The sequence below is a fragment of the Nitratidesulfovibrio oxamicus genome (assembly GCF_015731765.1).
Taxonomy (GTDB): domain Bacteria; phylum Desulfobacterota; class Desulfovibrionia; order Desulfovibrionales; family Desulfovibrionaceae; genus Cupidesulfovibrio; species Cupidesulfovibrio oxamicus.
In genome coordinates, this window is record NZ_VRYY01000332.1 from 1 (window position 1) to 46,244 (window position 46,244).

The 46,244-nt window shown below is 66.7% G+C and carries 43 protein-coding genes and 3 tRNA genes; 18 read left to right on the plus strand and 28 right to left on the minus strand.

The genetic code is table 11. The features are described 5' to 3' along the window. The first annotated feature begins 244 nt into the window (after nucleotides 1-244). The 3 genes from FVW20_RS11395 (at nucleotide 245) to FVW20_RS11405 (ending at nucleotide 3,634) form a co-directional block, all read left to right on the plus strand. Entirely contained in the window at nucleotides 245-1,099 is an 855-nt protein-coding gene (locus FVW20_RS11395; protein WP_196609697.1) for a TorD/DmsD family molecular chaperone, read from the plus strand. Between the two features lie 121 nt (nucleotides 1,100-1,220). Beyond that, nucleotides 1,221-2,936, plus strand: coding sequence for a transporter substrate-binding domain-containing protein (locus FVW20_RS11400; protein ID WP_196609699.1), 1,716 nt, complete (start codon nucleotides 1,221-1,223; stop codon nucleotides 2,934-2,936). Further along, nucleotides 2,924-3,634: a response regulator transcription factor gene (locus FVW20_RS11405; RefSeq protein ID WP_196609701.1), complete on the plus strand. Its 711-nt coding sequence runs from the start codon at nucleotides 2,924-2,926 to the stop codon at nucleotides 3,632-3,634. The genes FVW20_RS11400 and FVW20_RS11405 overlap by 13 nt, the downstream gene beginning before the upstream one ends. A 190-nt stretch (nucleotides 3,635-3,824) precedes the next feature. Here FVW20_RS11405 and FVW20_RS11410 read toward each other — a convergent pair whose 3' ends face one another. The 15 genes from FVW20_RS11410 to FVW20_RS11480 form a co-directional block, all read right to left on the minus strand. Further along, nucleotides 3,825-4,106, minus strand: a complete 282-nt coding sequence (locus tag FVW20_RS11410) for a hypothetical protein (RefSeq protein ID WP_231039058.1) — start codon at nucleotides 4,104-4,106, stop codon at nucleotides 3,825-3,827. Nucleotides 4,107-4,330: 224 nt separating this feature from the next. Beyond that, the gene (locus FVW20_RS11415; protein ID WP_196609736.1) at nucleotides 4,331-5,719 is read right to left on the minus strand and encodes an NADH-quinone oxidoreductase subunit N; all 1,389 of its coding nucleotides are present in this window, start codon (nucleotides 5,717-5,719) and stop codon (nucleotides 4,331-4,333) included. A 35-nt stretch (nucleotides 5,720-5,754) separates the two neighbouring features. Continuing rightward, the gene (locus FVW20_RS11420; protein ID WP_167126075.1) at nucleotides 5,755-7,314 is read right to left on the minus strand and encodes a complex I subunit 4 family protein; all 1,560 of its coding nucleotides are present in this window, start codon (nucleotides 7,312-7,314) and stop codon (nucleotides 5,755-5,757) included. Nucleotides 7,315-7,347: 33 nt separating this feature from the next. After that, entirely contained in the window at nucleotides 7,348-9,132 is a 1,785-nt protein-coding gene (locus FVW20_RS11425; RefSeq protein WP_196609703.1) for a Na(+)/H(+) antiporter subunit D, read from the minus strand. After that, on the minus strand, nucleotides 9,119-9,376 hold the full coding sequence (locus FVW20_RS11430) for a hypothetical protein (protein ID WP_007524336.1): 258 nt from the start codon (nucleotides 9,374-9,376) through the stop codon (nucleotides 9,119-9,121). The genes FVW20_RS11425 and FVW20_RS11430 overlap by 14 nt, the downstream gene beginning before the upstream one ends. Before the next feature lie 9 nt (nucleotides 9,377-9,385). Further along, on the minus strand, nucleotides 9,386-10,885 hold the full coding sequence (locus FVW20_RS11435) for a monovalent cation/H+ antiporter subunit D family protein (protein WP_196609705.1): 1,500 nt from the start codon (nucleotides 10,883-10,885) through the stop codon (nucleotides 9,386-9,388). Beyond that, a complete protein-coding gene (gene nuoK / locus FVW20_RS11440) occupies nucleotides 10,885-11,199 on the minus strand; it encodes an NADH-quinone oxidoreductase subunit NuoK (RefSeq protein WP_196609706.1) in 315 nt (104 codons plus the stop codon). The genes FVW20_RS11435 and nuoK overlap by 1 nt, the downstream gene beginning before the upstream one ends. Further along, a complete protein-coding gene (locus FVW20_RS11445; RefSeq protein ID WP_196609707.1) occupies nucleotides 11,196-11,702 on the minus strand; it encodes an NADH-quinone oxidoreductase subunit J family protein in 507 nt (168 codons plus the stop codon). The genes nuoK and FVW20_RS11445 overlap by 4 nt, the downstream gene beginning before the upstream one ends. A 1-nt stretch (nucleotide 11,703) precedes the next feature. After that, nucleotides 11,704-12,336, minus strand: a complete 633-nt coding sequence (locus FVW20_RS11450) for a 4Fe-4S binding protein (RefSeq protein ID WP_196609708.1) — start codon at nucleotides 12,334-12,336, stop codon at nucleotides 11,704-11,706. Between the two features lie 18 nt (nucleotides 12,337-12,354). Continuing rightward, nucleotides 12,355-13,329: an NADH-quinone oxidoreductase subunit NuoH gene (gene nuoH, locus FVW20_RS11455; RefSeq protein ID WP_196609709.1), complete on the minus strand. Its 975-nt coding sequence runs from the start codon at nucleotides 13,327-13,329 to the stop codon at nucleotides 12,355-12,357. A 6-nt stretch (nucleotides 13,330-13,335) separates the two neighbouring features. Continuing rightward, a complete protein-coding gene (locus FVW20_RS11460) occupies nucleotides 13,336-14,556 on the minus strand; it encodes an NADH-quinone oxidoreductase subunit D (protein ID WP_196609710.1) in 1,221 nt (406 codons plus the stop codon). Next, nucleotides 14,549-15,154 carry an NADH-quinone oxidoreductase subunit C gene (locus tag FVW20_RS11465; protein ID WP_196609711.1) on the minus strand — a complete coding sequence of 202 codons (606 nt, stop codon included), beginning with the start codon at nucleotides 15,152-15,154 and terminating at the stop codon, nucleotides 14,549-14,551. The genes FVW20_RS11460 and FVW20_RS11465 overlap by 8 nt, the downstream gene beginning before the upstream one ends. After that, entirely contained in the window at nucleotides 15,151-15,714 is a 564-nt protein-coding gene (locus FVW20_RS11470) for an NADH-quinone oxidoreductase subunit B (protein WP_196609712.1), read from the minus strand. The genes FVW20_RS11465 and FVW20_RS11470 overlap by 4 nt, the downstream gene beginning before the upstream one ends. Next, on the minus strand, nucleotides 15,690-16,070 hold the full coding sequence (locus FVW20_RS11475; RefSeq protein WP_196609713.1) for an NADH-quinone oxidoreductase subunit A: 381 nt from the start codon (nucleotides 16,068-16,070) through the stop codon (nucleotides 15,690-15,692). Before FVW20_RS11475 ends, FVW20_RS11470 begins: the two co-directional genes overlap by 25 nt. A 913-nt stretch (nucleotides 16,071-16,983) precedes the next feature. Then, a complete protein-coding gene (locus FVW20_RS11480) occupies nucleotides 16,984-17,874 on the minus strand; it encodes a sialate O-acetylesterase (protein ID WP_196609714.1) in 891 nt (296 codons plus the stop codon). A gap of 405 nt (nucleotides 17,875-18,279) precedes the next feature. Between FVW20_RS11480 and FVW20_RS11485 the strand changes: the two genes are divergently transcribed. Beyond that, nucleotides 18,280-18,606, plus strand: a complete 327-nt coding sequence (locus FVW20_RS11485) for a hypothetical protein (protein WP_196609715.1) — start codon at nucleotides 18,280-18,282, stop codon at nucleotides 18,604-18,606. Between the two features lie 134 nt (nucleotides 18,607-18,740). Here FVW20_RS11485 and FVW20_RS11490 read toward each other — a convergent pair whose 3' ends face one another. From FVW20_RS11490 to FVW20_RS11535, 10 genes are all read right to left on the minus strand, one after another. Next, the gene (locus tag FVW20_RS11490) at nucleotides 18,741-19,115 is read right to left on the minus strand and encodes a hypothetical protein (RefSeq protein ID WP_167126119.1); all 375 of its coding nucleotides are present in this window, start codon (nucleotides 19,113-19,115) and stop codon (nucleotides 18,741-18,743) included. A gap of 241 nt (nucleotides 19,116-19,356) precedes the next feature. Beyond that, on the minus strand, nucleotides 19,357-21,537 hold the full coding sequence (locus FVW20_RS11495; protein ID WP_167126122.1) for a glutamine synthetase III family protein: 2,181 nt from the start codon (nucleotides 21,535-21,537) through the stop codon (nucleotides 19,357-19,359). Nucleotides 21,538-22,085: 548 nt separating this feature from the next. Continuing rightward, the gene (locus FVW20_RS11500; RefSeq protein ID WP_196609716.1) at nucleotides 22,086-22,739 is read right to left on the minus strand and encodes a CBS and ACT domain-containing protein; all 654 of its coding nucleotides are present in this window, start codon (nucleotides 22,737-22,739) and stop codon (nucleotides 22,086-22,088) included. A gap of 39 nt (nucleotides 22,740-22,778) precedes the next feature. Then, on the minus strand, nucleotides 22,779-23,483 hold the full coding sequence (locus tag FVW20_RS11505; RefSeq protein ID WP_196609717.1) for an ABC transporter ATP-binding protein: 705 nt from the start codon (nucleotides 23,481-23,483) through the stop codon (nucleotides 22,779-22,781). Further along, nucleotides 23,476-24,198 carry an ABC transporter ATP-binding protein gene (locus FVW20_RS11510; RefSeq protein ID WP_167126131.1) on the minus strand — a complete coding sequence of 241 codons (723 nt, stop codon included), beginning with the start codon at nucleotides 24,196-24,198 and terminating at the stop codon, nucleotides 23,476-23,478. Before FVW20_RS11510 ends, FVW20_RS11505 begins: the two co-directional genes overlap by 8 nt. Further along, nucleotides 24,195-25,136: a branched-chain amino acid ABC transporter permease gene (locus FVW20_RS11515; protein ID WP_196609718.1), complete on the minus strand. Its 942-nt coding sequence runs from the start codon at nucleotides 25,134-25,136 to the stop codon at nucleotides 24,195-24,197. The genes FVW20_RS11510 and FVW20_RS11515 overlap by 4 nt, the downstream gene beginning before the upstream one ends. Next, a complete protein-coding gene (locus tag FVW20_RS11520; protein ID WP_196609719.1) occupies nucleotides 25,133-26,059 on the minus strand; it encodes a branched-chain amino acid ABC transporter permease in 927 nt (308 codons plus the stop codon). The genes FVW20_RS11515 and FVW20_RS11520 overlap by 4 nt, the downstream gene beginning before the upstream one ends. A gap of 323 nt (nucleotides 26,060-26,382) precedes the next feature. Further along, complete coding sequence (locus tag FVW20_RS11525; protein WP_196609720.1) at nucleotides 26,383-27,567, minus strand: ABC transporter substrate-binding protein; 1,185 nt, start codon at nucleotides 27,565-27,567, stop codon at nucleotides 26,383-26,385. A gap of 811 nt (nucleotides 27,568-28,378) precedes the next feature. Then, entirely contained in the window at nucleotides 28,379-29,167 is a 789-nt protein-coding gene (locus FVW20_RS11530; protein WP_196609721.1) for a polysaccharide deacetylase family protein, read from the minus strand. A 37-nt stretch (nucleotides 29,168-29,204) separates the two neighbouring features. Next, the gene (locus FVW20_RS11535) at nucleotides 29,205-29,405 is read right to left on the minus strand and encodes a hypothetical protein (protein ID WP_196609722.1); all 201 of its coding nucleotides are present in this window, start codon (nucleotides 29,403-29,405) and stop codon (nucleotides 29,205-29,207) included. Nucleotides 29,406-30,175: 770 nt separating this feature from the next. On the opposite strand from FVW20_RS11535, the gene FVW20_RS11540 reads away from it, so the two are divergent. The 8 genes from FVW20_RS11540 (at nucleotide 30,176) to FVW20_RS11575 (ending at nucleotide 37,288) form a co-directional block, all read left to right on the plus strand. After that, nucleotides 30,176-30,251: transfer RNA gene (locus FVW20_RS11540), tRNA-Val, on the plus strand. Between the two features lie 6 nt (nucleotides 30,252-30,257). Then, a tRNA-Asp gene (locus tag FVW20_RS11545) sits at nucleotides 30,258-30,334 on the plus strand. 100 nt (nucleotides 30,335-30,434) lie between these two features. Then, nucleotides 30,435-30,511: transfer RNA gene (locus FVW20_RS11550), tRNA-Asp, on the plus strand. 179 nt (nucleotides 30,512-30,690) lie between these two features. Continuing rightward, complete coding sequence (locus FVW20_RS11555) at nucleotides 30,691-31,446, plus strand: methyltransferase domain-containing protein (protein WP_196609723.1); 756 nt, start codon at nucleotides 30,691-30,693, stop codon at nucleotides 31,444-31,446. Nucleotides 31,447-31,803: 357 nt separating this feature from the next. Next, nucleotides 31,804-32,040, plus strand: a complete 237-nt coding sequence (locus tag FVW20_RS11560; protein WP_196609724.1) for a hypothetical protein — start codon at nucleotides 31,804-31,806, stop codon at nucleotides 32,038-32,040. A gap of 265 nt (nucleotides 32,041-32,305) precedes the next feature. Continuing rightward, nucleotides 32,306-33,517 (plus strand): AraC family transcriptional regulator, encoded by a 1,212-nt coding sequence (locus FVW20_RS11565; protein ID WP_307831507.1) that lies wholly within the window; start codon nucleotides 32,306-32,308, stop codon nucleotides 33,515-33,517. 721 nt (nucleotides 33,518-34,238) lie between these two features. Beyond that, on the plus strand, nucleotides 34,239-35,951 hold the full coding sequence (locus FVW20_RS11570) for a SulP family inorganic anion transporter (RefSeq protein WP_196609726.1): 1,713 nt from the start codon (nucleotides 34,239-34,241) through the stop codon (nucleotides 35,949-35,951). A gap of 200 nt (nucleotides 35,952-36,151) precedes the next feature. Beyond that, the gene (locus FVW20_RS11575; protein ID WP_196609727.1) at nucleotides 36,152-37,288 is read left to right on the plus strand and encodes a glycosyltransferase; all 1,137 of its coding nucleotides are present in this window, start codon (nucleotides 36,152-36,154) and stop codon (nucleotides 37,286-37,288) included. A 133-nt stretch (nucleotides 37,289-37,421) separates the two neighbouring features. Here the strand turns inward: FVW20_RS11575 and wbaP are convergent, their stop codons facing one another. After that, nucleotides 37,422-38,840: an undecaprenyl-phosphate galactose phosphotransferase WbaP gene (wbaP, locus tag FVW20_RS11580; RefSeq protein WP_231039060.1), complete on the minus strand. Its 1,419-nt coding sequence runs from the start codon at nucleotides 38,838-38,840 to the stop codon at nucleotides 37,422-37,424. A 150-nt stretch (nucleotides 38,841-38,990) separates the two neighbouring features. Next, nucleotides 38,991-39,563 (minus strand): flavin reductase family protein, encoded by a 573-nt coding sequence (locus FVW20_RS11585; protein WP_196609728.1) that lies wholly within the window; start codon nucleotides 39,561-39,563, stop codon nucleotides 38,991-38,993. A gap of 301 nt (nucleotides 39,564-39,864) precedes the next feature. Here FVW20_RS11585 and FVW20_RS11590 point away from each other — a divergent pair, with 301 nt between their 5' ends. The 5 genes from FVW20_RS11590 (at nucleotide 39,865) to FVW20_RS11610 (ending at nucleotide 44,479) form a co-directional block, all read left to right on the plus strand. After that, nucleotides 39,865-40,614: an ABC transporter substrate-binding protein gene (locus FVW20_RS11590; RefSeq protein WP_196609729.1), complete on the plus strand. Its 750-nt coding sequence runs from the start codon at nucleotides 39,865-39,867 to the stop codon at nucleotides 40,612-40,614. Nucleotides 40,615-40,814: 200 nt separating this feature from the next. Next, a complete protein-coding gene (locus FVW20_RS11595) occupies nucleotides 40,815-41,495 on the plus strand; it encodes an amino acid ABC transporter permease (RefSeq protein ID WP_196609730.1) in 681 nt (226 codons plus the stop codon). A 10-nt stretch (nucleotides 41,496-41,505) separates the two neighbouring features. After that, nucleotides 41,506-42,291: an amino acid ABC transporter ATP-binding protein gene (locus tag FVW20_RS11600; RefSeq protein ID WP_196609731.1), complete on the plus strand. Its 786-nt coding sequence runs from the start codon at nucleotides 41,506-41,508 to the stop codon at nucleotides 42,289-42,291. Beyond that, entirely contained in the window at nucleotides 42,291-42,965 is a 675-nt protein-coding gene (locus FVW20_RS11605; protein ID WP_196609732.1) for an amino acid ABC transporter permease, read from the plus strand. Before FVW20_RS11600 ends, FVW20_RS11605 begins: the two co-directional genes overlap by 1 nt. Nucleotides 42,966-43,066: 101 nt before the next feature. After that, on the plus strand, nucleotides 43,067-44,479 hold the full coding sequence (locus FVW20_RS11610; RefSeq protein ID WP_196609733.1) for an FAD-binding oxidoreductase: 1,413 nt from the start codon (nucleotides 43,067-43,069) through the stop codon (nucleotides 44,477-44,479). Between the two features lie 188 nt (nucleotides 44,480-44,667). On the opposite strand, the gene FVW20_RS11615 is transcribed toward FVW20_RS11610, so the two are convergent. Beyond that, nucleotides 44,668-45,360 carry a YaeQ family protein gene (locus tag FVW20_RS11615; RefSeq protein ID WP_196609734.1) on the minus strand — a complete coding sequence of 231 codons (693 nt, stop codon included), beginning with the start codon at nucleotides 45,358-45,360 and terminating at the stop codon, nucleotides 44,668-44,670. 382 nt (nucleotides 45,361-45,742) lie between these two features. On the opposite strand from FVW20_RS11615, the gene FVW20_RS11620 reads away from it, so the two are divergent. Further along, nucleotides 45,743-46,244: aminotransferase class I/II-fold pyridoxal phosphate-dependent enzyme (locus tag FVW20_RS11620; RefSeq protein WP_196609735.1), on the plus strand; the 502-nt coding region annotated here is incomplete at its 3' end.

The window sequence follows — 46,244 nt, forward strand, 5'->3', positions numbered from 1 at the left end:
CGCTGGGCGCGGGCGTGCTGCTGGCCGCGGCGTTGCGTGCCCGCATGGCGGACATGCCCGCCGCGCTGCGTCTGGCGGGCCTTGCCCTGGCGCTTGCCCTGGCCGGTGAACTGGCCGGTCGGGTGCTGTTCTTCGGCCTGTACGCCCGGATGGGCCTGTAGGCCCGAAACCCTGTGGAACAGGCTGGCCGGGGGGCGTCCGCGCTCCCCGGTCGGCCATGCTCCGCACCGTGCAAGGAGGCGTCATGGCCCACTGCAGGACGGATATTGCCGCTTCTTCCGTTTTTGACGGCAAGCCAGTTGCCCCGAACATGCGTTCCGGCCCCATGCCGTTCATGCCCCACGCCGTGGCGTTGCGCTTTCTGGGGCAGGTGTTCCTGAATGGTCCGGTGGACGGCGGGCTGGTGCGCGCCCTGCGCGAGGGGCTGTTTGCGGAATGGCCCGTGACGCCTGCTGGCACGACCACCCGCCAGGCGCTGGAAATGCTGCGCGATCTCGCCGGACCTGCCGCGGAGGCCGTGTACCCCGATGGGGACGACGCCCGCTGGAACGCGCTGGCGCAGGATCTGGAGCGCGACCATGCCCAATTGTTCGTCGGGCCGGAGATTGCCGTGCCGCCGTGGGAATCGGTGTGGCGCGACAAGGACCGGCTGCTGTTCGGCGAATCCACCTTTGCCGTGCGCGCCGCCTATGCCCGCTTTGGCCTGGGGGCCGACCGCCCCGGCAACGAGCCGGACGACCACCTGGGGCGCGAATTAGGTTTTCTGGGTCATCTCGCCGGGCTTGCCGCGTCGGGGCCGGAGTCCCCGGAGTTCCCCTCGTCCGAATCCCCCTCGTCCCCGGAACTCGCAACGTCCACGGGGTTCCCGACGTTCATGCCGGACCCGCTTGACGCGGCCCGCGCTTTTCTGGACGATCGTCTCCTGATGTGGGTGCCGATGGTGCGTGAAGCCATGCAGCGCGCCGCCCGCACCCCCCACTATGTCGCGCTGGGCCTGCTGGCCGAAGGCGCGGCAAGGGACCTGCATGCGGATATCCACGCCCTGCGCGCCGCCAAGGCTGTTGCCCCGGCCGCCATCACCCGCCCGTCCGGTGCCTGATCCGCACCCGGACCACCTCCGCGAACGCGCACGCCAGTCGCGCCAGTCGCGCCGTTCCCGTTGCGCGCGGGCGGCGCTGTCGGCGTTTTCGCCTTGCGTTTCGCGCATTCCCCGCGCTTCGTTGCCGCTGCTGCTCCGGCTGCTTCCTGCCCTGCTGGTGCTGCTGTCCGCCCTGTGCCTCGTCGCCCCGGCCCATGCCCGCGAGGTGGTGGTGGGCATCTACGACATGGAGCCGCTGTCCATGCGCGGCGCCGATGGCCGGGTGCAGGGCATCGTGGTGGACGTCATGGACGCCGTGGCCCGCGACGAAGGCTGGACCGTGCGCTACGTGTACGACGACTGGGACCGGCTGATGCCCATGCTGGAAGATGGCCGCATCGACGTGCTGGCCCCCATCGCCTTTTCGGAAACGCGCACCGCCTACCGCTACAACCGCGACTATCTGGTCATCGACTGGGGGCAGATATGGGTGCGGCGCAACATCCGCGTGGACATGCTGTTCGACCTGCAGGACAAGCTGGTGGGCGGGGTGTCCATGAGCATCTTTCCCGCCGGGTTCGAGGCCTTTGCCCGCCGCTTCGGCGTGCAGTACCGGCAGCGCGATTATCCCGATTATTCGGCCCTGCTGGACGCCCTGAACCGGGGCGAGGTGGACGCCGCCGTCATCCCCCGGTTCATCGGCACCCATCACGAGCGGCGCGGCACCGCAGAGCCCGCGTCCATCGTGTTCAGCCCGTTCGAGATGCGCTATGCCGCCATGCGGGGCCGGGCCGACGACGTCATGGACGCCCTTGACCGCCGCCTGGCGGCCTACAAGGCCGACAAGGATTCGGCGTACCATCGCAGCCTGAACCGCTGGATACGCATCGACGCGCCGGTGCTGCCCGCCTGGCTGCCCTATGCACTGGGCGCCGCCGCCGTGCTGCTGCTGGCACTGGCCGGGGTGAACAAGGCCCTGCGCGGGCAGGTGCGCCGCCAGACCGAACAACTGCGCGCCGCCAACGCGGACCTGGCCGTCTCGCGCGACCAGATACGCACCCTGCTCGCCTACCAGCAGCAGGCGGCGGAAGACATCCGGCGGCGCATCTCGCGCGAGGTGCACGACGAACTGGGCCAGAACCTCACCGCGCTGAAGTTCGGGCTGCACCGGCTGGGGCGGGTGGTGCCGGAGGGGGATGGCCCGTCGCACGAGCGCCTTCTGTCCATGACCCGCCTGACCGAGGATACCATAGAGGCGGTGCGGCGCATCTCGCGTGAATTGCGGCCCGGCCATCTGGACGACATTGGCCTGTTGGCCGCCTCGCAGTGGCTGGTGCAGGATTTTTCGGCCAACACCGGCATTGCCGTGCACTTCGACGGCCCGGGACAGGGTGGCGACCCCGGGCATGGAGATGGCCCCACGCCGGTTGATGGCCCCGGACAGGGCGATGCTTCCGGGCAGGCCGCCGGTGCGGGAGTGGGCCGGGAACGGCAGGCGCCGGACGGGCGCGACCCGCTGGGCCCCATGGACCCCGACCGCGCCGTGGCGGTATACCGGGTGTTGCAGGAAGCCCTGACCAACGTGGCCCGCCACGCCGGGGCGCGGCACATCCGGGTGATGTTGCGGCGCGAGGGCGGCTGCCTGCGACTGGTGGTGGCCGACGACGGGCACGGCTTCGACGTGCATGGCGAACGCCCCGGCGGCACGGGGTATCTGGGCATCGTCAACATGCGGGAACGGGTGGCCGCCTTCGGCGGGGAATTCCATATCGACAGCGGCGCTGGCGGCACCACCGTGCGTGTCAGCGTGCCGCTGGAACAGCCGGACGCGCAAGGGGGCGGAACATGCGGTTCCTGATCGTGGACGACCATGCCGTGGTCCGCAAGGGCATCATCGAGATCGTGCACGACTTCGTGCCGGACATCGCGCCGGACCTGACCTTCGACGAGGCCACCACGGCGGCGGAGGCCCTGCGCCTTGCCGCGCGCCAGCGGCACGACCTGATTCTGCTGGACATCTCGCTGCCCGACGACAGCGGGCTGGCCACCCTGGCCCGGCTGAAGGAAGAGGATCCGGAACGCCCGGTGCTGATCCTGAGCGTGCACCGCGAGGACGAGTATGTGGTCCACGCCTTCCGCAACGGGGCCGATGGCTACATCACCAAAAGCTCCGCGCCGGAGGAACTGCGCGAGGCGGTGACCCGCATCCTGGAAGGCGACGTGTACATCAGCCCCACGGTGGCGGCGGCGCTGGCCAATGCGGCCACGGGACGGATGCGCGGGTCAGCCGGGCACGGGGGGCCGGATGGGCCGGATGGGCTGGATGGGCTGGGCAGGGTGGGCGGGCCTGGCGGGCTGGCCGCACTGCTTTCGGCCCGGGAATACGAGGTCATCGCCCGGCTGGCGCAGGGCGCCACGGTGGCCGAGATCGCCCGGGTCATGAACCTGAGCGGCAAGACCGTGAGCACCTACAAGACACGGGCCATGCGCAAGCTGAACATCACCAACCAGGCGGAACTGCTGCGCTTCGCCATGCGGCACGGGCTGTCCATGTAGCCTGCCTGTGGTCCCGCCGATCCGCCAGCCGCCACACGTTCTTCAGATGTCCCGCCTTCTGCCCGCCCGGCGCGCACGGTTACCCGGTCACGCGCAGCCGCAGCGGATCATTCCGGCGCGCTCTGCCCTTCATCCAGCGCGGCCAGTCGCCTGCGCGCCTTCCTTTCCAGCCTTCGATACGCCCTTGCAGCTAAGTCAGCCGTGCATGCTGACGATGGACGCACTGCATGAGCATGGTGACCACCTCCTGCGCGGTCAGTTCGCGGTCGGGCCACCACGGCGCGTCCGGGTTCAGGGTGGGATAGAGGATGCCGTGCCGGCGGAACAGGGCAGTGCGGTTATGGTCGCAGAAGGCCTGGATGGCGCTGCTGCCGGTCTTGGGTCCGCCAAGGTGGGCGACAAGCAGCGGCCCCTTCGCGGGGGTTGGCGTGATGGCCGTGCCGAGCGGGGCGGATGGGGCGTGTTCGGGCATGGCGGCGTCTCCGGCTGGGTATGGCGCGGGGGAATGGAGAGGACGAAGGGGCTGCGCCCCGCGCGGATGTGACCATGCTAGGGGGAAGGTTGCGGGGCCTGTCGAGCGCGCCGCGCCTTTGCACGTGAAAACCCCCGGTCCCGTAGAGCGGGGCCGGGGGTTTCGTGTTGCAGAGGTCGGAAGCCAAGACTGCGTTGGTGTTTTTCAGGGGACTGTTTCCACCTCTACCCAAACAAGGCCATGCCCGCCTGCACCGCCTTTTCGAACAGCGGCGAGGGCACGATGCCCAGCACCAGCGTGGCGGCGGCCAGCGCCACCGCGCCGCCCAGGCTGAACGCGCTCTGGTCGGGCGCGGGCAGCGAGGTGTTTTCGTCAGGCTCGGTATAGGCGTGGCGCACCAGCGACAGGTAGTAGTAGATGGCGATGGCGCTGTTCAGGGTCAGGGCGATGACCAGCCAGTTGTAGCCGTGGTTCCACGCCGCCGTGATCAGGAACAGCTTGCCCATGAAGCCCGCCGTGGGCGGCAGGCCCACCAGGGCGAAGGCTCCCACCCCAAGGGCAAAGGCCAGCACCGGCGATCTGCGGTGCAGCCCGTTGAGGTCGGACAGGACCAGGTTGCGCCCGTCCACGGCCACGCGGGCCACCACCCAGAAGCACAGCAGGTTCATGACCACGTACACCAGCGCATAGAATGCGGCGGCGGCAAGGCCTTCCGCCGTGCCGGACACGAGGCCCACGGTCACGTAGCCCGCGTGCGCCACGGACGAGAAGCCCAGCATGCGCTTCACGTCCTTTTGCACCAGCGCGCACAGGTTGCCGAAGGTCATGGAGATGACCCCCAGCCAGGCGATGGCCGTGGTTATTTCCAGGCCGGGGTGCAGCACGGCGGCCAGGCGCACCAGCACCACCACCGCGCCCAGCTTGGGCAGGGTGGCCACGTAGGCCGCCGTCTCGTTGCTGGAGCCCTGGTACACGTCGGGGCACCAGAAGTGGAACGGGAACAGGGCCAGCTTGTAGAACATGCCGCACAGGAACAGCGACAGGCCCACGACCGCCGTGGGACTTGCCGCCCACGACCAGTCGCGCGCGGCCAGCGCCGCGATGTACGTGGTCTGGTGCGCGGCCATGATGTACGACAGCCCGTACAGCGAGATGGCCGTGGCCGCCGCGCCGAACAGGATGTACTTGACGCCCGCCTCGGCCCCCTCGCGGGTGCGCCCGCGCAGGGGAATGAGCACATACAGGCTGTAGGACGACAGTTCCAGCGCAAGGTACAGGGTCACCAACTCGGCGGAGGACGCCAGCAGCATCAGGCCCCACGCCGATACCCCCAGGAACAGGAAGTAGTCGGCGCGCTTGCCTTCCTCCAGCGTGGGCTGGCGGGTGGCGTTGAGCACGGCGATGCAGAAGCCGCCCGCCACGCACAGCTTGAAGAACTGCGACAGGCCGTCCACCTTGTAGGCGTCCCACAGCAGCATGCCTTCGGCAGGAAGCGCCACCACGGATGCCGCCAGCACCACCAGCGCGCCCAGCGGCAGCCAGCGGTGGGCCGCTACAGAGGCAGGCCCGGCGGACAGCGCCTGCACGAACAGCACGGCCACCAGCAGCAGCATGGCGCATTCGGGAACAAGCAGGGCAAGGTCGAGGTTCACTGGCGCACCTCCTTGGCGATGGCGGCGGATGCGAGGATGGCGGGCGGTTCATGCCGCACCGCGTCCGCATGATTGAGGGCCAGCGGCGCTTCCTTCACCGGGGCGCGACCGCGCAGGTCGGCCAGCAGCCGGTCGATGGAAGGGTCGATCAGCCGCAGGAAGGGCGCGGGGGCAAGGCCTATCCACAGCACCAGCACGGCGGGCAGCAGCAGGTAGGCCCATTCGCGGCGGTTCAGGTCGTTCCAGGTCTTGGCCGTGGACGGGCTGCCCCAGGCCATGCGCAGGCTGACCCGGAACATGTACGCCGCCGCCAGCAGCGCGCCGGGCACGATGAGCGCACCCACGGTCAGGCTTTGCTGGAAGGCGGCCACGAACACCAGCACTTCGCCCACGAAGCCGTTGGTACCCGGAAAGCCGAACGAGGCCAGGGCATACAGCCCCCAGAAGAACATGAACGCGGGCAGGTACTTGCCCATGCCCATGTTGTCCGCCACCTCGCGGCTGTGGCTGCGTTCGTACATGGCGCCGATCATCATGAACAGCGCGCCGGTGACGATGCCGTGGTTCAGCATCTGCAGCAGCGCGCCCTGCACGCCGCTTTTCTGGAACAGGAAGATGCCCAGCGTCACGAAGCCCATGTGGGCCACCGACGAATAGGCGACCAGCTTCTTGATGTCGGTCTGCCCCAGCGCCACCGCGCCCCCGTACAGGATGGACACCACCGAGACGCCGATCATCAGCGGGGCGAAGTGCACGCTGGCCTCGGGCGTCAGCGGCAGGCAGAAGCGCAGGAACCCGTAGGTGCCCATCTTCAGCAGCACGGCGGCAAGGATCACGCTGCCTGCGGACGGCGCCTGCACGTGGGCGGCGGGCAGCCAGGTGTGGAACGGGAACATGGGCACCTTGATGGCGAAGGCCAGGGCCATGGCCAGAAAGGCCCAGTACTGGAAGCGGAACCCGAAGGTCTGTTGCATCAGGTCGGGGATGGAGAAGGTGCCACCGGCAATGCGGAAGGCCACGATGGCCACCAGCAGCAGGGTGGACCCGGCAAGTGTGTACAGGAAGAACTTGATGGACGCGTAGCGCCGCTCGGCCCCGCCCCATACCGCGATGAGCAGGTACATGGGGATGAGCATGGCTTCCCAGAACACGTAGAACAGCACGAGGTCCATGGAGGTGAACACGCCGATGCAGGCGGATGTCATCAGCAGCAGGCAGATGTGGAATTCCTTCACCCGCTTGCCGATGTACGTCCACGAGCACAGCACGCACAGCGGCAGGGTGAACAGGGTCAGCCACACCATCAGGATGCTGATGCCGTCCACGGCCAGGTGGTATTCAAGGCCCCAGCGGGCCACCCAGGTCATGCGTTCGACGAACTGGAAGCCGGCGTCGGGGTTGAAGGCGATGAGCGGCCACCCCGCCGCAAGCCCGATGAGCGACGCCGCCAGCGACACGCGGCGCACGGTCTCGTCGTCGCGCAGGGGCAGCAGCAGCGCCGCCGCCACCAGCGGCAGGAAGATCAGGATGCTGAGGACCGGTATGTCAGGATACACAGGCAGCTCCGTTTTTTGTGGGTCCCGTTGCGGCTAACCAAGGTACCAGACCAGGCCGAACACGCACAGCGCGAAGAAGGCGGCCAGTCCCAGATAATCCTGGAGACTGCCGTTCTGCGTGCGCGCGCCCAGCCCGCCGATGCCCCGCACCGTGCGTGCGCTGCCGTCCACCACGCCGTCGATGGCCTGCCGGTCGAACCACACGGAGCCGAGGGCAATGCCCATCAGCCCGCGCAGGCCGCCCGTGCGGTAGGCCTCGGTCCAGCGGTCATCCAGGAAGGCCAGCGGGCGGCACACGAAGCGCAGCGCCCCGGTACCCACCGCGCGGTAGGCGATGTCCACGTCCAGGTTCAGCCCCTCGTGCGGGGTGATCACCTTGCGCAGCAGGTAGAAGGCCAGACCCGAGAAGCCCAGCAGCAGCAGCGACTGCAACACGTGCCATACGGACCACGGCACGTAGGGGTGTTCCACCTCGAAGGGCAGGTAGGCGTACAGGATGGACGGGGCCACGCCCTGCAGGATGCACAGCACGGCCAGCACGGACATGCCCGCGTACATGTTCCACGGGATGGGGGCCAGCACACGGTCGTTGTCCGTGGGCTTGCCGCCCCAGAAGGCGAAGTAGGGCAGCTTGATGCCCACCGAGATGAACGTGCCCACCGCCGCGATTTCAAGGCCCAGCGCCACCAGCGTCCGGTGCGCTTCCGCCGCGCCGGTGATGGTCATGGTCTTGGAGATGAACCCGTTGAACACCGGCATGCCCGAGATGGAAAGGGCCGCCACCATGTACAGCACCATGACCCACGGCAGCCGCGCGGCCAGGCCGCCCAGCTTGTCCAACTTGGCCGTGCCCGCCGCGTACAGCAGGCAGCCGGTGCCCATGAACAGCAGGCCCTTGTACAGGATGTGCGCGTAGGCATGGGCCACCGCGCCGTTCAGGGTCATGGCCGTGCCCACGCCGATGCCCGCCACCATGTACCCCACCTGCGAGACGATGTGGTACGACAGGATGCGCCGGGCATTGTTTTCAATGCACGCGTACAGAACGCCGTACACCGCCATCACCGTGCCCGCCGCCGCCAGTATCTCCCACCCGGCAAAGCCGCGGGCCAGCACGTACACCGCCGTCTTGGTGGTGTAGGCGCACATGAACACTGAGCCGGTCACCGTCCCGCGCGGGTAGGCGTCGGGCAGCCATGCGTGCAGCGGCACCACGGCGGCGTTGACGCAGAACCCGGCCAGGATCAGCCATTCGTACAGCGGGGCGTTTGCCGACGGGGCCATGGCCGTGAATTCCCACGTGCCAAGGGCCTTGTAGCGCAGCAGCAGCCCGGCCAGCAGCAGCAGGCCACCGGCGGTGTGGTAGAGAAAGTAGCGAAAGCCCGCCAGCACCGATTCGCGCGTGCGGTTCAGCAGCACGAGGAAGGTGGAGCCGATGGACATCAGTTCCCAGAACACGAACAGGGTCAGGTAGTCGCCCGCGAACACGCAGCCGAACCCGCCCGACACGTACAGGGCGGCGGCGATGTGCTGCCCCCGGTCCTTTACGTGCATGGCGTACAGCATGCCCGCCACCGACATGACGGCGAACACCTGGGCGAAGACCAGCGACAGCTTGTCCACGCGGCCCAGCAGCAGGGTCTGCCCCAGCCAGTGCAGGGTCAGGTGGTCGCCGGGCGTCATGGTGAACACGGCAAACACGGCCAGCACTGCGGGCGCGGGCAGCAGCCAGTTCCACCATTTGCCCCGCAGGAAGGGCAGCACCGCCGCCAGGGCCAGGAAGCCGATGGCGGGATGCAGGAAGCTAGACGTCTCCATAGTGGTCCTCCCTGCGCACGATGACGGGCTGCACCATGCGCTTCATGATCACCACCATCAGCACGCCCACCACAAGGCCGAACAGCGCCCAGAAGCCGGGGTAGGCATCAAGGCCGAAGTGCGGCTCGTGCGGGCCGACGAACAGGTTCAGCAGCACGAGGGCGGCCAACGCCCCGTACAGCGCCTTCAGCCATGCGCCGCGCAGTTCGCGCTGGCGTTCAAGGAATGCTCCGAGTCCGTTCATGAGCGCCTCCTAGAAGTGGCCGAACGCCTGGATGAAGTTCAGGAACACCTGCGGATACAGGCCCAGCAGCAACGATATGGCCCCGGTCAGGCACAGCGGCACCACCATGGAGGCGGGGGCTTCGCTGTACTGCTCTATGTTGGCGTCCGGGGCGGGCGGCAGCATGAACGCCCGGTAGAAGATGGGCACGAAGTAGCCCGCGTTGAGCAGGGTGGACAGCAGGAGCGCCACCAGCAGGGCGGTCTGCCCGGCCTGCAGCGAACCGTTGACGATGTACCACTTGGAGACGAAGCCGCACACCGGCGGCATGCCGATCATGGACAGGGACGCCAGGGCAAACGCCCCGAAGGTCCACGGCATGCGGCGGCCAAGGCCGTTCATCTGGCTGATCTTCTTGATGTGCGTGGCCACGTAGATGGCCCCGGCGCCGAAGAACAGGGTGATCTTGGAGAAGGCGTGGTGGGGGATGTGCATCAGCCCGCCCTGCACGGCGGACGGCGTCAGCAGGGCCACCCCGATGATCACGTACGACAGCTGGCTGACCGTGGAATAGGCCAGCCGGGCCTTGATGTCGTCCTTGGTCAGGGCGATGAGCGAGGCCCCGATGATGGTGAAGGCCGCCAGCCACGCCGTGGGAATGCCAAGGCCCAGCGTGTCCATGGTCTGCACCCCGAAGCCGGAAAGGATGATCCGGCTCACGGAGAACACCCCCGCCTTGACCACGGCCACCGCGTGCAGCAGGGCCGAGACCGGCGTGGGGGCCACCATGGCCGAGGGCAGCCAGTTGTGGAACGGGGCCAGGGCCGCCTTGGCCAGACCCGCGATGTACAGCACGTAGGTAACCCGCACCAGGTTGGGGTGCGCGGCGATGACGTCGGGCGGGAACATGCCGTTCAGCACGTCGCCAAGGCGCATGTCCAGCGTGCCGGTAAGCACGTAGGTCAGGATCATGGCGGGCAGCAGGAACAGCTTGGAGGTGCCCATGAGGTACACGAGGTACTTGCGCGCCCCGGCAAAGCCTTCTGCGTCCTGATGGTGCGCAACCAGCGGGTAGGTGAAGACGGTGATCACCTCGTAGAACAGGTACAGGGTGAACACCGTGGCCGAAAAGGCCACGCCCACCGCGCCGAAGATGGCCACCGCGAAACAGGTGTAGTAGCGCGTCTGGGCGTGTTCGTTCAGCCCGCGCATGTACCCGATGTTGTAACTGGTGGCGAAGCCCCACAGGAAGGTGGCGATGAGCGCGAAGATCATGCCCAGCCCGTCGGCGCACAGGGTAAGGCTGATGCCGGGCAGGATGGTGGTGACGGTGTAGGTGTAGATGACCCCGGAAAGCACCCCCGGCGCAAGTTGCAGCACCGAGACGAAGGTGAGCGCGGCGGCGATGAACGACACGGCCTCGCGCCGGTTGTCGTTGCCGCGCGCCAGCATGATGGCGAAGGGCGCAACCAGGGTTATCAGCAGCGGAACGAGCAGGCTTGCGGATTCTACGGTGTTGGGCACGGTCATCACTGCTGCTCCCTCAGGGTGGCCAGGGCGTCTGTGCGGGTGGTGCCGAAGCGGCGGAACACCACGACGATGGCGGCCAGGGCCACGGTGGCTTCAGCGGCGGCAAGGCCCATGACCAGCAGCGTGGCCAGTTGTCCGAGGGCGGCATCGGCCCCGGTAAGCTGGGTGGCGGCCACGATGGACAGCCCCGCGCCGTTGAGCATCAGCTCCACGGCAATGAGCATGCCCACCAGCGTGCGCCGCTTGACCAGCCCCGCCAGGCCCGCGCCCAGCAGCACGAGGGAGGCCAGTTGGTAGAGCACGAGCGGTTTCACTTGTCCCTCCTTTCCCAGACGAGCAGCACGGCCCCGGCCATGGAGATGAGCAGGACCATCGAGATCAGTTCGAAGGGCAGCACGTAGTCTTCCATCAGCCTGCGGCCAAGTTCGGCCAGCGGCACTTCCGCCGGAATCATCTTTGATGCCGTGGGGTGCAGCATCAGGATGGGGGCCAGCAGGGCGCCGGGCAGCATGGCCGCCAGCACGCCCTTGAAGGTGCGCGCGGCAGGGGCGGGGTCCGCCTCGTCGCCATCCGCGTCGGCCCGGGCCAGCATCAGTGCGAAGAAGATCAGCACGCAGATGGCGCCCACGTAGATGAGTATCTGCATGAAGGCCATGAACGGCGCGTTGAGCAGCAGGTACATGCCCGCCACGCCCAGCAGCGTGGCGACCAGCCCCACCAGCGCGCGCACCAGGCTGGCGCAGCCCACGGCCATGAAACAGCCGACCACGATGACCAGGAAGTAGAAGCCGAAGGCGAGGATTGCCGGTGTTTCCATGTCATGCCTCGCTTGCGGGGGTTGCGGTGCCGGGTGCGCCGGATTCGGAGGACGCGGGGGCCGGAGGCGGCGCGGCCTCGGGGGCGGCCTTGGCCTCGGCCTTCGGTACCGCCTTGCGAGCCGCCGCCTTGCGGGCAAGGCGCGCCAACTGGTCGAACACGAAGTCCTCGCGTTTTGTCCCCACCATGTAGATGTCGCGGGAGAAACCGATGGAATCCACCGGGCAGACTTCCACGCAACTGCCGCACAGGCTGCACAGCGAGAAGTCGTAGGTCCAGGTGCCGGGCGCCTTGGGCGGCGCGGGCTTCTTGGGCTTTTCGCCGCGCGCTTCCGCCTCTGCCATGGCCTTCAGTTCCTCTGGCGTGGGCTTGGGCGTGGGAGCGCGGGTGACGGCTATGCAGTTGCTGGGGCAGGCGGACACGCAGAGCATGCAGGCGATGCACTTGGGCTTCGCCGGGTCCTTGTCCAGCCCGATGAGTTCTATGGGCCCCCGGAACGAGGCCGCCGCTTCCGGCGTTACCTCTGCCCGCGGGTAGTGCACGGTGACGCCGGGCTTGCAGAATTGCTTGCCGGTGATGCCAAGGCCCACCACAAGGCTCCACAGGTCGGCGAGGGTGCGGAAGATCGATGCCATTGCGCGATTCCCCCTTTCCTACAGCTTCATGACGAACGCGGTCGCCAGCAGGTTCAGCACGCCGAGGGGCAGCAGCCACCGCCAGTTCAGGTTCAGCAACTGGTCGAAGCGCACGCGCGGGTACGTCCAGCGGAACCACATCATGGACAGCAGCAGCCCGTACACCTTGGCCAGGAACCACCACGCGCCGTCCAGGAACGGGCCTTTCCAGCCGCCCAGGAACAGCACGGTGCACACGCTGCACGCCACGATCATGTTGGCGTACTCGGCCAGGAAGAACATGCCGAAGCCCATGCCCGAATATTCGGTGTGGAAGCCTGCGGTCAGTTCCGATTCGGCCTCGGGCAGGTCGAAGGGGGCGCGGTTGGTCTCGCCAAGCGCGCTGACGAAGAAGATCAGGAACGCCAGCGGCTGCACGACGATGTTCCACTGCCACGGCATGCCGCCCTGCCCGCCCACGATGGCGGTTAGGCTCAGCGTGCCTTCCTGGAAGGCGATGGCCAGCACGGCCAGCAGCAGGGGAATTTCATAGGCCACGGACTGGGCCACGGCGCGGGCCGCGCCGAGCAGGCCGTACTTGTTGTTGGAACCCCACCCCGCAAGCAGAAGGGCCAGCACGTTGAACCCGGCAAAGGCAAGGATGAGCAGCAGGCCGAGGTTCACGTCCCACCCGGTGAGCAGCGGGCTGAAGGGAATGGGCAGGAACAGCAGCAGCACGGGAAAGAAGGCCAGCACCGGGGCCATCCAGAACAGCAGCGGGTCTGCCCGGTCGGGGCGCACCAACTGCTTGCCGATCAGCTTCAGGGCGTCGGCCACGGCCTGCAGTATGCCTTGCGGCCCCACTTCGTAGGGGCCGGGGCGGCGCTGGATGAAGCCCGCCACCTTGCGTTCGGCGTAGACGAGCAGAAGCCCGTTCAGCCCCACGAAGACGGCCACGCCCACCAGCGCGAGCACCACGTGCAGCACGGAATCGAAGGAGATGGTTGCATTCATGGCGGCCTACCTGTCGATTTCGGGGATGACCATGTCGAGGCTGCCAAGGATGGCAACGGCGTCGGCCAGCAGGGTGCCCCGCGCGCATTCGGCGAACAGGGCCAGGTTGGAGAAGCCCGGCGCGCGCAACTTGACGCGGTAGGGCGTCTTGCCGCCGTCGCTGGCGATCCACACGCCGATCTTGCCGCGCGCCCCTTCCACCGCGAAGTACGATTCCCCGGCGGGCAGCTTGAAGCTGGGCTTGGGGGCCTTGGGGTGCATGTGCTCGCCGTCGGGCAGGCTTTCGATGGCCTGCTCGATGATGCGCAGGCTCTGCTCGATCTCGGCCATGCGCACCATGTACCGGGCCATGGAGCATTCCTCGTGGCGCACGGGAATCTCGTAGTCGAAGCGGTCGTACACCGAATACGGTTCCGCCCGGCGCACGTCGTAGGCAATGCCGCTGCCGCGCGCCACCGGGCCGCTGGCCCCGTATCGGGTGACCATGTCCTGCGGGATGACGCCCACTTCCTCGATGCGGCGGCGCAGGATGATGTTTTCCGTCACCAGCGCGGTGTACATGGGCAGGCGCGAGCGCAGGTGCGGGATGAACTGGCGCACCCCCTGCACGAAGGCGGGGCTGGCGTCGGTGTACACCCCGCCGAAGCGGAACGAACTGTACGTCAGGCGCGAGCCGGTCATGAGCTGCAACAGGTCCAGCAGCATTTCCCGGTCGTCGAAGGCGTACATGATGGGGGTGAAGGCCCCCAGGTCCAGCAGGTAGGCGCCCCACCACAAGAGGTGCGACGAGATGCGGTTCAGCTCGCAGGTGATCACCCGCAGGTACTCGGCCCGTTCGGGAATCTCGATGCCCGCCAGCTTTTCCACCGCGCCCACGTAGGCCCAGTTCCAGGCCAGGGCGTGCAGGTAGTCCACCCGGCCCATGTTGGGCATGAACTGGGCGGGGGTTTTCACCTCGGCCATCTTTTCGTGCATGCGGTGCAGGTAGCCCAGCACCGGTTCCGCCCGGACTATGTATTCGCCGTCCAGTTCCAGAAGCACGCGCAGCACGCCGTGGGTGGACGGGTGCTGCGGACCCATGTTCAGGATGAGCGATTCCGGGCGGGCGCCCTGCTCGAAGCGGCAGGTGTAGCCGTCGCCCGCAATCTGGTCATCGGCGCAGCCCCCGTCCGCCGAGGCGGCGGGACAGGATGTGCCGTTCGACCAAAGGGTCTCGGTGCTATGCATTGTCGGCACCCTCCTCGGTTGCGGCGGCCCTGGCCTTGGCCGGTTTGGCGGGCTTGGCGTCCTCTGCCGGATCCAGCAGGGTGAACCCCTCGGCCTTGCGCAGCACGGTGTCCTCGCGGCCCGGAACGGCCAGCAGGGCGGCCAGCGGCGCGCGGGCGGCCTCGCCCTTCAGCAGCGGGTGGCCCTGCATGCCTTCGGGCAGCAGAAGCGGCGCGGGGTTGGGATTGCCGGTGAAGGCGATGCCGTAGAAGTCGGCGGTTTCCCGCTCGTGCCATTCCGCGCCCTGATGGATGTCTGCGATGGAGGGCAGCACCGGGGCGGCGCGGTCCATCAGCACCCGGATGGCCAGGCGGCCCGGGGATGTCATGCGGTCGAAGTGGTACACCGCCATCAGCCCTTCGCGCACGTCCAGGCCGCAGATGTCTTCCAGATGCCAGCCTGCTTGCAGCAGCAGGGTGGCGGCGCGGGGCAGAGCGTCTGCGGACAGGAAGGCGGACCAGCGCAGGCCGGTGCGGGCCGGGGTTTCATCGGCCAGGTAGGCCGGGTCCAGCGGGGCCAGCAGCACGTCGGGGGTGACGTAAGCGGTTTCGGGCGTCATGCGCCACCCCCCATGGAGCCGGAGATTTCGGCGGGCACCGGCCACCAGCGGCGACCCGTGATCTTGTGCTGGATCTGGAACAGCCCTTCAAGCAGTGCTTCCGGTCGGGGCGGGCAGCCGGGCACGTACACGTCCACGGGCACCAGGTTGTCCACGCCTTCGACGATGGCGTACTGCCCCTCGAAGTTGAACGGCCCGCCGGAGATGGCGCAGTTGCCCAGCGCCATGACGTAGCGCGGCGCGGGCATCTGCTCATACAGGCGCACCAGCGCCGGGGCCATCTTGCGGGTGACGGTGCCCGCCACGATCATCAGGTCCGACTGGCGCGGCGAGGGGCGGAACACTTCCGCCCCGAAACGCGAGATGTCGAACCGGGCCATGCCCACCGCCATCATTTCGATGGCGCAGCAGGCCAGGCCGAAGGTCATGGGCCACAGCGACATGGCCCGGCACACGTCCAGGATCTTCTGCACCGGCGCCACGTTGACGATGGGTGCATCAACCCCGCCCGAGGCCGGTACGATGACCGGGGGCCTTACAGGGCAATCTTGCGCGGCCATGTGAACACCCCCTTGGCGCGGAAATAGACCAGGGCAAGCACGAGGAAGAACAGGAAGACGCAGATTTCGATGAAGGCGGTCCAGCCCACGGTGGTGTGGTAGTGGGCGGCGGCGGGGAACAGGTACAACACGTCCACGTCAAAGGCGATGAACAGCAGGGCGTAGACGTAGTAGTTGATACCGAAGCGGGTCCAGGCGTTGCCGTGCGGGCGCATGCCGCATTCGTAGGACATGCCCAGGTCGCCGCCGCGTGCCCGTGGGGCCACGAGCAGGGCGAGGATGAGCGGGCCGCCCGCGAACGCGAGCCCCGCAATGAGGAAGAGAATGATAGCAAGATGCAGGATGTCGAAAACCATCGGTCACCTCCGGAAACCAGTGAAACCGCAGCGCGGCTGCGGCATTGGATTGCCCGTTGCGTGCGCATGCCATGTCAGGAGCGCCTGACATGCGGTGCGCGCCGGCGGCGACCGTGTCCGCCGGGTTGGCGTTTGCCCGTCGATGGTGGGCGGAACGCGGAGGAAGTGGAGTCCTGGTGGGTTACCTCACGGTGTTACGTCTGTCAAATTAGTGTTACCGATCGAATTCCAATGCTACGATCGGTATTCCCTGCGTGCCGTGCTTGCGGCCCCTGTGCAAAAGCCCCGGCGGCGTCGGTCTGCGGCGTGCGGGGCCTTCCCCGCCTGCATGCCCGATTTCGCCGCCGATGAACGTGGCCGGCATCACGGACCATGTTCCCCTGTTCACCCCCGCCATCCAGGCGGCAGCCGACGCGAAAAGGCCCGCCCGGCGAGGGGCGTGGGCAGGTTCGCGTACCGAACTGACTAATGGTCTATCATCCGTATATCACCCAATGTCAGTAACCGCTACCATGTTTGGAAATTCACGTGAGAATATTTGCACTTTGCCGGTGGACGGTGCGGCGCGGCGCGAAAAACCGGGGCAAGCGGCGGAAACCGGGGCCGCGCGGGCGATGGGGCGGAAACTGTCTGGGCAGTCAAACATATTGGTTGAACGGCGAAAGAAGTTTTTTCGGAACATTCCGCCAATACTGACTTTTTGAATCCGGATGCGGGGGGGCGCCTGGCCAGGGGGGCGGCTGACGGAAAGGCGGCGAGCAGGGGAGGCAGAAGGGGCGAAGGATGCCGGGGACGGGCATGCCGCAGGTGACGGCATGCCGGGCGCGATGACGGGGCGGGGGCAGGAAGGGGAGCGTGGCCGGGACAGGCGCGCGGCTGCAAAGAGGGGGGGGCAGGCAGGCGCGAAGGCGGGCTATTCGGCGGCCTGCTCGGCGTCGAGCATGGCGTCCATCCATAGTCCGGCCACGATGTCGCCGCCTTCGTCGGTGAAGTGGCATCCGTCGCGGCGGAAGGGCAGGCCCACCTCGTCGGTATCCGGCCCCAGAGTCACGTTGGGCACCTGCCGGGCCAGTTCCTGCTGGGCCTGACGCACCGATTCGCTGCCAAAACGGCGGCACAGCGAGGTCTGCGAGACCAGCACCGGGTTCTCGATGCCGAAGGTGCGCAGCGTGCCCACCAGGTCGAGGAAATCGTGCTTGTACAGCAGGCGCGGCAGGGAGTTGAGGGCGTCCGATTCGCCGTGGAACCAGAACACGTAGTCCGGCCTGATGGGCAGTTGCTGGATGGCGCGCAGCCGGTCCTCCAGCTTGGGGCGCACCGGGCCGCCGGGCAGCCAGTAGGACAGCGGCGAGCCGCCTTCCGCGATGACCGAAAGCACCACGTACCGCCAGCGCCCGGTGGTCAGAGCCAGCCGCGCAAAGCGCGACCACACCGACCCCCGTTCACCCGTGCCGCCCAGCATGGGATCCTCGGCGGGGTACAGGGTGCCGTCGTACTCGATGAACACGTTGTCCAGGTCGTCGGAGGGCAGGGGGGTATCCACTTCGTTGGCGGCGTTGGACTGCCCCATGACCAGCACGTACAGGGTGTTGCCGTCGGCCAGGCGTTCCAGGGGCACGGGCTCGCGGGCGGAAACATCGGTGACCAGGTCGGAATCGTCGAACAGGCGGTAGTCGTACAGCCGGGCCTTGGCGTAGCGGGCCAGGCCCACAAGGCCGTCGCGCAGGGGAGGGTGGGCCAGCAGCACCGCCGCCAGCAAGGTTGGCAGGGCGAGAAGGCAGAGCAGGCGGGAGCGGCGCGACATGGATGCTGTCTTGGCGGGTATGCCGGGGTTGCAGGCGGCGTTGCCGGGTTGCGGAAGGTGTGCCGGGTTGCGGAAGAGGTGCCGGGTTGCGGAAGGTGTGCTGGACGCCTTCTAGAGCCACCATGGGCGGATGGCAAGGGGCAAATGGTGCCGATGTGCACCAGCCCCGTCGGGGCACCGAAAGGGGCGAGGCGAGCGGACCTGACAATACGCCGCCGCGCCGGAAATCGTGCTGAAGCCCCGGTTTGCCATGCCGGCGGCGGGGGTGTACCGTCCGGTCAATTCCCTCCCGGTACCGTGCCTGCCCCGCAAGGGGGCCAGGAATGCGCGCGGCCCGGAGCCACCCCCGCAACATGTCCATCAAGAGGGGGACGGCTTGCCCGCGGAGCTGTTCACGGTGCCTTCATGCCTCATGTGCCTTGTGTCGGCTGCGGCTGGTGCTGCCTGTCCGACCAGTGCCTGGTCTCGCACCATCTGCACGGCTACGTGCCGCGCTGCCCGGAACTTTTCTGGGACGTCGCGCTTGGCCGGTACCTGTGCCTGCTGATGGCGGCGCAGGCATCGCCCCCCGTTCCATCAATACCCCGGTCGGGCATGGCTGACCGCAACATGCCAGACCCTGCCGGGTTCCAGCCGGATGCGCTAGGTCCTGACCTGACCGAACTGCGTCAGGGCCTTGGCTGCTGCGCGCCGCTGTGCTCGTGGCGGTGCGACGTGCGCGAACGGGGATAGCTGCCGGGGGCAGCCCCATGCCGGCACCCGGGCATCAACCGGGCCACGAAGGCATTGCGCCCGCCGTCCTGCCCGGTATCCTGCCCGCCGTCCTGCCCGGTATCCTGCCCGCCGTCCTGCCATGCCACGCCCCCCTACGCTTCCCAGACGTCCAGCCTGTCCTCGGGGATGGCGTGCTCGGACAGGAAGGCCCAGGCCACGTCCTCTTCGCCTTCGGGCACGATGAGCACCAGATGGCCCTTGATGGCTTCCGCGTGACGGGCGAAGGCCAGCAGCCGTTCCGCCAGTTCCTGGGTGGCGAATGCCTCGCGCGGGCATATCTCGAAAATGCAGGCCACGCCCTTGGCGTTGGTGGCGGTCAGGTCGGGCATGTGCCCTTCCACCGGGGCGGGTTCCGGCATGTCCTCGTAGCCGCTTACCAGAAGGCCGGTGAAGCCGCTTTCCTCCAGCGCCTCGTAGGCTGCCTCGAACAGGTAGTCGTAGCCGTCGTCTTCTTCGTGGTTGGCCATGGAACCCTCTTGTGCGCCTTGCGGCGGAAATGTGCGCGGCATCCGGCCCCTGGCACGGGGCCTGCCGCGTGGTGCCTCATGCCCTAGACGGGGGCGGGCCCGGCGTCAAGCGCAAGGCGAGCAGGCCATGTGGCCCGTTGCGGCGGCGCGGCCCGGTTTGCCTGGTGCGGTGGGTACGCAAAGGGCCGCCCCGAAGGGCGGCCCGTGTCGTTGCATGTCTGCCGTCCGGCAGGGCATGGCCCTACTTGATGAACAGCATTTCCTGGTAGCTGGGCAGGGCCCACAGGTCGTCGGCCACCACGGCTTCCAGCGCGTCGGCGTATTCGCGCACCTTCAGCATGGCGGGCAGGATCACGTCGCACATGTGCTTGGCTTCGGCGTGGGTGCTGTCGGCCTCGTGCTCCAGCTTCTTCTCCAGTTCGCCCACGGCGGCCTGCATGGCGCGCAGCTTGGCGGTCACGTCTTCAAGGGTGACCACCTTGTAGTCGTGCCCGGCGGCCTTCAGGTTGGCGCAGGTGGCGGCCAGTTCGCCCTGGTAGCGCATGGCGGCGGGGAAGATGATGGTGCGGGCCATGCGGATGACCAGGTTGGCTTCGGTCTTCACGGTCTTGCAGTACTGCTCGAGGTAGATTTCCTCGCGCGACTTCACTTCCGCCTCGCTGAACACGCCGTAGGAGGTGAACAGCTTCACCACTTCGGGGGTGCTCAGCACGGGCAGGGCGTCGGGTGTGGTCTTCAGGTTGGGCAGGCCGCGCTTTTCCGCTTCCTTGTGCCATTCCTCGGAGTAGCCGTCGCCGTTGAAGATGACCTTGTCGTGCTCCTGCATGATCTTCTGGAGCAGCTTCTGCACGGCCTCGTTGAGCTTGGCGGGATCGCCCTTGGTGGCCTTTTCCAGTTCGGTGGCGATGTAGTCCAGCGATTCGGCCATCATGGTGTTCAGGGCCACCTGGGGACCGGCGATGGACATGGACGAGCCCACGGCGCGGAATTCGAAGCGGTTGCCGGTGAAGGCAAAGGGGCTGGTGCGGTTGCGGTCGCCCGGATCCATGGGCAGCGGCGGCAGCACGTCCACGCCGATGTTCATGACGCAGGCCTTCTTGCAGCCGTTGACCTTGCCGGTCTTCAGTTGCGCGAACACGTCGGCCAGCTGTTCGCCGAGGTACACGGACATGATGGCCGGCGGGGCTTCGTTGGCGCCCAGGCGGTGGTCGTTGGACGCGGACGCCACTGTGGCGCGCAGCAGGGCGCCGTACTTGTGCACGGAGCGGATGGCGGCGGCGCAGAACACCAGGAACTGGGCGTTTTCATGCGGGCTGTCGCCGGGATCGAACAGGCTGCCGAGGTCGGCGTTGCCGATGGAGTAGTTGAGGTGCTTGCCCGAGCCGTTGATGCCCGCGAAGGGCTTTTCGTGCAGCAGGCAGACCATGCCGTAACGCTTGGCCACGCTGCGCAGCACGGTCATGACCAGCTGATTGTGGTCGGTGGCCAGGTTGCTGGTTTCGAAGATGGGGGCGATTTCGTACTGGCTGGGGGCCACTTCGTTGTGGCGGGTCTTCACCGGCACGCCGAGCTTGAACAGTTCGCGCTCCACTTCCATCATGAAGGACAGCACGCGGCGGGGAATGACGCCGAAGTACTGGTCCTCGAATTCCTGGCCCTTGGCGGGCTTGGCGCCGAACAGGCTGCGGCCGCAGATGTGCAGGTCGGGCCGGGCGAAGGCGAAGTTGCGGTCGATGAGGAAATATTCCTGCTCGGCCCCGGCAAACGAAACCACGGGCAGCTTGGTTTCGGTGCCGAACAGTTTCAGCACGCGCTGGGCCTGCTTGTTCAGGGCCTGGTTGGCGCGCAGCAGCGGGGTCTTCTTGTCCAGGGCCTCGCCGGTCCACGAGACGAACGCGGTGGGGATGCACAGGAAGGTGCCGTTGGGATTTTCCAGGATGTAGGCGGGGCTGCTGACGTCCCACGCGGTGTAGCCGCGCGCTTCGAAGGTGGCGCGCAGACCGCCGGAGGGGAAGCTGGAGGCGTCGGGCTCACCCTGGATCAGCAGCTTGCCGCTGAACTCGGCCAGTGCGCCGCCCTTGCCGTCGGGCACCAGGAAGGCGTCATGCTTTTCGGCGGTCAGGCCGGTGAGCGGGTAGAAGACGTGGGTGAAGTGGGTGGCGCCCTTTTCGATGGCCCAGTCCTTCATGGCGTTGGCGACCACGTCGGCGATGGAGGGGTCGAGCTTTTCGCCGAGTTCGATGGTCTTCTTCAGCGACTTGTAGACGGCCTTGGGCAGGCGGTCCTTCATGACCTTGTCGTTGAAGACGTTGCAGCCGAACAGCTCGGTGGGCTTGGTTTCGGCGAAGTTCATGGGGGCCGCGCTCGGCTTGTAGTTGGTGATGGCCGAGATCGCGTTCAGACGGGCCTGGATTCCGCTCATGGACGTTCTCCTGAAAGGGGGTTGCGGTAATCGCGATGCTTACAAATTTGTTGCATGTGTCCGGCGCGACCTGCTCGCGCCAGTGTCCCTGTTCCCGTGGTCGCCCTGCCGGGGTGCGGCGGCGTGCCGGTTCCGCCGCGTGGCACGTGGCGGGTGTCGGCGCGGTGCGACGTCAAAAGCAAAAGCAAGAAGCGGTCCACTAAAAAAAAGACCGGTGTTCCGTGCGGTTGGCAGTTCGGCCTGCGCACGGGGCCGGTAAAAAACACGCAAATTTTACAAATTCGTACAAAATATAGGGTGCTGTGCCCCTATGATTTTTGCAAACTTGTAACAGCAGCAGCTTTTGGTGGCAAGCGGGAAAGCTGGGGGGCGGCAGGAGAGGCGCAGGTGAGGGGGCATGCGCGGGCGCGTGGCGTGGGGCAATCCTTTTTCCTGGTCCAGCCCCTCGTTGGTCCGCGCCCTGCCCGCCCATATATGTTGATGCGGCGGGCAATGCAAAAGGGCCGGGATCGTCTCCCGGCCCTCGTGTCTCTGGCGGGGGTGCGCGCCTACAGCGCGTGCACCAGGTGGAACGGACTCTTCTCCATGTCTTCCAGCAGGCCGAGCCAGTCTCCCTCGCCCCGGGTGCGCAGCACCACATAGCGGGTGCCGGGGGCGGCCTTTTCGTTGGTGGACATGATGCTTTGCAGGCGGAAGCCGCGCGCCCGGACGAGGTCGCCCGCCTCCTTGATGGAGCCGGGCCGGTCGGGCAGCACCAGGGCCAGCCGGTGGCCGCCGCCGCGCACGCCGGTGATGTCCACCATGACCCGGAACAGGTCGTTGTCGGAAATGATGCCCGTCAACCGCTGGCCGCCGGGAACAGCCTTCGTTACCGGCAGGCAGCCGAAGTCGCGATCGTGCATGATCATGGCCGCGTCCTCGATGGGCGTTTCCGCCGGTATGGAGACCACCGGTCGGGTCATGGCCTGGCTGACCTTGGTCTTGGCCAGCAGGTAGTTGATTTCGTAGATGTCCAGCGACGTGCCCTTGGACGGCAGGTAGGCCTTGATGTCGCGGTCGGACAGCATGCCCACCAGCAGATCGTTTTCGACCACCGGCAGGTGCTTCACGTTGCGCTCGCGCATCATGCCCGCCGCGTACGAAATGGAATCGTCGGGCGTTACCGTGTAGACGTGGGTGGTCATCCAGTCCTTGACCAGCATGGGAACCTCCGTTGGAAAATGGCAGGGCGGCGCGGCGCGCTACACCCCAAGGTACGCGGCTTTCACGTGGGGGTCGCGCAGCAGGTCGGCCCCGGCCCCCTCCTGGGTGATGCGTCCGTTTTCCAGCACGTAGGCCCTGTCGCACAGGGCCAGCGTCTGCCGCACGTTCTGCTCCACGATGAGCACGGTCATGCCTTCGTCGCGCACCGTGCGGATGACATTGAAGATATCCTGTACCAGAATGGGCGCAAGGCCCAGGGACGGCTCGTCGAACATGATCAGCCGGGGCAGGGCCATCAGTCCCCGGCCTATGGCCAGCATCTGCTGCTCGCCGCCGGAGAGGGTGCCGGAAGCCTGCCTGCGCCGCTCGGACAGGCGCGGGAAGATGGAGAACACCCGCTCCTTGGTGCGTGCCCTCTCCTTGCGTGCCCGGCCCCGCAGCGACCCCATGTCCAGGTTTTCCTCCACGCTCATTTCCGGAAACAGCCGCCGCGCCTCGGGCACGTGGGCCAGCCCCTTTTCGATGAGGGTGTAAGGCTCCACGTTGTGGATGGCCTCGTCCGCCAGCAGTATCTGGCCCTTGCCGGGGCGCAGCACGCCCGACACGGTGCGCATGATGGTGGACTTGCCCGCGCCGTTGGCGCCGATCATGGCCACAATCTCGCCCTGGCCCACCCGGAACGAGACGTCCCAGATCACCTGCACGTCGCCGTAGGCGACATCGATGTTGCGAACCTCAAGCACCGTGCTCCTCCCCCAGGTATGCTTCAACGACCTGCCTGTCGGCGCTGATTTCCGCGGGCGATCCCTCGGCGATCTTCTGGCCGAAGTTCAGCACCACGATGCGGTCCGAAATGGCCATGATCACCTTCATGTGGTGCTCGATGATCATGACGGTGATGCCCTGCTGCTTGATGCCCCGGATGATGTCGATGGATACGTCCAGTTCCGCCGGGTTAAGCCCCGCGAACGATTCGTCCAGCAACAGGAATTCCGGCTGGGTGGCCAGCGCGCGGGCTATTTCCAGCCGTTTGCGCTTGCCCAGCGGCAGGCCCTTGGACAACTGGTCCCGGTCGTCCCACAGCCCGGTGAAGTGCAGCACCTCGTCGGCCACGTCCTGCGCGCCCTTGCGGGTGGGGTTGCGCAGGAAGGCCGACGCCAGCACGTTGTCGAACACGCTCATGCGCGACAGCGGCTTGACCACCTGAAAGGTACGGGCAATGCCCATCTGGCAGACCTTGTGCGGCTTCAGTCCGGATATGGGCTGGCCCTTGAACAGCACCTGCCCTTCCGAGGGGTTGTAGAAGCCGTTCACGCAGTTGAACAGGGTGGTCTTGCCTGCGCCGTTGGGACCGATGAGGGCCAGTATCTCGCCCTGGCGCACGTCGAAGTTCACGTCGTGCAGGGCGGCCAAGCCGCCGAAGAACATGGACAGCTTGCGGATTTCGAGCATGCTCATGCCGTGGCCCCCCTGCGCAGCAGCTTGCGCCGGAGCACCGGCCAGTCACCCACCAGCCCGTTGGGCAGGTAGATGATGATCACGATGAGCAGCACGCCGAACATGGTCTGGTAGGCCACGCCGATGAGTGGCAGCGAGCGGATGTATTCCGCCAGGATGACCATGATGCCCGCGCCCAGCGCCGGGCCCCATTGCGTGGCCACCCCGCCCACCATGACCACCATGATGATCAGGATGGAGATTTCGCCCAGCGAGAACACCACCCCCGGATCGATGTACCCCATGTAGTTGGTGTAGAACGCCCCGGCCAGGCCGGTAAGCATGGCGCTGACCGTCAGCGCGATGGTCTTGTAGCGCGTGGTGTCTATGCCCATGGATTCCGCGGCGTCCTGATCCTCGCGGATGGCCACGAAGTAGTACCCCCAGCGCGAATGCACGATGGCCCGGCACACCACGAAGCCCAGCAGGGCAAGCCCCAGGATGATGTAGTAGTACTGCGTCTTTTCCACCCAGGTGCGGGTGATCATGATGCCGAGGGTGCCCTTGGTGAAATCGGTAAGATTTTCGCAGGTGATGCGCAGCACTTCCCCGATGGCAAGGGTTGCCAGCACGAAGTAGGGGCCGCGCAGCCGCAGCACCACCGAGCCCATGGCCAGTGCCACCAGCGCCACCAGCGGCAGGCTGACCAGAAAGCCCCACCAGGGCGACAGGCCCAGGTGCAGGTGGATGAGGCCCGCGCTGTACGCGCCCATGCCGAAGAACGCGGCATGCCCGAACGACACCTGGCCGCAGTAGCCGCCCAGCAGGTTCCAGGCCATGCCCGCCAGGGTCCACATGATGGACAGGATGAGGATGTGCATGACGTAGCTGTTCAGGCCCAGCAGCGGCAGCCCGGCCAGCACCGCCAGCACGACCAGCGGAACGAGGTTGTTTTTCATTTCAAGAGCTTCCTGGTCTTGAGGAGCGAGGCGACGCCGCCCGGCAGGAACACCAGCGCGGCCACGAAGATGACGAAGCGCCCAACCGGAGCCCAGCCCATGCCCACGTAGGTGGCGGTCATGGATTCGAACACGCCCAGGATCAGCCCGCCCAGGATGGCGCCCAGCGTGGACCCCAGCCCGCCAAGGATGGTGATGACGAAGGCGATGAGCGTGAACTGCGACCCCAGCGCGGGGAACAGGTAGTAGATGGGGATGAACAGGCACCCGGCGCAGGCCACCAGCGCGGACCCCAGGCCGAAGGTGATGACCCGCATCAGGCCGACGTTCACGCCCATGATCAGGGCGGCGTCCTTGTCCTGCGCGGTGGCGCGGATGGATTTGCCGGTGTCGGTATGGGCCAGGAAGAACCACAGCAGCACGGTGATCACCACCGAAAGCAGGAACGACACAGCCCACGGCAGCGACAGGGATATTTCAACCGGCGTGCCCGCCCACAGGTCGGACAGGTAGAAGGCGGTGGAGGCATAGTCCACGGGGGTGGACCGGTAGTCGGAGGTGAACAGGATGGTGGCCACGTTCTGCAACACCAGCCCGATGCCCACGGTAAGGATGACCTGGTTGTGCGGCAGGATGGATTCCACGCGCAGCACCGGGTTCACCAGCGCCTTCTGGATCAGCATGCCGAAGGCGAACATGAGCGGCGGCGCGATGAGCAGCGACACGTACGGGTCGATGCCGAACAGGGTGAACAGCCAGAAGGCGATGTACATGGCCACCATCATCAGCTGGCCATGGGTGAGGTTGATGATCTTCATGACGCCGAGGATCAGCGTCATGCCGATGCCGATGAGCGCGTACAGGCCGCCGAGCAGGATGCCGGCGACAAGGGTTTGCAGAAACACTTCGGCTTGCACCCACATGGGGCGTGACCTCCCTGATTTGGTTGGCCTGAGTCAGTTGGCCTGTGTTGACTGGCGGCGGGTTGTCCGTGCGGCGGCGGACGGGCATGCGCGACCCTGCGCAGGAAGGCTCGTCCAGAGTCCGGAAGGGCGGGCGTTGCGCGCGGGTGCGGTCCGGCTATCGGGCCTCCGTCCTGTCGGTGCCGGGTTTTGCGAACCCGGCACCGGCAGGGGGCGGAGGGGCGGACGGGTAACAGTCCACCGTGGACGGCCCTTTGGGCCGGTGTGTCGCGCGGCGGCGGGAGGCACTCCGCCGCCGTGTGGTCACGGCGTGATGGAAGGCGCTACTTGCGTTCGCGCCACTTGGGGAGGGGGAACACCGGCTTGGCGCTGGCGTAGCGTTCGGGCCAGATGGTCTCGTGCTTTCCCTGCAGCACCTGCAAGGCCAGCGTGTCGATGAAGTTCTGGTTCTGGTAGCCGTCGCGGCTTTCGAACTTCACCGGGCCGAAGGCGGTCATCAGGTCCACGCCCTTCATGGCGGCGTTGATGTCCTCGGTGGTCAGGGCCTTGGCGCGTTCCACGGCGTCCTTGACCACGTACACCGAAGAATAGGCCAGCGCGCCATGGTACGAGGGGTAGTCGCCGTGGGCGGCCTTGTACTTTTCTGCGAATTCGCGCGCGCCGGGGTAGCTGACCTGCGGGCTCCACAGGGTGGCGGTCACCACGAATTCGGCGGCGTCCTTGGCGTTGTCGATGAATTCGGGGATGGCGAACCCGGCGGCGCCCCCCGCGAACAGGCGCGCGTCGATGCGCAGTTCCTTGATCTGGCGCATCAGGAGGGCCGCGTCCATGACGTAGGAGACCATGTAGATGACGTCGGGGTTCTGCGCCTTGACCTGCGAGAGCACGGGCTTGAAGTCCACCGCGCCCTTTTCGTACTTCTCCTTCATCAGCACCTTGATGCCCGCCTTTTCGGCGGACTTGGCCATCTCTTCCGCGCCGGAGGTGCCGAAGTCGGACGATTCGTACAGGATGACCATGGTCTTGGGCTTGACCACCTTGTCCATGAACGAAAGCAGGCCCGAGGCGTAATAGGCGTTGGTGGGGTTGATGCGGTAGACGTACTTGTAGTTCTGCTGGGTTATCTCGTCCGCTGCGGAGGCGACAACCACGTACGGGGTCTTGCGTTCTTCCGCCACGGCGGCCACGGCCTTGGCGCAGGCCGAGGTGTATTCGCCGAACAGCAGCGGCTGCTTCTGCACGTCGATGATCTTTTCGGCGATGGACCGGGCGATTTCAGGCTTGCCCTGCGAATCCTCGAAGCGCAGCACCAGCTTGCCGCCCTTCACGCCGCCCTTGGCGTTGATTTCCTCGACGGCGATGTCCATGGACTTCTTGATGATCTCGCCGAACTTGGCCTGCCCGCCGGTAAGCGGCAGCGGCACGCTGAGGGCAAGGTCCGCCGCAGGAGCGGTGGCAGGCAGGGCGAGGCACAGGGAAAGACACAGGGCCAGCAGGATGTTGCGCATGGTTCGACCTCCGGAAAAGTGAAGGAAACGGACGCCAACCGGCCATGGGACCGGGTGGAGGGCATGCGCTCACGAGGCGGCGGCACGGCGGGAAGGGGCGTCGACATCCGCCCGCAAGGGCGGTCTGCCTGGGCGGGACGCCCGGTCCGGCCATGCCGCGAAGTGCGGCGGGCTCCTTCTCGCGAGCCGAAAGTTGTAATGGCGTTCCAATACGCGCGTTTGGACGAGAATGTAAACACGGCAAACAGTGGTGCGGATGTCATTGGGCAGGGGTAATGTTCCGTTTTGGCTGGATAACACTCGTCTTCAAAAAAATTTGCAATCAATACGGTTGGTTGCTCAACCCATCGCAGGCGGGCACAGTCCACACTCCCGAGCGGAACGGGAGTGGCGGCGGGCGGGAACGTGCCGGAAAATGACGGTAACGGGCAATGGCATTGTCGTGATGGTGCGGGGGCGTGGGCATGTCCGCGCCGACGGGCAGCGTGAAACATGGGGCAGGCCGGACGGGCGAGGGCGTAGTCGGAGGGCGGCGGGCGCGGGTCGGGGGGGCAAGACAGCAGTCAAAAAAAGCGGCTCGCAGAGTGAGCCGGAGCGTGGGCCGGGATGCGAGCCAGAACGTGAGTAAGGACGTGGGCCAAAGCGCCAGCGGACGCTGGACGAAGGCGCGGCAGGGGTGACGCAGGGACGCGGGAAGGAAGCACGGGCCCGCGGGTGGCGCGAACGGCAGGGTGTCGGAGCGCGAGGGCCGGGGGAATGGAGTGCGGCGAGCGAAAAGCTGAAACGGCGGGGAGTGCTGGGCGCGCCCCGGTCAGTGCAGGCAGAGCGGGCCGGAGGTTTCCACGTATTCGGACATGGTCACGAAGGTGCAGCCCGCCTCGGACAGGCGATCGATGAGGTTGGGCAGCGCCTCCACCGTCTCGCGGTGGTTGTCGTGGAACAGGAACACCCCGCGCACGCCGAGCACCCCGTATACCTTGCGCGGCAGGACGGCGGCCAGATCGTGCTTTCGCCAGTCGCGGCTGTCCACCGACCACAGGGCGATGGTCATGCCCTGCGCGGCGGCGGCGTCGATGGTGGCATTGTCGTAGCGACCATAGGGCGGGCGCAGGTAGCGCGGTACAATGCCCAGTTTGGCCAGTTCCCCGTTGGTGCGGGCGATCTCGCTCAGTTGTTCCACGGGTTGGCGTTGACGCAGGCTGACATGCGTGAAGGTGTGGTTGCCCACCTCGTTGCCTTCGGCCACCAGGCGCTTCAGGGTTTCCGGGTACCTGTGCACGCGCGATCCCACCACGAAGAAGGTGCCCCGCACGCCCTTGTCGCGCAGGATGTCCAGCAGCGCCTCCGTGGTCTGGCCAGGGCCGTCGTCAAAGGTGAGGGCGCACAGGTTGGCGCTGACCCCACGCTGGGCAAGGGCCAACCCGTCGAGCACGGAGGGGTCGCGGGCAAGGGCGGACGCCGGGTGCTGCAGCAGCACAGCAACCAGCAGGATGCACAGGAAGTACGGGAAACGCGCGGGCGCGAGGCGCGCGGGAAGGGGGCGGCACCGGCGCTGGTGGCGTGGTGCATGCAGAAGGTGCGCAGTTGGCTGGGCGAGCATGGGGGCTCCCGCTGTGGGGGTGCGGCGTGAAGTGGCGTCAGTTGCTCCGGGCCGACGAGTCGGACGTCGGCGGGGGCGCGTGAGAACGTTCATCCGCAAAGCGGGTGCGCAGCAGGGTGGCGTAGGCGGTTGCGTCGCGCAGCAGCAGGGTGAGCTGCATGCTGTGGTCGATGGCCGGTTGTATGCAGGTGCGGCAGGGGGTGTCCTCTGCGGCATCGGTATCCGTGATGTCGAACATGTGCGTGCGTCGCACTCCTGAAAAGGACGTTCCGTCTCCGACGCCGGGCGCTGCAGTAAACGCCGCGCATGACGACGGTATGCGAGTACCCTTGTATAGAGAGACGGGCCCGTGCGCAAGGATTGTCTGTGCCCTGCGTGCGGATTGCACGCGTTCGGCGGGAGGGGTGGGGGCGGATTCGGATGCGGATGGAAGCAGGCGGGCGCATGGGGAACAGGGTGCCTGTCGGGTGAAAGCCGAAGCCGTGCCCCTCGACTCGTGACCCCGTGGAGCGGTGGGGCTGTGGAGCCGTGAAACTGGGCGGTTGTGCCAATGGGTGAGGCGCGCAACGGCAGTGGCCTGCGTCCGGGGCAGGGTTTGAGCTGGCGGGGCCAGACGGGGCCAGACGGGGCCAGACGGGGCCAGACGGGGTCAGACGGGGCACGTGCGGGGGGGGGGGGGGGGGGGCGCAGGACGGAGCGGAATCGCCGGTCGAGGCGGTGGTGGCTGGAATGGCCAGGCCCGGCGGCAACGGCAGGCGGATGCATGGAGGGAGCGCGCCAGGCTTTGGCAGCGAACACGTTGCGAGTAGATGATCCCGATTTGACAGGCCGCCCCCGGCAGTACGGGGTGTGAGGCGGCGGCTGCTTTCCGGGGCCGGGAATGTGATGGATGAGATAAAATGTGTTGTAATCTTGGGTTTTTGTACGATATGTTCAAAAAAATGCGCGCCCCCGGAAAAATTCCGTTGACAACTTCGGGGGGGTGAGGATAGACATTCCTTCCTGCGCGGGCAGTTAGCTCAGCTGGGAGAGCACCGCCTTCACACGGCGGGGGTCGCAGGTTCAAGCCCTGCACTGCCCACCACCACGCGGAGCCGTAGTTAAGACGGTTATAACGCCGGCCTGTCACGCCGGAGGCCGAGGGTTCGAGTCCCTTCGGCTCCGCCAGGATCCCAGAGGGGGGAGCGCAAGCTCCCCCTTTTTCTCCAGCCAGTATTTCCCGGTGCGGAAGACCGCTTTGCGGTCGGTATCCGTGTCGGGTTTCCGCGGAGCGGTAGTTAAGACGGTTATAACGCCGGCCTGTCACGCCGGAGGCCGAGGGTTCGAGTCCCTTCCGCTCCGCCATCGAATGCACGAGTGGCGAGGTAGCAATACCTCGCCACTTTTGCGTTTGTGCGCGGGGTAATGTGCCCGTGGCGCGGTCCCGCCGGTTTGCGGACGCCCGAATCTTGCGGTACATGATGCACATGCAGGAACAAACCCGGACCCGAGCGCCAAAAGGCAGCACTGGCGGCGGCCACGCCGTGGCGCGGTTCATCGATCATCGTGAAACGTACGGACCGCAGGCGGTCGAGGCCATGCTGCGGGCGGCCATGCCCTTTTCCACCCTGGTGGACGTGGGTGCCGGGATGGGGCGCGACCTTGGCATCGCCCGTGCGGTGTGCCCGCATGGGGCATTGCACGCGGTGGAATGCTATCCGGATAACGTGCGGTTGCTGCGCGAGCGCGGCTGCACGGTGCATGCTGTGAACATCGAAGAAGAGCCCCTGCCCTTCACTGACGAAAGCATCGACGTCGTGCTGTCGAATCAGGTGCTGGAGCACGTGAAGGAGGTCTTCTGGATTTTTCACGAAATGGCCAGGGTGCTCCGGGTGGGCGGGGTGTGCATCCTGGGCGTGCCCAATCTTTCCGCGCTGCACAACAGGCTGCTGATGCTGTTCGGCGGCCATCCCACGCAGTCCAAGATGTGTTCCGCACATGTGCGCTGCTTTTCCAGGGGGGACTTCGAACTGTTTCTCGATGAATGCTGGCCGGGGGGCTTCCGGCTCGAAAAGTTCATGGGCAGCCAGTTCTATCCCTTTCCCAGTGTGGTGGCCCGCCACCTTGCCGGGATCTTTCCCACCCTGGCGCACACCATATTCTTCATGCTGCGCAAGACCAGGCCCTACGATGGCGCGTTTTGCCGCTATCCTGTCCTGGCCCGGCTGGAGACCAACTATCGCACGCAGGCCGTGGAACACCCCGCCCCGTGCGGCGAACCGTTGGTGTTGCCCGAATAGGCATGTTCCGGTGCGCGGGTGCGCCCGGTGCCCCTCCTTCTTTTGCTCTCCTGAATGTGCGTGCCCCGCTGGCTGCCGCCGCGTTTCCCTGCGTGTGCATGGGGGCAGGGTGGCTGCCGCATGGCATTTGCTCCTTGCTGCGCCTGGGAGCGAGGACCGGCTGCCCATTCCCGGCGTGGTGCTGGCGCGTCCTTCGAGGCAGCGGCGCAGGTGGCGGCTGCTAACCCGTGCCGGATTTGCCCCGGATTCCCTTCTGTCCAGCCCGTCGATTGGCGCTCCTGCTTGCTGCTCTCCCGTCCCGTCCCGTCCTGGCGGGCATGGCTGACACGCTTCGCCGCACCTGCTATCAGATGGGCCATGCTTACCCTGCGCTGCGCGGCCTGCCGCCGCAAACTCTGGAAGTACCTGAAACTCGGCAAGGGCGAGGTGTTGCGCTGCCACAAGGAACGCATCACCCGCATGTACGATGCCGAGGAGCGTGGCGGGCGCATCTGGTGCGCCTGCGGGCAGGCCGTGGGCGTGGACAAGGGCGGGCACTGGGCCATGATTTCCAATGCCTTCACCTGTTCCGGCACCAAGGATACCAGGCTTTGACCTGAAGGGGCGCCATGCCGGCGTGGCCCCCGTCGTGTGGCAACTGCGCCGCGGATGGGTGGGTTGTCCGCCGTGTGCCCCTGTCGGAGTGTCTCGTGGTTTGCTTCCCAACCGGCATCCCCGTCCGCCCTGAGAGATTTCCATGACGCGCTTACCGCTCGCCCCATCCCCGGAAATCGTTCCGGAGACAGCCCCCGGGACCTCCCCTGCTGCCGGCTTTTCTGCTGGCCCCTCCAACGCGGACATCGCCGGTCAAGGCACACCCGTGCCGCCGTCCACGGGCGTCTTCACGGACTACGCCCCTTGCGGCGCGGAAACGGCCTTCGGCCTGCCCCGCCCGGAAAGCCTGCCCCTGCGAGAAGACACCCTGCGCCGCTACGAGGCGCGCATCAACCGGGTCATCGACTATATCGTGGCGGACCCCGCGCGAGAGTTCACCCTGGACGAACTGGCCGGGGCCGCGCCCTTTTCGCGTTTTCATTTCCACCGCATCTTCGCCGGGTTGGTGGGCGAGACGCTGAACGCGTTCATCCGCCGCCTGCGCATGGACCGCGCGGCCAACATGCTGGCCTTTGCCCCCACCTTGAGCGTGACCGACGTGGCCATGCACTGCGGGTTTTCCTCGTCGCAGAATTTCGCCCGCGCCTTTCGCGAACGGTTCGACATGACGCCCAGCGAATACCGCCGCCGCCGCCATTATCAGACCGGAGCGGACCGGGAGGGGGCGGACTGCCTGCTGGCCGACTCCTTTCGCGCGCAGGCCGGGAATGGCAAGGCGCGAAACGCGCCGCACGGCGGACCGGTGTACCAACCGTCCGTGTGCAACGAGGCAGCCGGGCGCGATGGGGCAACCGGTCCCGTGGCGCACCATCCGGAGCCATCCGGTATCCCGGTCCTTTCCGGCGCGGTGTTCCCGCACGGGGACATGCCGTGGTTTCCGGGTGGCTCGCCACACGTCCGGCTGGCCCCGGACAACGCAAGGAGCGACGCCATGAACGTGGAAGTTTCGGAAAAGCCCGCATATCGCGTGGCCTACCTGCGACACATCGGTCCCTATGCCAGCGAAACAATTGGTCCGGTGTGGGGGCGCCTGATGGCCTGGGCCGGGCAGCGCGGCCTGCTGCGGCCCGGCGTGCCCGGATTTGGGGTGAGCTGGGACAACCCGGAGGTTACCCCACAGGAAAACTGCCGCTACGACGCCTGCATCGCCATCGGTCCGGAGGTGGACACGCTGGAATTGGCCGAGGCGGGCATCAGCGTACAAACCCTGCCGGGCGGGCTGTATGCGGAATACCGCAGCATGATCCCCTGCGACGGATTTTTCAGGGCCTGGAACGACATGTACGCCCAATGGCTGCCCGCCAGCGGCTGGCAGTGCGACGAACGTCCCGGCTACGAATTGTACCACGACATGCTGGGCTGCCCGGCGGAAGGACCGTGGGACGTGAGCATCTGCGCGGCGGTGCGTCCGCTGTAGCAGCACGCTGGCTGTCCCGTCCGTCCTGCCTTCGCCATCTGCCAATGTCCGTCCGTCCGAGGGCGGAGGCCGGCGGCGTGCTCGAACTGTTCGTGATCACACATCGTCACATGCAAAAGAACCGCCCGCGGGCCTGTGGCCTGCGGGCGGTTCTTCCGTTTTGGCCTGCGCGGCGGGCATGCCGCTGGTCTTCCGCCGTATACGCCTGTTTGTCAGGTGCCCCCGGCCAGTATCCGGGTCAGTATCCGGGTTAGTATCCGGGTTAGTATCCGGGTCAGTATCCGGGTCAGTATCCGGGCCTGGGGCCCGCCATGGCGCCAGCGGTGCGTGGTGCGCATCGTGCAGGTTGCAGGTCTTATACAATACATCGTAATATTCTGAAAAAGCGATTGATAACTGTTCACTTGCCAACGTCGCGCACCGGGAGTAATGGACCGGGCTTTGGGGTGCGTGTTTTACTTACAGCTGAAAACAGCAGCGCTGCCGCAGTGTGCGGCGCGTACCCCCGCTGACCTGCGGTCCCGTCGGGACAGGGCATTGCGCGGCATGTCCGGGGAAACGCAGGCGGTTTTTGCGAGTGAGTACGCGCGTCAATCGGGGCGTGGCGCACTCCTGATCAGGGTCGGGCGCGGTGGGTTGTCGCGTTCGGCTCGGGAATGACGGCGCCACCGGTGCCTGGGGCGCATGCACCAGCCCGGGGCGCGCAAGCAAGGGAGCGGCAATGGCTGGGACAGACAACATGGGCGACGACGCGACATCCTTTCTGCCGCGTACCATCACGGAACTGCGCGCCGGGTATTCGACGCAGAAATTCATCCGCGACCTGCTGGCGGGGCTTACCGTGGGCGTGGTGGCCCTGCCGTTGGCCATGGCCTTCGCCATTGCCTCGGGCACCACGCCGGAACGCGGGTTGTTCACCGCCATCGTGGCCGGTTTTCTCATTTCGCTGCTGGGCGGCAGCCGCTATCAGGTCGGCGGGCCCACCGGCGCCTTCGTGGTCATCATCTACAACGTCATCTACCGGCACGGGTATGACGGCCTGGTCATCACCACCCTGCTGGCCGGGGCCATGCTGCTCATCTTCGGCCTGTGCCGCATCGGCGTGCTCATCAAGTACATTCCCTATCCGGTCACCACTGGGTTCACGGCGGGCATCGCCGTGCTGATCTTCTCGTCGCAGATGAAGGATTTCTTCGGCCTGCAGATGGAAGCGGTACCGCCGGAATTCTTTGACAAATGGCTGGCCTACGCAGAGCACCTGGGCACAGTAAACCCGACCACGCTCTGCGTTGCAGGACTGGCCCTGGCCTGCATCCTGGCCACGCGGCGGTTCATTCCGCGCATTCCCGCGCCCGTGGTGGGCGTTGCCGTGGCCTCCCTTGCCGTGTGGGCGCTGGGGTTGCAGGTCGAGACCATCGGCAGCCGGTTCGGGGGCATCCCGCGTGAACTGCCCAGCTTCATCTGGCCCACGTTCACCCTTGCCCGCGTGCGCGAACTGCTGCCCGACGCCATGACCATCGCCCTGCTGGCGGGCATCGAATCGTTGCTCTCGTGCGTGGTGGCCGACGGCATGACCGGCGACAAGCACAACTCCAACGTGGAGCTGACAGCCCAGGGCGTGGCCAACATAGCCTCGGTGCTGTTCGGGGGCATTCCGGCCACCGGGGCCATCGCGCGCACGGTCACCAACATCCGTTCCGGCGGGCAGACCCCGGTGGCGGGCATGGTGCACGCGGCGGTGCTGGTGGCCTTCGTGCTGTTTCTCGCGCCGCTGGCCTCGTTCATTCCGCTGGCCAGCCTGGCCGCCGTGCTGATCATGGTCTCCTGGGACATGAGCGAACTGCACAAGTTCCTGCGCCTGCTGCGCGCGCCCAAGTCCGACATCACGGTGATGTGCCTGACCTTCGTGCTGACCGTGGTCATCGACCTGACCGTGGCGGTGTACGTGGGGGTGATGCTGGCCTCGTTGCTGTTCATGCGTCGCATGAGCGAGGTGACCGCCATCTGCTCCTGCGCCATCGACGACAAGCCGGTGATCCAGGGCCGCGAAACCGCGAAGCTCGCCGTGCCCGACGGGGTGCAGGTGTACGAGATCGACGGGCCGTTCTTCTTCGGCGTGGCTGACCGCTTCCAGAGCGTGTCGCAGGCGTTGCAGAAGCAGCCCGAGGTGTTCATCCTGCGCATGCGCAAGGCCACCACGGTTGACTCCACAGGGGCCAACGCGCTGGAGGCGTTCTACCGCACCTGCCGCCGCCGGGGTACCGTGCTGCTGCTGTCCGGCGTGCGGCCCGCAGCCCGCAACATGATGGCGCGCTTCGGCACCCTGGACATGATAGGGCGCGAGAACGTTTTCGAGAACGTGGACCGGGCCATCGAGCACGCAGTGCGCCTGCTGGCCGACAAGCATGGGGTGCCCCCCACGGTGAAGAAATAGCCCGGCAGGAATGGTCGGGAGAGGACGCATGCCCACGCCCCGCCGGTGCCCACCGGCGGGGCGTTTCGCATGTGCGCAGGGGTAGTGGGGTGCGGCGCAGGCACGAGCGTCAACCCGCGCTGGACGCCTACCTGCCGGGCGCGCTACAAGGCCATGGATATGGAACATTCAGGCAATGGCGGCATGTGGCCGGAGGCAGGATGAAGGTAGCCATCGTACATTACTGGCTCGTAGGCATGCGCGGCGGCGAAAAGGTCGTCGAGGCGCTGTGCCGCATGTACCCGCAGGCAGACATCTTCACCCACGTGGTCGATCGCACCCGCCTTTCGCGCGAACTGCTGGCGCACGACATCCGCACCACGTTCATCGGGCGTCTGCCCGGCGCGGTGCGCCATTACAAGAAATACCTGCCGCTTATGCCGCTGGCCCTGGAGCAGTTGGACCTGCGCGGGTACGACCTGGTCATTTCCAGCGAATCCGGCCCGGCCAAGGGGGTGCTGACCCGCGCGGACACCCCCCATGTCTGCTATTGCCACAGCCCCATGCGCTACCTGTGGGATTTCTATCAGGACTACCTGGAAGAGGCTGGTTGGTTCATGCGGGGCATGATGCGCCCGTGGTTCCATTACCTGCGCATGTGGGACGCAGTGTCGGCCATGCGGGTGGACCGCTGCGTGGCCAATTCGCGGACGGTGGCGGCGCGCATCCGCAAGCACTGGCGGCGTGATGCGGTCGTCGTAACCCCTCCTGTCGACGTGGGCGCCCTTGCGCCAGCCGAACTTTCGCGGCCAACGGAAGGGGCGCCCTACCTGTGCCTTGGCCAGCTTGTGGGCTACAAGCGGGTGGATTTGGCCGTGCGGGCTTGTACCGCCACGGGCCGTCCGCTGGTTGTGGCGGGCGAAGGCGAGATGCACCGCGCGCTGGAGGCCGTGGCCGGGCCCACGGTGCGCTTCGTGGGGCGGCTGGACGACGCCGACATGCGCGCCATCTACGCCCGGAGCCGCGCGCTGCTGTTCCCCGGCGAGGAGGATTTCGGCATGGTGCCGGTGGAGGCCATGGCCTGTGGGCGACCGGTCATCGCCTACGGGCGGGGCGGGGCGCTGGAGACGGTGGTGGACGGCGAGACGGGGCTGTTCTTCGACGCCCAGGACGTGGATGCTCTGGTGGCCGCGCTGGATCGCTTCGAGCGCGAGGAACAGCGGTTCGACCCGCTGCACATCGCCGCGCATGCCCGGAGCTTTGGCGAAGAACGGTTCCAGACGGAATTCGGCGTGGTGGTGGAAGAGACCCTGCGGGATGTGGCGGGGCCGGGCAGGGCGCAGGCATTGAGACGCTGAGGAATACGTTGCGTGCCGCCGCGCGGGGCGCACAGCCGCCGCAACGCATGAAGGCCGGGAGCACTCTCCCGGCCTTCATGCGTTTGTCTTTGGCCCGACGCAAACGGGCTGAAAAGCCAGTCAGAAGCAACCTCTAGTACGCCCCGTTGCGCTGCAGCACCACGGGCACGGTCTTGGCCAGAATCCAGATGTCGAACCACACCGACCAGTTGCAGATGTAGTAGCGGTCCATTTCCACGCGTTGCTGGTAGCTTACGTCGTTGCGACCGGAAACCTGCCACAGCCCGGTGATGCCCGGCTTGACGCGGGTGTACAGGTCGAACACCTCGCCGTACTTTTCCACCTCGTCCTGAACGATGGGGCGCGGACCCACAAGACTCATCTCGCCCCGCAGCACGTTCCACAACTGGGGCAGCTCATCCAGGCTGGTCTTGCGCAGAAAGGCCCCGGCCCGGGTCACCCGGGGGTCGCATTTCAGCTTCTGGTCGCGTTCCCATTCGGCATGCAACTCGGGGTTTGCCGTCAGGCAGTCGCGCAGCACGCATTCGGCGTCCTTGACCATGGTGCGGAATTTAAGGATGTGCATCTCGCGGCCATTCTGGCCGATGCGGCGCTGGGTAAAGAAGGGCGAGCCGGGGCTGTCCACGCGGACCCAGGCGGCAATGGCCAGGATCAGCGGCAGAACCAGCACGGCGGTGCCCAGCGTGAGCAGCAGGTCGATGGCCCGCTTCAGGCGTACCCGGTTGGCGTCCAGCAGGTTCTGGCGCACCAGCAGGCCCAGCAGACCGCCGATGTCCATGGCGCTGACCCACAGGCGCGCCCCGCCCGTGGAAAAGGGGGGCATGATCAGCACGTTGCGGAACCGCGCCGTGGCTTCCACGATGCGGTTTCGCGCCTCGCTGTCGGCGAAACTGTCGAGCAGCAGCAGGGCGTAGGCACGCGGAAACCGTCGTACGGCTTCCTCATCGTTGGCGCAGCAAGCCAGGCCACACTCCTCGCCGGAAGGGTCCGGCCTGCCATCCGGCGGGACGCACGCCACGGGTCGCAGCCCCAGCAGGGGGCGCTGATGCAGGGTGCGCACCACTTCCAGGGCAGCTGTCCCGCCGCCCAGGATCACGGCGGGAACTCCCCACCAGGCGTGCCGGGCAAGACGGGTGCGCAGCCAGTGGCGGCACAGCGGCAGGGCCACGGTGCACCCCAGCCACGCCAGCAGGAAGGCCACACGCGAGTATAGTTCACCCCCCTTGGCGAAGAAAATGAACGAACCGGCGCACAAAAAGGCCATGGTGGCGCCAAGGGTGAGCTTTTTCAGTTCCTGCGGTGGGGGCAGCGTGATGGCCGCGTACAACCCGAGCACGGCGTTGAACAGCGGCAGCAACAACAGGAAGGGCAGCAGGCGGGGGTAGAATTCCCACTGGACGCCGCTGCCCGCAAGGTCGCGCAGCAGGGTTGCCGCCAGCGTGACACAGATGATGACGGCGATGTCCGTCAGTGCCAGCAGCAGGGTTGTGCGCCAGGGGGCGGCCTGGACCGAGCAGAGTGTCATGGGCATCCGGGGGGCATCCGGGCGGGGCCGGTTTGTTCTGGCCGTCTTTGGTGGGCCGTGCAGCGCACGGAAGTTCTGCGACAGGCTGCTTCTATAAAGGAAAACTGCGCGGCGCCGCAACCGGTGCGGGACCGCGCAGCATCTCTTTGCCTGGTCTCAGGAGCGCAGGCCCTTGCCCGCGGAGAACGCCTTGGCCAGGAATTCGCCCACGGCGTAGTATTCGCGCGAAACCGGGGCGAAGATCACCGGGTCCACCTTGTTGATGTCGGGCAGGCCGTCATCGCGCAGGCAGGATTCGTCCACTTTCACGTCCATGATCTCGCCGATGAACTGCGTATGCAGACCTATCTCAATCTGGTGGATCAGTTTCAGCTCGATGGCCATGGGAAATTCGCCCACATAGGGCGCATCCACATGCTCGCCGGGCACCGGGGTGAGCCCCAGCGAGGCGAACTTGTCCTCGTTCTCGCCGGAATAGATGCCCGCATAGTCCGCATGGCGAACGTAGGTGCGCGAGGGGATGGAGATGGTGAAGGCCCCGCGCTCGGTGATGGACCGGTAGGTATAGGTGGCCTTGCGCAGTGAAACGGCGATGCTCGGCGGCTGCGAGCAGCAGATGCCCGCCCACGCCGCCGCCATGATGTTGGGGCGGGAGTCGCGGTCGTAGGTGCCCACGAGAAAGAGCGGGGTGGGATAGGCAAGGGTGCGCGCACCCAGGGATTTCTTCATGTCCGACCTCATTTGGGGTATGGCGCCGCTCGTGCCGGACGGCGAGGTCCGGGGGCGACTGGGCGCTGGGGGCGAGTTTGGCAGACTTTGCCCCTCGCGGCAAGGCAAGTGGCGACGCAATTGTCAAAATCACGCGAGGGGCGCTTGCGCGGGTACTCCGTTTCTGGTAGCGCAATAAAGAAATTTAGCTTTTCCGGCATGTTCGCATGACGGTATGCGTGGCCGGGTATACGTGTCGGGGACGGGCCCCGCGCGTGGGCGTGGTGAAGCAACGGTTCAACGAACGAGAGGAAGCACGAGCATGTTCAGAATGACCACCCTTGTGGCGGCGCTGGCCCTGGTCCTTGCGCTTGGCGGCGTGGCCTTTGCCGAGAAGGCCTACATCAACGGCATCGACGCCAACTATCCCCCCTTCGCCTACGTGGACAAGAGCGGCAAGCCTGCTGGCTTCGACGTGGAGTCCATGGACTGGATCGCCAAGAAGATGGGCTTCAAGGTCACCCATCAGCCCATGGACTGGGACGGCATCATCCCCAACCTGCTGGCCAAGAAGATCGACATGGTCTGTTCCGGCATGTCCATCACCGAAGAACGCAAGCAGAAGGTCAATTTCTCGAACTCTTACTGGAACGTGAAGCAGGTCTTCATCGCCAAGAAGGGTTCCACCCTCAACGCCGACCAGATCCTGAAGGGCAAGGTGAAGCTGGGCGTGCAGCGCGGCACCTCCGAGGCAGAAGCCCTGCAGAAGGACAAGGAAGCCAAGGGCTACGGCTATGACCTGCGCTTCTACGATTCCGCCCCGCTGGCCATCGAAGACGTGCTGAACGGCCGCATCGACGCAGCCACCATGGACAACCTGCCCGCCGACGACGCCGCCGCCAAGGGCAAGGCCATCCAGGTCGTGGGCGTGTACGGCGATTCCGAAGATTTCGGCGTGGCCACCCGCAAGGAAGACGCCGAACTGCTGAAGCTGATCAATGACGGTTACAAGCTGCTCATGGCTGACCCCTACTGGGAACAGCTGAAGCAGAAGCACCTGGCCAAGAAGTAATCCGGCCAGAAGGCGCCGGGCGCTGCGGCGTTCGGCACCGGTTGCGGCCACGTTCGTGCGTGGTCACGGCCAGCCTGGGCATGTCCGTCCGGAAGGTGCGGGAAATATCCTGTCGCCTTCCGGACCTTTTTTGGGTATGCAACCCGTTGCGCCCCGGCGCGCAACAGCAAAAAAAGGGGGGGGCCGCCCGGCCCGCGTCCATGCTTGAAAGCATTACCACCATCATAGAGGCCCTGCCGTACATTCTGGAAGGCACCCTCGTCACCGTCGCCACCGTGTTCGGGGCCATGGCGCTGGGGCTGTTGCTCGGCGTGCCCATGTCCGTGGCCCAGGTGTACGGGACGCTGCCCGTGCGGCTTGCCGTGGGGTTCTACGTCTGGTTCTTCCGGGGCATGCCCATTCTGGTGCTGCTGCTGTTGTTCTATTTCGGGCTGTTCCAACTCATCGGGCTGAACCTTTCCGCCTTTGCCGCCTCGTGCCTGGTGCTGGGCATGACCAGCGCGGCCTACCAGTCGCAGATATTCCGGGGGGCCATCCAGGGCTTGCCGCAGGGCCAACTGCGCGCCGCGCGCGCCCTGGGCATGAGCGACGGCACCGCCATCCGGTCCATCGTCCTGCCGCAGGCCCTGCGCCTGTCCATACCCGGCTGGTCCAACGAATATTCCATCCTGCTCAAGGATTCGGCGCTGGCCTTCGTGCTCGGCACGCCCGAGATCATGGCCCGCACCCACTTCGTGGCTTCGCGCACCTACGAGCACCTGCCGCTGTACATGACGGCAGGGGCGCTCTACTTCGTCATCACCCTGATAGGGCTCAAGGTGCTGCGCCGTCTCGAACACAAGCTGCACATTCCGGGCTATGCCAGCCACGGACCGTTATAAGGATATCTCCATGGCCACGCCCGAAAGCGTCATCACGTCCGGCACTCCCATCCTGCGCCTCGAGAACATCGGCAAGACCCTTGGCGGCAAGCGCATCCTGTCCGACATTTCCATGGATGTGGACAAGGGCGAACTGAAGGTGCTCATCGGGCCTTCCGGCGCGGGCAAGAGCACGCTGCTCCAGTGCATCAACTACCTCATCCCGCCGGACGAGGGGCACATCCGCCTGGAGGGCCGGGTGGTGGACGCAGCGCGCAAGTCCGACCTGTACGCCTTTCGCCAGCAGGTGGGGATGATCTTTCAGGATTTCAACCTGTTCGACCATCTTGACGCGCTGAACAACGTGTCCATCGCCCTGCGCAAGGTGCGCGGCATGAGCCGCAAGGCCGCAGCGGAACGGGCCATGGCCGAACTGGAACGGGTGGGTCTGGCCAACCGCGCCACCCTGTACCCGGCCCAGCTTTCCGGTGGCCAGAAGCAGCGCGTGGCCATTGCCCGCGCCCTGGCCATGGACCCCAAGGTCATGCTGCTGGACGAACCCACCTCGGCCCTCGACCCCGAACTGGTGGGCGAAGTGCTGGCGGTCATCCGTGACCTTGCCCGCGGCGGCATGACCATGGTCATGGCCTCGCACCAGATGGACTTCACCCGCGCCCTGGCCCACGAAATCCTGTTCATGGAGCGGGGCAGCATCATCGAACGCGGGTCTCCGGCGGAACTGCTGGCCCCCGGTTCCGGCACCCGCACCGCAGACTTCTGCAGCCGCCTGACCGACCTGTGCGAGGAGTGCAGCTAGTGTTCGACGTCGATTTCCTCGTCGACCGGGTGTTCCCCCAGTTGAACGCCGGGCTGTGGATGAGCGTGAAGCTCATCGTGCCTTCCGCCGTGTTCGGCCTGCTGTTCGGGGTGATCATCGGGATCGTGCGGGTGTTCGGCAAGCCGTGGATGCAGCGCGTTGCCAACGCCTACACCGCCCTTTTCCGGGGGGTGCCGCTGCTGGTGCAGTTGTTCATCCTCTATTTCGGCCTGCCCAACATCGGCATCTACCTCGAACCGTACGCCGCCTCCGTGCTGGGCTTCATTCTGTGCAGCGCGGCCTACAATTCGGAATACGTGCGCGGTGCGCTGCTCTCCATCCGCCAGGGGCAGCTCAGTGCGGCCCAGGCGCTGGGCTTCAGCACCATGCAGACGCTCGTCTCCATCGTGGTGCCCCAGGCCGTGCGGCGCGCTCTGCCGGGCTGCGGCAACGAGGTCGTCTATCTCATCAAGTACTCGTCCCTCGCCTACGTGATCACGTGCATCGAGCTCACGGGCGAGGCCAAGGTGCTCGCGTCCCGCACCTTCCGGTTCACCGAGGTGTTCCTGGTGGTGGGCGCGTACTACCTGTTCCTTGTCACCGTGGCTTCGTGGCTGCTCCACAAGGTGGAGGAGCGCTTCCACATTCCCGGGTTCGGCCGCCCGCGTCAGTAACGCTTCGCGCGCCGGTCCCGCCAGCCGGTCCCGCTTCCGGGAGACCCCGGCGCGGGCCGAAGCGTGCGCCCCCTGACGTGCGGTCGGACCAGCGTGCCGACATGCCTGATCGCAACCAGCCTTCCGCCCCTGTCTCCGCTCCCCGCTTCGTGCTCACCGACGCCCACCGCGCCGCCATCGTGGCCGCCGTGGGCGAAGCCGCCGTGTTGCACGCCCCCGGCGAACCCTACGACCGCGACGCCTCTGAACTGCGCGCCGGCCCCGACATGGTGGTGCTGCCGGAAACCGTGGAGCAGGTGCAGGCGTTGCTGCGCTGCGCCAACGCCCATTCCATTCCGGTCATTCCGCGCGGCGGCGGCACCGGCCTTGCGGGCGGCTGCCTTGCCGTGCGCGGCGGGGTTGTGCTGTCGCTGGAACGCATGAATCGCATCCGCGCCATCGACACTCGCAACCTGGTGGCCGAGGTGGAGGCGGGCGTCATCTCGCAGCGCGTGCGCGACGCCGCCGCCGAGCAGGGCCTGTACTACCCGCCCGACCCGGCGGGCATGGACCGCTCCACCATCGGCGGCAACGTGGCCACCAACGCGGGTGGCCCCGCCTGCGTCAAGTACGGCGTCACCCGCGACTACGTGCTGGGTGTGGAGGCCGTGCTGCCCGACGGCGAACTGCTGCGCGCCGGGGTGCGCACCCGCAAGGGCGTGGTGGGCTATGACATGGCTCATTTGTTGTGCGGATCGGAAGGCACCTTGGGCGTCATCACCGCCCTGACCCTGAAACTGGTGCCCCTGCCGCCCGCCACCGTGAGCATGGCCGTGGCCTTCCCCGACATGGCCGCCGCCATGCGCGGGGTGGCCGCAGTGCTGGGGGGAGGGCACCTGCCCTCGGCCATCGAATTCCTGGACCACCGCTGCATCCGTCTGCTGGGCGAACTGCTGCCCATCCCCGTGCCCGGCGACAAGCCCTCGCTGCTGATCATCGAACTGGACGGGGCGCGCGAGCAGATAGTGCCCGAGCTTGACCTGGTGGCCGCCATCTGCCGCCAGCAGGGCGCCACCCACGTGCTGCCCGCCGCCGACGAGGAAACCCGCGCCCGCGTGTGGGGCGCGCGCCGCCAGGTGTCGTTGCGCATCCACGACTACGCCGCCTTGTACATGTCCGAGGACGTGGCCGTGCCCCTTGGGGCCATCGCCGAACTGGTGGCCGCGCTGCCCGAGTTCGAGCAGCGCTACGGCATGGAGATCTTCGCCTTCGGCCACGCGGGCGACGGCAACATCCATCTCAACGTCACCGCCCCCACCCGCGATACCCGCGACGTGGTGGAGCAGGGCATCGTGGCGCTGGTGGGCAAGGTGCTGGAGCTTGGCGGCACCATCTCCGGCGAGCACGGCATCGGCGAGGCCAAGAAGCACCTGCTGCCCCTGGAACTTTCCCCCGCCTCCATCCGGTTGCAGCGTGGCATTCGCCAGGTGTTCGACCCCAAGGGCATCATGAACCCCGGCAAGGTGTTCGGGTAAAAGAGAGTTTTTGAGAGCGGGATGAATCGGAGGGGGGAAAAAACTTCTGAAGAAGTTTTCTCCCCCCTCCCGAACCCTCCCCCCTCTTTCAAGACTTTTCAATTGGGGGACGAGGGTACATTGCGCTGCATGCTTTCAAAAACAGTCCATGCGAGCCCGGCAAGGTGAAATGCAGCGGATAGCCTTCGCTACCCCTTCAATTCCAGCACATGCAACCGGCTGCGTAATTCCAGCCGGTCCTGCCGCGTCTCGAAGGTCAGGTCCAGCCGGTCGGCCCCGCGCAGGGCCTTGATGCGGTTGGTGCTGTCCAGCCCCGCCGCGATGGCGTCCACGAATCCCGCGTCAAAGGCGATCAGGCGCACCCGCTGCGGGTGGCGCACCTTGCCCGCCAGCGTGACCGCCAGTTGCCGGGCGTCCTTCTCCGTCCGGCGCAGGATGCGGAAGGGCGTGTCCTCGCCCAGCTTGGCCGCCACCCGGTCGGTCTTTCGCGCCGCGATGTTCCCGCAGTCCAGCCACAGCCGGATGTTTCCCGCTGCGTCCAGCGAGACAAGGTCCGGCTTGTAGTGCCAGCCCACGCCTTCCTCCACGCGCGGCTCCCATTCCCGGTACAGAAGATACCCCAGGAACTTCAGGGCGATGTGCCACGGCACCTCGCCGGGGGCCGCATCCAGCACGATGCGGTCGCGCACCGGCAGGGGCAGGCCGGAAGCGGGCACAGGGCGCTGGCCATAATCGCTGTCGTCAGCGTTGTCCGGCGCGGCGTCCATGCCGAATCCGGTGTCGTAACCCGCCCGGTGCCCGACCGCATGGCGGGGGGGCCGAGGGGGCGCCTCCAGCGGGCGCGAGCCCGGCAGGTGTTCGATGGTGCAGGTGTACTTCATGCGAACCTCGCAGGATGGCGGGCGGGCAGCATTGGTTCGTGCTGCCGCTCCATCAGGGTGCCACTGCGTGTGGGCCGATGCAAGCGCGGGCCATGCACCGTGCCGCGATGGGGCACCGCCGCCATCGCCCCTCGCTGCCGGTCGCGGGCTGTCCTCCTCCATGATCCTGTCAGCAGGCCATGCGTGCAGCAGCCGTGCGCCTTCGGCAACCTTGCCTCGTTCCCGCGCGTTGCGGAGCGCGGCGCGGGCGGGTATAGCCCAAGGCTGGCCGACGCATCGTGCCACCGGGTGCCCGCGCGCAGTGCGGAGCTTGCCCATCCGCGCGGCCGTTTCGTTCCCTCCGTCCATTTCTGCCGACCTCTCTTGGTCACCGGAGCCGATCATGTCCGACATCGCCTCTTCGGAATCGTCCCTGCGCGTTGCCGAGCGCGTGCGCAACATCCGCATTTCCGCCACCAAGCTCATGCCCATGCTGGCCGCCAAGGTGGGCGGCTGCGTGTCGCTGGGGCAGGGCGTGCCGTCCTTCCGCACGCCGGACCACATCGTGGAGGCCGTGTGTCGCGCCCTGCGCGACGACCCCACTGCGGGGCGCTACAGCCTGCAACCCGGCATGCCCGCCCTTCGCGAGGCCATTGCCGCGGACATCCTGGCCCGCAAGGGCGCGCGCTTCGATCCGGAGACGGAAATCGGCGTCACCGTGGGGGCCATGGAAGCGCTGGTGATGATCATGCTCACCGTGGTGGAGCGCGGCGACGAGGTGATCATCCCCTCGCCGGGCTACGCCTCGCACGCCGAGCAGGTGCTGATGGCCGAGGGCGTGCCCGTGCACGTGCCGCTGCGCGCGGCGGACTGGGGGCTGGACGTGGACGCGGTGCGCGCCGTTC

What these genes read in the sequence shown, in the direction of transcription:
- FVW20_RS11595 (WP_196609730.1), top strand. Translation starts at nt 40,815, where the DNA reads ATGCTTGAAAGCATTACCACCATCATAGAGGCCCTGCCGTACATTCTG.
- FVW20_RS11495 (WP_167126122.1), bottom strand. Translation starts at nt 21,537, where the DNA reads ATGAGCGGAATCCAGGCCCGTCTGAACGCGATCTCGGCCATCACCAAC.
- FVW20_RS11480 (WP_196609714.1), bottom strand. Translation starts at nt 17,874, where the DNA reads ATGTCGCGCCGCTCCCGCCTGCTCTGCCTTCTCGCCCTGCCAACCTTG.
- FVW20_RS11585 (WP_196609728.1), bottom strand. Translation starts at nt 39,563, where the DNA reads ATGAAGAAATCCCTGGGTGCGCGCACCCTTGCCTATCCCACCCCGCTC.
- FVW20_RS11475 (WP_196609713.1), bottom strand. Translation starts at nt 16,070, where the DNA reads ATGGTTTTCGACATCCTGCATCTTGCTATCATTCTCTTCCTCATTGCG.
- FVW20_RS11560 (WP_196609724.1), top strand. Translation starts at nt 31,804, where the DNA reads ATGCTTACCCTGCGCTGCGCGGCCTGCCGCCGCAAACTCTGGAAGTAC.
- FVW20_RS11570 (WP_196609726.1), top strand. Translation starts at nt 34,239, where the DNA reads ATGGCTGGGACAGACAACATGGGCGACGACGCGACATCCTTTCTGCCG.
- FVW20_RS11575 (WP_196609727.1), top strand. Translation starts at nt 36,152, where the DNA reads ATGAAGGTAGCCATCGTACATTACTGGCTCGTAGGCATGCGCGGCGGC.
- FVW20_RS11525 (WP_196609720.1), bottom strand. Translation starts at nt 27,567, where the DNA reads ATGCGCAACATCCTGCTGGCCCTGTGTCTTTCCCTGTGCCTCGCCCTG.
- FVW20_RS11600 (WP_196609731.1), top strand. Translation starts at nt 41,506, where the DNA reads ATGGCCACGCCCGAAAGCGTCATCACGTCCGGCACTCCCATCCTGCGC.
- FVW20_RS11590 (WP_196609729.1), top strand. Translation starts at nt 39,865, where the DNA reads ATGTTCAGAATGACCACCCTTGTGGCGGCGCTGGCCCTGGTCCTTGCG.
- FVW20_RS11530 (WP_196609721.1), bottom strand. Translation starts at nt 29,167, where the DNA reads ATGCTCGCCCAGCCAACTGCGCACCTTCTGCATGCACCACGCCACCAG.
- FVW20_RS11450 (WP_196609708.1), bottom strand. Translation starts at nt 12,336, where the DNA reads ATGGCATCGATCTTCCGCACCCTCGCCGACCTGTGGAGCCTTGTGGTG.
- FVW20_RS11500 (WP_196609716.1), bottom strand. Translation starts at nt 22,739, where the DNA reads ATGCTGGTCAAGGACTGGATGACCACCCACGTCTACACGGTAACGCCC.
- FVW20_RS11410 (WP_231039058.1), bottom strand. Translation starts at nt 4,106, where the DNA reads ATGCCCGAACACGCCCCATCCGCCCCGCTCGGCACGGCCATCACGCCA.
- FVW20_RS11485 (WP_196609715.1), top strand. Translation starts at nt 18,280, where the DNA reads ATGCCTCATGTGCCTTGTGTCGGCTGCGGCTGGTGCTGCCTGTCCGAC.
- FVW20_RS11415 (WP_196609736.1), bottom strand. Translation starts at nt 5,719, where the DNA reads ATGCTGCTGCTGGTGGCCGTGCTGTTCGTGCAGGCGCTGTCCGCCGGG.
- wbaP (WP_231039060.1), bottom strand. Translation starts at nt 38,840, where the DNA reads ATGCCCATGACACTCTGCTCGGTCCAGGCCGCCCCCTGGCGCACAACC.
- FVW20_RS11430 (WP_007524336.1), bottom strand. Translation starts at nt 9,376, where the DNA reads ATGAACGGACTCGGAGCATTCCTTGAACGCCAGCGCGAACTGCGCGGC.
- FVW20_RS11465 (WP_196609711.1), bottom strand. Translation starts at nt 15,154, where the DNA reads ATGACGCCCGAAACCGCTTACGTCACCCCCGACGTGCTGCTGGCCCCG.
- FVW20_RS11610 (WP_196609733.1), top strand. Translation starts at nt 43,067, where the DNA reads ATGCCTGATCGCAACCAGCCTTCCGCCCCTGTCTCCGCTCCCCGCTTC.
- FVW20_RS11395 (WP_196609697.1), top strand. Translation starts at nt 245, where the DNA reads ATGGCCCACTGCAGGACGGATATTGCCGCTTCTTCCGTTTTTGACGGC.
- FVW20_RS11405 (WP_196609701.1), top strand. Translation starts at nt 2,924, where the DNA reads ATGCGGTTCCTGATCGTGGACGACCATGCCGTGGTCCGCAAGGGCATC.
- FVW20_RS11435 (WP_196609705.1), bottom strand. Translation starts at nt 10,885, where the DNA reads ATGACCGTGCCCAACACCGTAGAATCCGCAAGCCTGCTCGTTCCGCTG.
- FVW20_RS11445 (WP_196609707.1), bottom strand. Translation starts at nt 11,702, where the DNA reads ATGGAAACACCGGCAATCCTCGCCTTCGGCTTCTACTTCCTGGTCATC.
- FVW20_RS11460 (WP_196609710.1), bottom strand. Translation starts at nt 14,556, where the DNA reads ATGCATAGCACCGAGACCCTTTGGTCGAACGGCACATCCTGTCCCGCC.
- FVW20_RS11615 (WP_196609734.1), bottom strand. Translation starts at nt 45,360, where the DNA reads ATGAAGTACACCTGCACCATCGAACACCTGCCGGGCTCGCGCCCGCTG.
- FVW20_RS11490 (WP_167126119.1), bottom strand. Translation starts at nt 19,115, where the DNA reads ATGGCCAACCACGAAGAAGACGACGGCTACGACTACCTGTTCGAGGCA.
- FVW20_RS11535 (WP_196609722.1), bottom strand. Translation starts at nt 29,405, where the DNA reads ATGTTCGACATCACGGATACCGATGCCGCAGAGGACACCCCCTGCCGC.
- FVW20_RS11510 (WP_167126131.1), bottom strand. Translation starts at nt 24,198, where the DNA reads ATGAGCATGCTCGAAATCCGCAAGCTGTCCATGTTCTTCGGCGGCTTG.
- FVW20_RS11470 (WP_196609712.1), bottom strand. Translation starts at nt 15,714, where the DNA reads ATGGCCGCGCAAGATTGCCCTGTAAGGCCCCCGGTCATCGTACCGGCC.
- FVW20_RS11520 (WP_196609719.1), bottom strand. Translation starts at nt 26,059, where the DNA reads ATGTGGGTGCAAGCCGAAGTGTTTCTGCAAACCCTTGTCGCCGGCATC.
- FVW20_RS11515 (WP_196609718.1), bottom strand. Translation starts at nt 25,136, where the DNA reads ATGAAAAACAACCTCGTTCCGCTGGTCGTGCTGGCGGTGCTGGCCGGG.
- FVW20_RS11425 (WP_196609703.1), bottom strand. Translation starts at nt 9,132, where the DNA reads ATGGAGACGTCTAGCTTCCTGCATCCCGCCATCGGCTTCCTGGCCCTG.
- nuoH (WP_196609709.1), bottom strand. Translation starts at nt 13,329, where the DNA reads ATGAATGCAACCATCTCCTTCGATTCCGTGCTGCACGTGGTGCTCGCG.